The sequence below is a fragment of the Citrobacter sp. wls827 genome (genome assembly GCF_005280875.1).
Taxonomy (GTDB): Bacteria; Pseudomonadota; Gammaproteobacteria; order Enterobacterales; family Enterobacteriaceae; genus Citrobacter; species Citrobacter youngae.
This window is the reverse complement of record NZ_SZWR01000022.1, coordinates 44,430-102,100: the sequence shown is the minus strand read 5'-3', so window position 1 is coordinate 102,100 and position 57,671 is coordinate 44,430. Positions and strand designations below refer to the sequence as shown.

Below are 57,671 nucleotides of genomic sequence, written 5' to 3'. Positions count from 1 at the left end.
AAACCGCCGGTTCAGCGCAGCAACAGGCAAACGTGTTACTCAGCATCGATACTGTCGCTCACGCTACCGCCAATGCCATCGTCCAGGTTCAGACATGGCAACAGATGGTGGATGCCGCCGAAGAGCAACTGGTCGCACTAAACGGTATTGGTCGACTGACCAGAGAACGTAATGATGAAGGGGCGACCTCGCTGTCAGACGTAGTGCAAACCGATGCGCGTATCGAGTCCGCACGTTCTCAACTGGCGCAATATCAGGCCAATCTCGACAGTAGCAAAGCGACATTGATGAGCTATCTCGGCTGGAACTCGCTTAACGGCATCAGCAATGAGTTTCCGGTAAAACTGGACAGCAGTTGCGATGTGGTAAAACCGGAGGATAAGTTAGTTCCTGCAGTGCTGGCGGCCTGGGCGCAGGCGAACGTCGCGCAGGCCAACCTTGATTACGCCAACGCGCAGATGACGCCAACCATTTCCCTGGAGCCATCTGTTCAGCACTATCTCAACGACAAATACCCCAGCCATGAGGTGCTCGACAAAACGCAGTACTCAGCGTGGGTAAAAGTCGAAATGCCGCTGTATCAGGGAGGCGGGCTCACCGCCCGACGCAACGCCGCCAGCCACGCGGTAGAGTCCGCACAGTACTCTATTCAGCGCACCCGACTCGAAGTACGACAGAAATTACTGGAATCCCGCAGCCAGGCAATGAGTCTCGCGACTGCATTGCAGATCCTGCGCCGCCAGCAGCGGCTGAGCGAACAAACGCGCGAACTGTATCAACAGCAGTATCTGGATCTCGGCTCACGCCCATTACTTGATGTTCTTAACGCCGAACAGGAGGTGTACCAGGCCCGTTTTGCCGAACTCCAGACCCAAAGCCAGCTTCGCCAGCTACAACTGAACTGCCTCTACAACACCGGATCGTTGCGCCAGGCGTTCGCCTTAAATAACCGCAGCATTCAATCGGTGGAGATCCAGCTATGAGCGACGTCGAGCCTGTTGTTGAAGATGCTATTGGCGAACCCACCCTGAGCCAGTGGGCGCAGGCAATGACGCATATTGCCAGCCACTACCGCGTTGCCTGTTCGCCTGGTGCTATTCAGGCTAACGCCCCGTGGTTTGAGGGGAAAAGCAAAACCCTTGCTTTGACGCAATTAGCGCGCCAGGCGGGACTTTCCTTTCATATGCTGGATACCGCAAAGCAGGTACTTAACCAATGGCGTTTACCGGTGGTGGCGGAACTGCACGACGGCCAAATCATGGTGATCGAACATTTTAACGGTGAAGATGCCCTGGATGTTTTTATCATCGCCGACGAGGGACAACGCAACCGGCTGGCAGTGGCTGAGCTTCTGCCAGAAATCCATACTATCACCGCACTGCGCCCGTTATCGGCGTTAAAAGACGGTCGGGTTGATCGCTATATTTCGCGCTTTAGACCCGACTGGATACGCGAGCTGGTTTTACAAGATATCCGCCCTTACCTGCCGGTCATGATTGCCGCCTTTCTGATTAACGTCCTGTCGCTCGCCGGGATTATTTTTTCGATGCAGGTCTATGACCGGGTGATCCCCGCCCAGTCTTATCCAACGCTGTATGTTCTCTCTACCGGTGTTCTGGTCGCGGTGCTGTTTGGCTTTTTGCTGCGCGAAGCGCGTACCCACATCATGGACCTGCTCGGCAAACGCGCCGATATGCGCATTTCCGATCGCGTGTTTAGCCACGCATTGCGGCTACGCAACAGCGCCGTCCCCCGCTCAACGGGGAGCTTTATTTCTCAACTGCGCGAGCTGGAACAGGTTCGTGAGATGATCACCTCTTCGACCATGTCGACCATTGTCGATCTGCCGTTTTTCTTTCTGTTTATCGTCGTACTGGCGTGCATTGCTCCACCGCTGGCGTGGATAGCCCCCGTCGCCGCCATTCTGATGATTCTGCCGGGTCTGTTATTACAAAAAAAACTGGCGGTGCTTGCTAACCAGGCCGCCCATGAATCCACTCTGCGCAACGCGGTGCTGGTCGAGAGTGTTCAGGGGCTGGAAGACATCAAGCTGATGCAGGCGGAAAACCGCTTTTTACAGCAATGGAACAGCTATATCCGCATTACTGGAGAGTCCGGGTTACGCACACGCAAGCTTACCCAGGGGCTGATCGGCTGGGGGATGTCAGTACAAAGCCTGGTTTACGCCGCCATCATTATGTTTGGTGCGCCGATGGTTATTGAAGGCACGATGACCACCGGGGCCGTGGTGGCGGCTTCAATGCTCGGTTCCAGAATGATCGCCCCGATGGCTAACCTGTGTGGTGTGCTGGCCCGCTGGCAGCAGGTCAAAGCAGCCAAAATGGGGCTGGACAGCATTATGCAACTTCCCACCGAGACGCAGCACGATGAAGACCGGGTACACCAGGAGATTTTTCACGGCCATTATCTGTTTGAGAACGCACACTTTCGCTACCACAGCGACGATCAGCGCGTTCCGCTGCGGATCTCGCGCCTGGAGGTCATGCTCGGCGAACGGGTGGCGATCCTCGGGCGTAACGGCGCCGGGAAATCAACGCTGCTGCAGGCCATGGCGGGTGGTGTGGAGATTATCCAGGGCGATGTCCGGCTCGACAACCTGAGCCTGGCGCAGATCGATATGGCCGATTTACGTCGCAACATCGGTTTTCTCAGCCAGAATGCGCGGCTGTTTTTCGGCACTCTGCGCGAGAACCTGACCCTCGGCGCACCGCATGCCAGCGACGCGCAGATCTTCGAAGCGCTGGAGGTCAGCGGCGCGGCGGCTTTCGTTAAACAGCTCGCCAAAGGGCTGGCGCACCCCATTATGGAAGGCGGCAACGGTCTGTCCGGCGGCCAACGGCAGTCGATCCTGCTGGCAAGAATGCTGCTACGCTCACCCAATATTGTCCTGCTCGACGAACCCAGCGCCTCGCTGGATGAACATACCGAACGGGAGTTTATTCAGCGCCTGAACCTGTGGCTGGGCAACCGCACATTGATTGTTGCAACCCATCGCGTACCGGTTCTGGAACTGGTCGAACGCGTGGTGGTGCTCAAAGAAGGTCAACTGGTCATGGATGCCCCGAAAGCGCAGGCGTTGAATGCGAGCCGGGCACCAGCCCCAATTCACGGTCGGGAGTGGAAAAATGAAAACCAATCCGCATGACGTCGCCATGGACGATCTCGATATCCGCCGGGAACACCGTTTTTCCGGGGCCAGCCGCATTATTCTGCTCAGCACGCTGCTGTTTGCAGTCCTGGGGATCTGGGCATATTTCGGCAAGCTGGATGAAGTCTCGACGGGCAGCGGGAAAGTGATCCCCAGCTCGCGCGAACAGGTATTGCAGTCGCTTGACGGAGGGATCCTCGCCGAACTCAGCGTGCACGAAGGAGATAAAGTTCAGGCCAACCAGATTGTCGCCCGCCTCGACCCAACGCGTTCGGAGTCCAACGTGGGTGAAAGCGCCGCCCGCTATCGCGCATCTTTAGCGTCAAGCGCCAGACTGAATGCCGAAGTCAACGATTTGCCGCTAACGTTCCCCAGCTCGCTGCAGGCCTGGCCGGATCTTATCGCCTCTGAAACGCGGCTGTATAAAAGCCGTCGCGCGCAGCTTGCTGATTCTATGGTGGAACTGCAGGATGCGCTGGTCTCGGTAAATAAAGAGCTGGCCATTACCCAACGGCTGGAGAAAAGCGGTGCCGCCAGCCACGTAGAAGTGCTGCGCCTGCAACGACAAAAAAGCGATCTTGGACTCAAAATAACCGATCTGCGCTCGCAATATTACGTGCAGGCGCGTGAAGCGCTGTCGAAGGCCAACGCCGAGGTAGATATGCTGGCGGCTATCTTAAAAGGTCGCGAAGACTCCGTCACCCGCCTGACCGTTCGCGCCCCGATGCGCGGTATCGTAAAAAACATCCAGGTCACCACGATTGGCGGCGTGATCCCTCCTAACGGCGAAATGATGGAGATTGTCCCGGTAGACGATCATTTGCTGATTGAAACCCGCCTGTCACCGCGCGATATCGCGTTTATCCACCCCGGACAGCGGGCGCTGGTGAAGATTACTGCCTATGACTACGCCATTTACGGAGGGCTGGAGGGCGTGGTCGAAACCATCTCCCCGGACACCATTCAGGACAAAGTGAAACCGGAAATTTTCTACTACCGCGTGTTTATCCGTACCCATCAGGACTTCTTACAGAACAAGCTGGGACGCCATTTTTCTATCGTACCGGGCATGATTGCCACTGTGGATATAAAAACAGGTGAAAAAACCATCGTCGACTATTTAATCAAACCATTTAATCGTGCAAAAGAAGCACTGCGCGAGCGGTAAATCCTTGCGGTTAAAGGGTTGTGGGGGCTGGTCACGCGTGTCACAAGTCTGTTATACTTGTTCTAACACATTGGGGCTGATTCTGGATTCGACGGGATTCGCGAAACCCAAGGTGCATGCCGAGGGGCGGTTGGCCTCGTAAAAAGCCGCAAAAAAATAGTCGCAAACGACGAAAACTACGCTTTAGCAGCTTAATAACCTGCTCTGAGCCCTCTCTCCCTAGCTTCCGCTCTTAAGACGGGGATCAAAGAGAGGTCAAACCCAAAAGAGATCGCGTGGATGCCCTGCCTGGGGTTGAAGCGTTAAATCTAATCAGGCTAGTCTGGTAGTGGCGTGTCTGTCCGCAGGTGCCAGGCGAATGTAAAGACTGACTAAGCATGTAGTACCGAGGATGTAGGAATTTCGGACGCGGGTTCAACTCCCGCCAGCTCCACCACTTTTTAGTTGTTTGAAGTACAATGAAGTCTACTAAGCCCGCACAGCACAAGCTCTGCGGGCTTTTTTACGTCTATTGTCGTCCAGTGAGAATTGCTGAGAACTATCACTTATGGCACCCTGAATGGGACCCACAACGAAGGGTCCAAAAATCGAGGGTCCCAAAATGGCAAAAATCGCTAAGAAACTCACTGACACTGAAATCAAAAGCACCAAGCCAGCCGACAAAGAAATCAACTTGTTTGACGGTGATGGTTTGATCCTGCGAATCGCTCCTCTCGCAAAAGGAGGGAAGAAAAATTGGTATTTCAGATATGCGGTGCCAGTGAGTAAGAAAAGAACCAAAATGAGCCTTGGGACCTACCCTCACCTCACTCTGGCAAGAGCAAGAGCCTTGCGAGATGAATACCTTTCCTTGCTTGCCAATCGCATTGATCCTCAAGTCCATAACAACAATAAAGCTAATGCCTTAAAGAATGCTACTGAACACACTCTCCAAACCGTGGCAAGGAAATGGTTAGATGAGAAGGTAAAGACCTCAGGTATCTCACAAGACCATGCAGAAGACATCTGGAGAAGCCTGGAGAGAAATATCTTTCCCGGCTTGGGTAATGTTCCTATCAATGAGATCCGCCCCAAACTCTTAAAGCAACATCTCGATCCTATTGAGCAAAGAGGAGTCCTCGAAACTTTACGGCGAATCATTTCCCGATTAAATGAAATTTTTCGTTATGCTGCAACTGAGGAACTTATCGAGTTCAATCCTGCTGATAACCTTGGGCAACGGTTCAGTAAGCCGAAGAAACAGAACATGCCAGCATTACCCCCTTCCGATCTCCCCCGCTTCCTGGTTGCTCTAAACAATGCTTCTATCCGTTTAGAAACAAGGCTACTGATTGAGTGGCAACTTCTAACATGGGTTCGCCCTGGTGAAGCTGTTCGCACAAGATGGTCAGATATTGATATAGAAACCGGCATGTGGAACATACCATCCGATTTTATGAAAATGAAGAAGCCACATAAGGTCCCATTAAGTAAAGAAGCTTTGCGAATATTGGATTCAATGAAAGCCATCAGTGGGCACAGAGAGTGGGTTTTCCCCAGTATCAAAGCTCCACTCAATCATATGCATGAACAAACAGCGAATGCGGCCATAATCCGTATGGGCTTTGGTGGAGAGCTTGTAGCCCATGGAATGAGATCTATTGCACGAACGGCCGCAGAGGAGTCGGGTAAGTTCAGGACAGATGTCTTAGAAGCGGCCCTTGCTCACTCGAAGAAAGATGAAATAATTGCCGCATATAATCGCGCAGATTATCTCGCAGAACGAGTGGTTCTCATGCAATGGTGGAGCGGCTATGTGCAAGCTCAAAGGTTAAAAGCTTATGCTGCCTGAACAATTGACAAAGCAGAAAAGAAAATAAGTACTATATTTCCCCGTAGCAATAATACCAAAGTTATTGCTACCAAAGGGTACTTAAAGCTGTGGAGTGACCTGATATGGATAACCTTTTTGTGTCTTATGACCGCTTTCAGATATCAAATATAAATGTTTTTTTGCACGAGACCCTATGACATATAAGAGCCTGCGAGCCACATAATTTTGATGTGCAGGGCTACAATCTATAATGTCATTCCAATTTGGTATTTTTCCATTTAATAGCCCGGTGCAAATAATGACATCGTACTCATCTCCTTTTGTCGAATGACAAGTCGTAATTTTAACTCCGCTTTTAAAATTAAAAAAAGAATGAAGATCATTTGCCCTATAGTTCATACTATATTTAGCCATTCGTTTTTTAGTAGCATCTATCAAGCAGATCATTTCTTTATAAGCATAGCTTTGATTATTAACATCCAATCCTAATGAACTACAGAATTCAGTTATAAGATTTTTTATCCAAATATCTATTTCACAATTATAATCCAATGCAAATTCTATTTTATTTATTTCTTTTATGATTTGCTTTGGAGATAAGAATTTTGTATATGACTCTAAATCATTTAATTCTTTGAGTAAATCTCGCAAAAGTTTCTGCCTAACAATATAATTAGATGGATTCTTTTCAATTAAAGCAAGCTTTACAAGATTGAGCCACAAGTTTTCATTATTTTTAGGTATGGGAGAAACCATGATACCATCGATATCCAGATCAGAATTTAGTGATATAATTTCATTGGATAATTTTATTACATCAAACCAACTTGGGCATAGAACAGCAATTTCACCAGGAGAAATACCTTGTTCTAAGTGAGTTCTTATTATTCCTGAAACATAAACAGACAACTGGGTGATATCAACACTATTTTCCTTGAGTATCACAGAAGGAAATGTCTTCAGTTCTGACAATGAATTAATATAATAGGCATCATCTTTATATTTGCTATAAAAATCTATGATCGATTGACTACTACGGAAACAACCGGTTAACCTCATTTCTTCTAATTCTTCAAGGTTGAAGTAATCGAACAACTCTTCTCTATTTTTAACAACCGCTCCCAATCCAGTATATATTGCTTGTTCTTTATCACCAATAAAAGTAACCAAGGAATTTCTTTTACTTACTATCAGCCTTAGTATTTCATATTGAATATGAGAGGTATCTTGATATTCATCGACTAAAATATATCGCATAATTAAAGATAGTCTTTCACATAGCACATCATTCTTCAATAATAAATTGCACGTTAAATTCAAAATCAAATCAAAATCGATTAATCGATTCTCATACAAATAGGAGTGATAGGCTTTTACCACTGAATATTCAGCAGTATTTCGAGAATATACCGGAGTAAAACTTAAGTCTAAAAGCGTATCTATTTTATCGTAAGGAGATAAGTTATAACGTTCTCTCAGATCATTTAATATAAATTCTTTTTCATACTCATCAATTACATTAAAACCTTTACTGAGCCTTGGAATTCTATCAATGTTAGGCTTTATAATCCAATTTAAACAAAAACTATGTATTGTTCCAATCCACAATGAATCGCTATTTATACCATATGAAATAATTCTTTCGAGAATAGTATCTGCTGCAACATTAGTGTATGTCAATGCCACAATTTTTTTCTTACCTATATCAAACAACTCCTTATTTTCAAGGATAAAACAAAGTTTGGAAACCAATGTTTTTGTTTTTCCTGAACCTGGACAAGCTGTAAGTAATAGATTGCCATCAAATTTTACAGCATCTAGTTGTTCAGATGTCAAATTTCTATATGGCATAATTACAACTCCCAAAATCTAGAAAAGCTATCATTGAAATGTTTCCTATACTCTTGCATCTTTTTATCAAAATCAGGTTCAGAATTAATCTTGTTGCATACATCATCCCAGTGAGTTCCCATTAAAGACATATTATAGGCAAGCATTTTAGTAAGCACAGCATTCAGTTCTCTATCTTTAAGTGCAAAATGAATCGCTTTTAATATATAGTCAGGAACACGATTCTCATTATGGAGATACTCTACCATTTCAGTAGCTAACCACCCTTTACCTATTTTATTGGCGAAAAAAAGAGCAGTTCTAAATCTTACCCGTAAATCATCGGAATTAATACCTGCAACAACTCGCTCAATATCACCTGATCTTTTATATGTTGTCCTAATGACACTGTTGAAAAGATCGGAATTTTCATCATACCGAACAAGCTCTGTTTCAAACGTATTCTCTGCATAAAAAACGGAGACAAATTGATTGCCTTCTACATACTCTGCCAACTCTCGTTCTCTGCGTAAACCGTCAGTCTCAGCGTTTTTCAAAGATTCAACGAAATCAGCATCAAATAGTTCATCCGGTTCTTGCACATATGCCAAATCTTTATCAGTTAAAATTGCGCAATAGCGTTTTAATCTATTACTATGAAAAAGATTTGAAATATGCTTAAATACAGTCCCATCCAATTTTATTAAGCTAATACCTAATTCATCCAAGCTAATACCTAAAGTGACCTTTATAAGTTCTGGGATTATTATTAATTCAGCATCACCCTCAACGAGAATTACACTTTTAGCAAACAACACATCACTACGGATTGCATCAAGATATCTTTCAATTGACGAAATTTCTTTTGGCTGTAGTCCGTTGGAAGGCTGATAGATATCTGTATATCCTCGTTGCCGAGCCAAAATATTCATCGACGAGATTTTAGAAACAGAGCTTATTTGGGTTGAATGAGTCGAAACGAAGACTTGAGTATTTTGAAAATTAAAATTGTCAAATAAAGTTTTCTGAATATGATTATGTATATGAGCCTCTGGTTCTTCAATCAATAGGAAATGAGTTATATGCTCTTCAGCATCTCTAATTTCTTCATACTCATATAATTTTAAAGCCAAATATATTAAATTTGCCCCCCCAAGACTTAAATCATCAATTCTTCCTGAACCGTCATAATCTAAAGAATCCTCGACTACTAATCCAAGTGATTGGATTAATTCAGTAAAATCTTCGGGTAGTTGTGATGAAACCAATATTTTTGGCGAATATGTTGAGCCAACCGTATTAAGTAAAGATGTTGATATTTTATTACTTAATCGCGCAATTTCAGGAATTGCTGAAATTTGTTCATTAATGTTCTTAACATTCTCAGAAATATCTTTTCTATCATCAATTTGTTTGCTTTTTAAAGTGAGCAATTTATACAGTGGATTAGTTTTATAATACTTTAAATCAGCTACCACGTTGCGAAGAGCCTTGACATAAGTACAAGCAACTTCACTACCTAAGGCGAAGTATGGCGGTTTTTTTACACCAATGACTGTAGCATCATCTTCATTGGGATTTGAAAAAATGTAATTTTCAAAATCCCCAACTACTTGCTTATAAACTTCGTCATTATTAAAATCAACTTTTGTTCTAACAAAAGCGACAGCCTCGTAAGTCTCTTTGGATATTATACAAGTTGATTTCAACTCTGTAAAAGCCTCTAATCTTGATTCTAAATCTTTATTATCTACAGTTAACTCGTATAGCTTTTGCCTAATATGAAATCTTGGGCGATATATAAATGTATAATTTCCTTCTTTTAATGCCTCTTCGTTACCATTATTTATTGTATAGTTCGCAATAACCTGTTCTTCTTCAGATTCACTTAAATCATCAAAATACATTGTGATAATAATCCAGTGCCCGAAGGGGTCATTTAAGCCACGATAAAAATCTTCACCTGATAGAACTCTTGAATTCATTGGAAGTGAGTCATCAAGAATCAATCGCATAGCATTAAACAAATTTGTTTTACCTGAAGCATTCTCACCGATAATTGTATTCACTGAGTTTTTAACAAAGCAGAAATTTGAGCTTCGAAAGTTTTTATAATTTCTAATAGCTAATTTATTGATATACATAGTAATCGATTGGACCCTTAGCATAGTTTTATTACACATTAGATTACTCCATAGCCACAAGAAGCACAAAGCTATCGAGTACAAAAGTCTGACTAAGTCAAGTAAAAGCAAGGTAATTTACAAGAAAGACTAAAAGAAATAATATAATATCATATGTAAATTACATTATGAAAACCAATGCGGTGATTAAACTACTTTTAAATCAATACCTTATATTCAATAAAAATTAATATTGACGATGAAACATAACTATCGGATATTAAGTAAACAAAAAAATTCAGATACATCCTAACAATGATCTTGATACTTACTGACAGTAACGATGTTCATGCAGACATAGTTTCGATGAAACTCGGTGATAACTATTTCCGTTTGAATTTAGATATAGAAGCCCTTAAAGATACAAAAATTAGCTTTGATGGCTCTGAATGGACTATCTCCCAGAACGGAAAAACAATCAAAAATTCATCCGTAAAATGTGTTTGGCCAAGGCGGGTATCTGTTCAAGTCAATTCGGAACAACAGCAAGATCAAAGTAATGGTTTCAGATTATGGCGATCTGAATGGAATAAAAGCCTTTTTGGTCTATATAATGCATTATCTGAAAGTTGCTGGTTTAATCATGTAAGAGATGCAATTCTCGCTGATAACAAGTATTTTCAACACAAAATAGCTAATGAAGTTGGACTAAATAATCCACTATTTATAACTTCAAACTCCAAAGAAGACCTCAAAAATTTCTTAACTACTTACCCTGATTCGGTTCTTAAATTCATGTCTCAAGATATGTATATCTCTGAATCAGGTGAGTTATTAGGTCTATATGTAAACAAAATAACTTTAGAACAATTAGAAAGTTTTGCAAACTATTCAGAAAATCCAATTACTCTTCAAAAATATGTTAATAAAAAATTTGAAGTTAGATACACAGTAATTGAAGATGAACATTTTGCTTGTGCTATAGACTCTCAGCATTCAAACAAGGCAAAAATAGACTGGCGTAGATACGATATACCTAATACACCGCACTGGAAAATTGATGCACCCACTTCGGTGAAGGAAAAAATAAATTCCTTAATGTCTAAGTTAAACCTTCGATATGGGGCTTTAGATTTCATCGTTGATGAAAATAATGACTGGTGGTTCTTAGAGGTGAATTCTGCTGGTCAATGGTTGTGGATCGAAGATTTATCCGGCATGGATATTTCCGGGTCCATTGCAAATTGGTTAACTTCAAATAGCAGGTGAACTATGAATGTATTTGGTTTAAATTTTCTTGAAAAAATGGAATCGGAACAAAAAGTAGATGTTTCAAACTGGGCTTGGAAACCAGAAAATAGTGAAGCTCAGAAGATCTACGGCTCAGGGATGTCTACTAAGTCACGTGAATCTACTTATGCTGCTGAAAAAGATAGCAGAGAAGATTCAGATCGCCCCAATGAAGGTCTGGCAGCCTAACCACTAGAGCCAGCCACTGCTGGCTCAATTAAAAATGAATAAAATTATGAAAAAAAATTCCAAAACCGCTGATAGTCACGTACAAAAAAAGCATAAAATTATTATTTGTTCTCATAATATTATTTTTTTTCTTTGACCTTAGCTCACCATATTTATTAGTTTTTCCAATTTGTATTGTTATCCCTTTCTTTTATCGTTTGGTAGAATTAAAAAATAAAACTGAACGTGATCTGATTAAATCAGCAAATGATACTGTTTTATTTTCAGTAAGTGCTCTAACAACTGCCTTACTAACTTTAAAAACATTAACCAATACGTCTATAGACTTTTTTGATAAATTCATGATAAATAACATTGGTTATCTTGTCATTTGCCTCTATACCATATTACTAATAGCAAGGGCTAACTCTCCGAAGCTCCGCTTCTCTGAGTTTCCTTGCTTTTTCTGCTCTTTGATTGAAAAAGATACCAACCCAGTTACATTTAACTAACAATTACAAGATTGAATAATCTGTAATTTATTTGATAAAATCAGCATGTTGATTATTCGTCATATATCTATAAGATTTTTTTCAATATTAAGCCATATACCCTTTTGCTTTTAGAACAAAATAAAGATTACCACAGATGACCTTTATTTTGTTGATTATTCCCTTGCTAAAACCCTTCACTATAAATATAGTAAATAATTCTTCTCAAGGATTTAATAGACTTAATAATTAAAATTTAATTTAAGGTGATAATCATGAAAAAATTCGATGATAATAACATTGATAGGCTGCAAGCTTTAGCAAGCCTGAAAAGAAGATGTCTTCATTGGGAGTATATGGCGAAAGGACTGATGTTAGGTAGCACCTTCTTTTCAGATCTGAGTGATGAAATTGACATTCCACTATTATTCATAATGAATGATGAATTGACTAACTCCAATCACAGAAGTGGTATTTTCCAACTTATAGAATCTTTTGTATCGGATAACAAATATTACAATTACATCGAAATTAGCAATGGCGATAACAATACTGATTTACTATTAGAAGATCTGAGAAAATGCTTCGTCTCCGATGCTGATGATCTCCTGCATAGAGTTCTAACTCGTTTTTTTATCAATGCATTTTCCGTCTTTGAATTCTGGGTTTGCAAAACATATGAAAGCGTTAAATTGGCTAACCCAACAGGTTCAAAAAGACTAATAAAACTTGAAAAAAGATTATGTATTTATGTTGGGTTAATTAACGAAGGTAAACTTGAGGAGGCAGAAAAACTCAAAAATTTAATATTCAAAGATACTAACTCATATATTTCATCAAGAGAAAAAATTGATTTCATTATAAGTAAAATTAGCTATACGGGACTACGTGACGAAAAATTAAAAAAAGATGCCATTGATTTAATTCATTTTCTATTCCCATTGCGGAACACAATACATAATATTGGAGTTAATAAATCAGGTAAGGACTTTAAATTAGAAATCAACAATACCGTAGTTTATTTGGAAAATGACTGTGCTCCAAAATATGAACACTATGCAAAATTTATAGATTCTCTTCATTTACTTATTGATTTTTATAGTGATCTATTTATGTATTCTGGAGAAAATCTGAGTGATTTCAATGAAATTGTCACAGGCTAAACTTAGAAAATAGACCGTTTGCTAATGTGATATTTGTATTCATCTCGATTTGCAATCATTAGTGCATTTTAGATGAGTTTATCAAGAAAAAATCACTCTAAATAAAGTTGATAAACTCATCGCATATATTACAGTAAATCTTTCAACGATAATTTTTCCACTCTAGTTGCCAGGAGGCAGGATGAGGATGATGGCCATCCCCATAAGATTCCGGTCACTTCAGCCATAGACGGTTCCCAATCTCTCTTTTCAACTAAACAAGCGATGCGTTTGGTATCCCATACCAAAGAACCACTAAAGCCGTGCGGGTCAGGTAGTGAAGAAGTACCATCAACGCTTGTAGCAAGTTCTGGTTTATAAGGTAATGAAAAATGAAAACCTGCATCAGCATCCTGAATATTATCAGGTAATGCAATTTCTTGTGTTAAATATGGAGTGCATCTGCTTATTAAATTGTTATAGTGAAATCCTGAACGTTCGCCACTGTAACCAGCTAAAAATAGTAATTCATTTTTATAAGGATTATGTTTGAGAGAAAATCTGTTGGATGGTATCGCTTGTGCATATTCCGTATGAGTAGACCATAATTTTTTATCAATATGAGATATAGCAACATCGATAGGATACGGTTTATTTTTAAATTTATTTTTTAAAAGATAAATATTATCGTCATTAAAAAACTGATTTTGCAAAGTTGTTTTTTTATCCAAACTACCTACATGCTCGTTAGTTATTAAATATTCTTTGTCATCGAATGTTATATAAGAACCTGTTCCGTGAAGTATCCCATAACCTTCATCCGTAGTATAAGAAATCGGTGATAAAAACGGCTTAACATGTTCTATCATAGCATCAACAGTATCTTTACATAAATAATTCCATAGATCTTCGTTCATTCCCAATCATCCATTCTTAAATTAAATAGAAAAACAATTTGATCTGTTACAACTAAAGTCATGATAATTCACTTTTTCATAATCACCTACCTATAAAAATTGCATATGTAATAAATTCTAACCACAGGATATTGACCTTTTTTGAAAGTGATATATATTTTATTAAACTGTAATATGAAAAGGAGTTCATATGAAAAACGAACTATTAATGGAAAACATTACCAACACGCCCCCCCCGGTCATAAAAAAACCATCAAACCTTACTAACTTCATACCAGAAACGCTCAGAACCCATTGTGTTAGTGTCCGACTTAATAATGCAGAACTTCAACTTCTCAATACCAAACGCGGCTCTATGTCCAAAGGAGAATGGCTCCGCAAGGCTTTCATTCATAAACTACCCTCCATTATTCCAGAGATCAACATCGATGCATGGAAAGCTTTAACTGACATATCACAAAAGCTAAATAGAATTGCGATCCATATCGATGGTAAGAGCAGAGATAGCCAGCTTACTCATACAGAGCTTTTCGCTGTGAAGCGACAACTTGAAGAGCTTCGTCACAACTTGTTAAGAACAGATTTTTGGAGTGTCCCTCGTGAAGGGTATGCGGAAGATCAAGAGGGGTAAGAGCTTCGCTGGTGTTGTTCGTTATGTATTGCAATCGGGAGCACACCACAAAAGTGATCCAGTCGTCATTGGCGGGAACATGTTAAGTGATTCAGCCGTTGAATTGATCGCTGAATTCGATAGCACCAAGCATCTTCGCCTGGATGTCGCAAAACCAGTTTGGCACAACTCACTTCGCTTACCCGACGGTGAAACACTAACGAATGAACAGTGGTCCATTATCGCAGATGACTACATGAAGAGGATGGGGTTCAGTGATACTCACCTTCGTTGCTATGTGCTTCATGACGACGATGGCCAGCACATACACATTATCGCAAGTCGCATAGATCTCAATGGTGGGAAGCTCTACTTGGGTAGGAACGAAAACCTCATCAGCACACAGATCATCAGTAAACTCGAAGTCGCTCATGGCCTGACAGTGACCAAAACTGCATCTCCCCCATCGCAAGCACAACCGAAGCGGAAGAGAGTGTCCCGTAATGAGAAAATGCTATCGGAACGAACCGGGGTGCTTTCACCAAGAGAAGCTCTGCAGCAGATACTTGATAAAAGTTTATCTGATAAGCCGGACCTTCTAACTTTTATCAAGAGGCTGGAAGAAGCAGAAGTCGGCTGGACGGCGAATGTCGCTTCTACCGGGAAAATGAACGGCTTCTCATTTTCTTACCGCGATATTGCTTTCAAAGCTTCGCAATTGGGTAAAAGCTATTCTTGGGCAAATCTCAGTAATCGGCTTAACTACGACCCCGACCACTTAGAAGCTATGCAGGCTATAAAGGAAGCTATCCCTGCTCCTGCTCCTGCTCCTGCTCCTGCTCCTGCTCCTGCTCCTGCAAAAGATGTTGCAACAACGGATATTCCAAGGGAAAGCATAAGTGAAAAAATTGTCGAACTGGAACTACGGCTCAGAGAAGACAAACGGAATGAAATCGTAGAAAAGATTCTTCAAAAAAATTCCGTCAAAAAGCAAAAGCATCTCAGGCTCATCGGCTGGATTCCATTTATCAGAAGGTTCATAGAGCTTCTGCGAAGCTATGGTAAGAGCATTCTTCATAAGACCCCTACAAACTTCTCAGAAGTCTATTCAACACATCATCTAAAACCTGCAAGAAAAATTCGTTTATAGACAGTCAATTACAAATACTTTCCGTAACCGCACTTTATCTGTAGTAACAAATTTTCGTTTAGTCAAGAAAATATTGATCGTTATTACAGATCGATAATCTAGTTGTGATAGCCAGCACCTATCAAGGGCTAATCATCGATCGGTACAAGCAATTTTACTAAAGAGAGTCGGTCATCGAGAATCTCTGTAAACGCACCATTTAATCTGCAACCTTGAGGTTGATATGAAAAACGAAACAATAAAGTGCCCGTTCTGCTTCAAAGAGAGCCAGTTTGGAGTTAGCGTCTGCACTGGCTGTCATTCAACCATCAAATATGGAGCCGTTTCATCTTGGTTAGCTTTACTAATAGGAATTGTGCTGTTGGCGATAGCTTTCTTCATATTCGCTGTCAGTCAAAGTTTTATATTTGCTGTCGTTATCTATTTTGCATCAGCAATTTCTTTAAGATTCTATTTACGTAAGAAATTTGCACACAGAGCCGTTTTCACACATAAAAGCTAACCCTAATCAAATATAATAAGGAAGATAAAATGAATAAATTTATTATAACCTCCTTTTTCATTGCAATATTTTTAATTTCTGGCTGTTCAACATCAGGGAACCAAAAAATCAAAAATGAAACGGCTCAAAGCCTTCAATCGAAAATAATTAAAAACAAAACAACTAAGGCAGAGCTACTTGTGCAACTTGGTGAGCCTGACACCAGAACGACTCTTGACGATGGCAACGAGCAATGGAGATATTTCATGTATAACAATCAGTTCAATGCCTCGACTTTTATCCCTGTTGTCGGTTTGCTAACTGGCGGTTCCCAGACTCAGTTTAAAACTCTCGAAATCGACTTCAATGGAGAAACCGTAAGCAAGTGGACATTCTCCACTGAGAATAACAATACAAAATCTGGCATTCTTAATTAATCGTTTCCTGGACAAGAAAATGAAAACATACTCTATTCTCGCAGTTATCCTTTCTACTTTTCTATTAACAGCCTGTAATTCCGAACCTTCTGAAAAAGACATATACAATGCTTTAAAAAGTGTTGTAGATAGATCAAATGCAAGTATGAAAGCTCTGAACTCAAGTATTCCCGAAAAAGATCTTTTAAGAATAGATTATGTTAAGAAACTAAGTTGCACAGAAGAAGCAAACAATGTTTACAACTGCATTGTCGATGCTTCAATTAGCAACATGAAACAAACAAAGCCTGTTAAGCTTGTGAAAGCTGATGGTGTCTGGAAAGAAGTTCAGTAGTATTCTATATCAAGAAGTCTCTTTTAGCCCCTGCATAGGGGCTTTTTTATTGCCTATAACCTGACGGTTCTCACGCGAACTTCATGGGTTAACTCTCCCTCAATTACTTTCATTTCATATTGTGCTCTGACAGTAGCATAGATTTCTTCTGCTTTTTCCTGGTTGTTATCTATGTAATTAACAAGCGAGTTTAGCTCTCTAAGAACCCCTTCTTTGTTATTTAATCGTTGTAGTAGATTGCTTGTCAGACTTTTGTATACCGAGCTAAACATAGCCATTATGTTATCAATATTACGATTAGATTTGGAATAAATCCTTTTAGGGTAGAAATATTTTAAATGGTATCCTACAAAAATTAAGTATAGCTGGTATGAAAAACTTTTATCTCCGGGCTGGTACCGTTTTGAGATATATTTATCAATTATAATGATAAGTTGCTCTTCCAGAGTAAACTCTGAATTGATGATGTTTTTGTCCATAAAATGCATCCTTGCATAATTGAAATAGTCAGCCTGACCATATATTTATATTTATCGTATTTATTTAGCTTGTCAATAGGTGTAACCTATCAATTGTCATTTTTTATTAAATGGCCTGTTCAATTGTTCCATAGAAAGGCCATGTCTATAAGCATTATACTGCCAATAGCTAAATTGCTCTTTGTATCTATTGTTCTGTTTCTTCAACATTTCGTTTTCGGCTTTAAGGTTTATTATTTGTTGTGCCGCAATAGTTAAGTTAGCTGGTTTCTTAAGACCAGATTTTTTCAAACTGGACAATTTTTTCTTTGTTCTATATGCTTCAACAACTTCATCATGAGCACTTAAAGATTGCCTTGTGATAGTTCTATTTAGATTCTTATAAACTGATTCACATAAATCACTCCATGTGATTTTGCCGTCCCAAGTCAGTATCATGTGTGTAATTGCCTTTATTTCACTCCTGTTTAAATGTTTTGCCATATGCATCTCCTGTTTCAATTATTCAAAAGTTTATTAATTCTTTCTAAGTTTTTTTCGTGGTGCTGCAACCATTTATCAGCCCCATAGTCACCATTTTCAAAAGCGATCTGAGTTATATTTATCAATTGCATTAATTTTTCTCGCATTGATTCCAGTCTAATTCTATCTACTGATTTCATGTCCAGTGTTTCATTATCATATTCTATAAATTCATTGATTTTAGTACACGGACGAACTAAATAGTTATGCACACAGTAGCCAAATTCTGTTAAGTGAATTGCTCCTTGATTCAGGTTATCAAAATCAACTGTCAATTCATTTGTGGGTATTGACTTCCTTTGACAATAATTTTCCATGCTCAATTTAATAGTTTTGATTTTATCTAACATATCTTCTTCTGACACGTGATTATAAACTCTGTTCTGATTCACATTGACACGACCAGACCATTTAGCTATATCCAGTTCAGACATTTCACCATAATGGGCTATTGTGTTTAAAAGATGTCTTGGTTGGTGTGAGCGAATAAATAGTGGTTGACCTTCGCTATCATAATACCCGTGTCGGGCGAAAATATTTTTAAATCCATGCTCATGACGTTTTTTATTTTGTATATCATTAAAAAAGAATCCTTTAGTTGGCTTATGAAATGAGTAGATATCAATCATTTGGGATAAAGTAAATTGGCGAGGATTTAATAAACATAATGCATTGCTAAATCTTATGGATTTTTCTTCATCATACCAAGGAAAGTCTTTACTAAAACCAGAGATAATTATTTCCCATAACTCACTTAATGAATAGCTATAATCATTGGGGTTTAAGAAACTTTTCCCACCATCCAAACTTGTCTTTTTAATTTTTAGAACGCATGATTTGTGATCATATAAAGGGTAGCCAAGTGCATGACAAACCTGTATAACTGTCAACTTTGATTTTTCATCAACTTTTGGGCAAAGTTCATGTTGGTAAAATTTATCAGGATATTTTTCGCACCATTGAGCAAACACCCTTGCATTTTGTGATAAGGAAAGCAATCTTCTAATCGCTTTCTTCGCAACTGGTATAATAACCTGTGGAATCCACTTGATATTAGGGCCATACCCCTTAACCGAATAGAATCTCAGACCATATCTTTCGATACCCTTCTCATCTTTTTGTGTAATCTCACAATCAGCAGGTAAGGCTAAAATCTCAGAAATTCTGCTCGGACAACAAAGCAGAAGTGCAAATACTGCACTGGTGAATTTATCCCTTGGACTCAGTAGCTCATCATTTTTAGAAAAAATATCAGCAATAGCAAGTAATGCTGCTTCATCGGGTAACTTATCGTTTCTGTGATAGTCCTCAATCTCAGGAAGATAGTTGTTTTTGACCTTCTGCTTCACGTGGTTTTTCCAGGATATGTATCCTGATTTCACAAGGTTATGTTCACATAGAAATTTTGATATTTTTTCAAGCTGTATCCCACATTGAGCGAGAACATTACCTTCAAAATATTTGCTTCCGATTTGCATTGCCTCATCAAAAACAACGGCTGTAACATTATAAATGAGACCACTGTTCAGAACCTGCAAAAGAGCCTGTTCGAGACATCTCAAAGCCATCATTGTTGCCCCATAATTTTTCAAGGGTTTCAATGAGTGTTGATATCTGATATATGCTTTTGCAAAATCGAGAAAATCTTCATGCATTGCATCTTTGGAGTTAAATGCTTTATGTCCAACCCCTATCTTTCTAAAGGTTACATACCCTTTCCAGACATATTGTTCCCAATCCTGAGTTTGGGTGAGCCCTGATAGTTGATAGCGACAAAAATTTATGAATTCATTATAATTGTTTTCAGCCGTAAGTTCTTTTTTAGATTTAAATAAAATAATATTGTTCATCGGGGATTTACCTCGTCAATATCAACTGGCATAAAGAAAGCACATTCATTACAAGGAAAATTTACATTTAAATTCTGACTTTGGCATTTTCTAGAGGAGCAAAACTTGAAATTCATCATCTCTTTTGATTTTATTCCATTCATAAAAATTTCAGCGACAAATGACAATTGTTCTGAAACAGCGGAATCAATCCTTTCAACACTCTCAGCAAGATTTTTAATATAAATTCCCGTACTTGAAGTAGAAGAATGATCCAACAATTCAGCTATAGTATTGGCATTATGACCATCCTTAGCCAGCATAGTTGCTATTGTATAACGAAGCCTGCGAGGAGTAGCATTGAGTAGAGAACCTGTACGATTTGAAATTAAGTTCCCAGTATTAACAATATTCTTTAATGCTCGATTAGCAATTGTTGGTTTTGCATATATTTTATTAGATTCCAGGAAGTTAAAATCTATTATGGCTAAATCAAGCAGTTTTTCCTCGTTCAAGAAAACTGGAACCTTGCCTTTGGCATGATCATCAAGGGTTTTGCCAAGGTTTTGCTCAACAAGCCTCACGGAATGATTAGCTTGAAGTTGAACAATTGATGCAACCTCTGAGATTATTGGCAGTTCTCGATATTGTAGTTGTTTACCCCTTTGTTTAACTCGTGGTACTGAAATTAAATATTCTACTTTACCATTATCTAACTTCTTTTGAAGAAGGTCTTTATATTTCAACATAACTAACTGCTGAGGTCTTCTACCGGTAAGACTTATTAATAGCGATATCGCATAATCTGCCAGTGACAGTTCACCTATGCTATATGCGTGACTCATAGCCTTGATCAAGGAAGTGTGTTCCTCTTTAGTCAGTGGACCCACAGTTGGATCATCTTGTAATATAGGTTGACCAGCTTTTTTTATTTTTAGGTCAAAATGCTTTGCTATTTCAACAGCACTTTCATCTATTCCGGGGTATCCTAATTCAAACCATTTAGTAAAAAATGGCCGTAAACCTCGAAAATATGATGGTTTATTTGCTGATTGCATATTTTGATATTGGATTATTACTTTATCATCAATGTAATTAGGAGAAACATTGTTAATAAAATTCTTCATATTTTTAACTATTGTTTTTACATACAAATGGCTTCTACTACAAAAATAATACTGTAATGTATTCACAAATCCACAAACCAAATTTTTGTTCATAGCACATATCAAGTCTCTAATATTGATTCCATAGCTCTCAATCAAAGTGACGATTTTTTGTTCATGAATTGACATTTTATCAGAGTTTTGTTTAATTAAATTATTCATCAAATCCTCCTTTAAATAGTTGCTCTTGCTGCTCAAGTGCAGTTTTTTTCGATAGCTCAAAAATATGCCTGCGATTATAGATTATTGAAGTGTCTGAACCTGGTAACCATCCCATTAGATAAGAACGGATTTGTTGCTCTTTTTCGTCGGATATGTCCTTAGCCTTATCTATTGTTTTCGAGAACTCATAATTCCATGTGTGTCGTAATTTATGGCCTGTTAATCCACTTAGAAGCGAGGATGATTGACGAACAACACTCACTATCTTATGGTATGAAGAAAATGACAGCGGTTGCCCTTGAGTCTTCCCTTCTTTATAGGTAATAAAAAGAAAGTCATGCTTATTAGCATTTTTGACTTTCCTACGATCATTCAAGATATAATCTGAAATTTCATATATAAGGTTCGCATGAGCAATTAACTTCCTCTCACAAGTCTTCACTAATGGCTGATAAACTCGTGAATCTGTTTTATCATTTGCTCTCCTCCTTATTGCTATTGTTGATTCTGCAAAATCTATGTCACCAATTCGCAGATTCAAAAGTTCACCGGCTCTCATGCCAAAGTAATGTAATAATAGGAATATTAGGTTATTTCTTTTTTGTACTATTTCCGTAAACGGATTCAAGTTACTTCCTGGCGAAAGAATGCTAAACAAAGAATCCAGTTGAGCTTTGTCTAAGCTCTTTTCGATATCCATAACATATTTGTCATTGTTTCTTGGTTTCTTTCTTTTTATGTTGTTAATGAAAACAAGTATCTCTTTGATTGTATCTTTCTGACCTGTATGAGAAAGAAGTATTTTACATAGCCATTCCAGATAGTTAGCTATTGTTGTAATCCGAAAATACTTAGTTGGTTTTTTGACATTTGAACCGCAAAAATCACTATCTACACCACTTTTAAAATTGAATGAAGTAAACTCAATCAAATCATCAATTTCATGAGGAGCCAGAAATATCCTTTTCTGAATTCTTTCATCAATATTGATCTCTTTCCTCATAAAGAATCGATATAACAATGAAATGCTACCGGCAATAACTTTCATTGTTAATATAGACTCTGACCGATTTCTGACTTGTGTTGTTATATACAAATTTGGATAATACAATGGCTCACCAGTTTTTTATTTACAACATGACAATACCTCTCACCATTTTCCAACATAAACGAATCTACACAAATACTGCTCATATTTTCCTCCTAAACCTTACAAAAAGTATAATTCCAATATATTAATAATAAGCATTTCGTAGATTTACAAATTTATTTGGATCGATTACGATATTTATTTAAATTAAAACAGTGAGATAGACGATTATTCCTGTCAAATTATCATCTGGTAGATCTAGTAAAGATTATGTACACCTAATACTTCGAAACTATCTCACTGCCTTGCTAATAAACGACAACCAAAATAATGTAATTTATTCTGTAAAGTTTTAAGGTAAATTACGCAGCCAAACTTTACACTTTCATAAAAAGCTCTTAATCCATTAGATATAAAATTATCCGCTTCGCTAGGAGTTTCAATTCATCAGGACATTTAATTAGAGATAACCAGGTCTCGTAAACATATATCTGTTTGCAAGCATTAAGCTCAGAGATCGAGTCTAAAGGTTCTCTCAGATTTCCTACAAGGTACTGACTGAGCCAGTAAATGATTTCTTTATTAAACTCGTTATTAGGTAAGTCATAAATCACTTCTTGGTCAAAGATCTTGTAAAAAAGATCTCCGCATAAATTGCACATATGGTTTTCTTCGCTTACAAATTCTTCGATATTCATAAAACCGCTCCTATGTTCAATTAAGCAACATTATTTCGACTTGTTTCGATAACAGACTGAATCCAGGTATCAATCTCACTTTCAACGAAAGCTACTGCACGACTTCCAATTTTGACAGGAGCAGGAAACTTACCATCGTTGATCAGACGATATATCCAAGCTTTTCCGTAGCCAGTTCGTTCGAGAACTTCTGGTAATCGTATTAGGCGGGTTGCTTGATTTTTCATTTCGTTATCCCTTGTCGTTGCGGTGAAGTCACTATACGAGCAGTTGGGTAAAGAAAAGAGCGAAGCTCCTGAAGCGGAGGTTCTTCGTAGCTATGCAGGATGGTTTTCTCGAAGTTGGTGCCGTACAGAAAAGGGGAACTTGAGAGTAGCTGAAATTCCCCCGTTTTATAGCAAGTGTCAAAATGCCCGGTTTAAAGTAAAAATCGCAAAAAAAAAGCACCATTCACAATGATGCCTTTAGTTAATTTTCACAATTAAAACAAATAGTTATAAATGTAATTCTAATCCGATAGTTTAATTACATCAGAGACTTTCATTTGCTTCAAATGGCTATTTTTGTTCATGAAGTAATGGAATTGTCGGATAAAGTCAGTTGTGCAGGATTTAAGAGCCAAAGGCCTGTCGGTATCTTTGATTTGGCTAGACTGCCTCATTTCGCTTTCTTCGTCATCGTCTGTATATAGCAGTCTGGATAACCTGTCGTCAGAGACACGGATTTTTTTAACGGCTGCCCACACCAGGATATCCAGCATAGGTATCACACGATAACTGATGAGTTTCTTGATAGTTCCATACCCAAAGCGAACTGATTCTAAAGGATCTGGTTCGATACCTTTGATTTTACGCCACTGCGGTAATACAGCTTTAAGCGACTCTGCAATCTCTTCGTCTGTGCCACTTGCCAAATCAATCTCGAACATGACTGTTCGTGAAAACTGATCTGGCATAATATCTGAAAGTGATTCTTCCCGAAGATCTCTGTTTATTGAATAATTGTCATCACCATCCCAAACAAAACCTCCGCGTTGCATAGCAATGATGCTCGTTTCAGCAAGGCGATCAAGAGTTGTTAGAAAAAAATGGGGAGGCTGAAAAAGATTGTTGGCAGGAGTCATGTATCCCAGTTGCCCTTCTTCAATTAAAAAAGGATTGCCACTGAAAATTTTTGAGAAGTAACCCATAAGAGTTCTGCTCTCAAACTCTTCCCGATACTCCTTAAAGAACAAGTTACGAGCCCATATCTCATGGTAAAACTGGAGCAATGAGAGGTCTTCAAATTTGTGATATGTATCAATCTTAAACCAACTCTTGATGTCTTTTGTGTGCTCTGGTGACCAGTTGTTCAAAATCCATTCTCCACCTATGCTGGTACTGCCCTACGGATAGAATTCAGTTTTGCTGAAAAACTACCGCATTCACTAATCGGTGAAAAGCAGATCCTGCTTGCGCAGTTCAGCTACCAGCAGGGAGTTGAACTGAAGAATTTGTTTCCTTTTGATACAATTCTCCAATCCGCTAATCGTGAGAACCCATACCATTACGATTTATGGTTCCTTTTTAGAACCACATATAAAATTCAAAGTTTAAATAATATTATAAATCAATGGAATGAATAGCTAATTACAGGGACGCCAGCCCAAAATTCTCCATCGGTGATTACCAGAGTCATCCGATGAAGTCCTAAGAGCCCGCACGGCGCAAGCCCTGCGGGCTTTTTTGTACCCGTTACAGACCGAGAACATCCAGCCAAATCCAGAGAAAATTGGCACCTATGCCGTCGTGCTTTCATTGTTTATCAGCGTTGCCAGGCGCTTAATCTGTTGTCCTTTGCTATCAAAATTACCCTCATCAAGCCACAGAGTGAACGCTTCGCGTAGCGCTGGGTATTCACTATCAATGATCGAATACCACGCGGTGTCCCGATTACGCTGGTGCACAACAACGGCCTGCCGGAATATGCCTTCAAAGGTAAAACCAAAGCGTGTTGCTGCCGCACGAGAAGGCGCATTAAGCGTATCGCATTTCCATTCAACGCGGCGATACCCCAGCCCCTCAAAAACATAGTCTAACAGCAGCGACATGACCTCCGTTGAAACCCGCGAACGTTTCATGCGTGATGAATAGGTCACCCAACCCACTTCTATTACGCCATTCGTTGCATCAATGCGCATAAGTGCCAGCGTGCCGACAGCCTGCATGCTGGCCAAATCGATTACGGCAAAATGCATGGGGTCGGTCTGCGCCGCAATCTTCGTTAAATAGCTTAAGAAAGAATCAAAGGTCGTGAATGGCCCTGTCGCGAGATAGGTCCAGTCGCGAGAGTCAGGCGTATCGCAATAGGCGTCATAAAGCGTCTTTGCGTGGCGTTCGACGTTAATACGCTCAAGTTTGCAATAACGACCGGTGATCTGCTGAGCTTTAGGAAATCGCGCACCTTGCCAGTCAGGTAACGCTAAACCAACGGGTTGCTGGAATTCATTAAACGTGGATGACATGCTATTTACCTCTCATAATAGAGTGTCAAATGACTGCAGAGTAAGAGACAACTGACAGGGTAAAAAGAACCACAATGGATGTTTTTAACAGATCCACATGACGATGCTATACCGAACATCAGCACCGTATTGCTTATCCGCAATTAAAAAATGCTGGTCATGCCACTGTTGTGGAAATAAGAAATACTGACATTATTACGTGCCATCGCTATCAGCATAAAAGCGACGCTACATGGCATGGGCAAGACGACGAATACCCTCAACAATAACCTCTGGTGGATGATTCGCAAAACCGATCATAATCCCCTGCCGGGAGATATCACCATGATAATAATGACTCAATGATTGAATCCCCAACCCCAGCATTCTGGCTTTCAGTTCGACCTCATCTCCGGTCAACCCGGCATGCAACCAGCAGACAATATGCACCCCAGAATCAGAAGGCTGAACGGTCATTTTATCGGCAAGATAGCATTGAATAGCATTGACCAACGCCGTTCGCCTCTCGTAGCATGCCTTACGAACCCGTCGTACATGGCTGGCGTAATGTCCTTCTTCAATAAAACTCGCCAGTACCGCCTGCTCAAGATAACTGGAGCCAATATCGGAAAAATATTTTGTCACGATAAACTGTTCTTTTAATCCTGGCGGAACAACTAAAAAACCTAAACGAAATTCTGGGTACATCATTTTTGAAAATGTCCCTGAATATATTACCCGCTGATGCTGATCTAATCCCTGCAAGGCTTGCAAAGAGCGTGCGGCATAACGAAACTCACTATTGTAATCATCTTCAAATATCCATGCCCGGTTAACCCGAGCCCATTCCAGTAGCTCAAGTCGTCGGGATAAACTGAGTGTCCCGCTAAGCGGGTACTGATCGGAAGGAACAACATAGGCCAGTTTCGCATGAGAGAAATGATCAATGCCGTATTGAACATTCATTCCTTCGTTATCCACCGGCACAGGTCTCACAATTGCCCCTGTTGACATAAATACCCCGCGCGCACCTTTATAACCAGGGTCGTCCAGCCAAACGTCATTTCCTTTTGTAAGCAACGCCCGGGCAGTAATATTTAACGCCTGCTGAATACCGTTTACGATAATTATCTGATCTTCACTACAGTTAACCCCTCGCGTTGTTTTCACGTAGTGACAAATTGCTTTCCGTAAGGGATAAAAACCGCAGGGGCTGGTATGAGAGCCGAGTTGATGCCGGGATTGTCTCCAGACTCGTCCCAGTAACTTGCCCCATAATGAATGAGGAAAGAGATCGGTACAGCCCACACCGACGGCAAACAGACGGTTCATTTCACGCCCTTCAACATCGCCAGACCATAAACCACGAACGGATACGATATCCGCATTTAGCTGCCCATCAACAGGCAGTTCATCTCCTTGCTGTAATTCAGGATAAAGACCGCTAATGCTGCGGTCAGGAAGACTTGGCGTGACAAAGGTTCCAGCACCTTTGCGCGTCTGAATATACCCTTCGTCTAACAGTCGGTCATAACCCGCAATTACCGAGTTCCGTGAAATTGACATCATCTCGGACAGTCCCCGGGTTGAGGGTATCTTTGTCCCTGGCGGCAAACGGCCTTCTACGATTGCGTTGCGTAGCGCATGGTACACCTGTTCCTTAATAACGCCTTGCTCTAAAAAAAGCTCCTGAAATAAAGGTGCACTATTTTTTTTCATTGCACTCACTCTTACGTTAAAAGTGGATCCTGGAAATATTTGCAAAGTGTCTCTTTGCGGTGGCTTACGCAATATTTAGGATAACCGCCATAGAAAACCACTCTGACTAAAATTATCAGGAGACCTATGAGTAACCAAAACACAACTGCGCCGATTACTATCGAACCCGTCACCCAGCAAGACTACGCGGGCTGGCTACCGCTTTGGATAAATTACCAGATTTTTTACCGTACTGAAATTTCAGACAAGGTCACACAATTAACCTGGGGGCGTTTTCTCAATCCTGTGGAGCCTGTTTTCTGCGCTGTCGCAAAATCTGACGGTAAAATTGTCGGTCTGGTACATTATCTCTTTCACCGCTCAACCTGGGCGGAGTCTGATTATTGCTATCTGGAGGACTTATTTGTTAGTGAAGAAACCCGGGGCAAACACATCGGCAAGCAGCTTATCGAGTATGTTCAAAAACACGCCCGCAAGCGCCATGCGGCAAGATTATACTGGCACACACATGAAACAAACCTCCGCGGTCAGCGCCTTTATGACTGGGTTGCCAGCAAGAGTGGGATGATCGAGTACCGTATGTAAAATAAATAATACCCATTTAATCGGGTAGTTCTATGTAAACATCCCCCCGTACTGTACCTTCATTTTTCAACACATCGTCTGCGGCTCTGTTTCGCAAAGCCGCAGAATCCGAAATCATCAGATTTCTGAGACCAAATACCCGCTACGCTAAAAAGTGACATATTCATATATTTTAAACTTCCCATCAATAAAAAAACATTAATTCTCAACACGTTGCATATATCTTACTGCTCATGAGTTTTATTTTCACATAAAATATCCCTACACTTGTTTTGCATCTCTATATTGCCGGAGCGGCCTCTAAACAAGCCGCCGGGTTGCATCGGTGCGGCATGAGATAATATATCAGTAAATATATTTTCTCATACTTTTGGGTGATATCAATTTGGCTAACTGGCGATCTGGAGATGTTTGAGGAGCTGGGTAGTGAAATAATAGTGTAACCAAGCGGGATGTTTTCCCAACATTAACGCGTTGCTTTCACACATAAAGGAGAAAAACAGGGTGCCGGAATAGCAACTTACGCAGCCCTGGCTTTGTCATAGTCTCCTGTTTTATTATTAATAATTAACCCTGAAAATATCTAGTGACAATGCAATTGTTCTAAATGTAGTTCATCCACCAAAGAGATATATAAAATAGCCAGAGTTTTAAATCACCTTGACGCCTATACAAATTGTTACCCTAATAACAATGTTATACGCACCTATCCCGCCCCGGGAGAAATAAACAGTAAGACATCTTATTTTTGCAGTTTAAAAAAACTACTATTGTTTTTCTTAGAGAGAGCGATTAAAGGTTTAATTTAACAGCATAACTGTAAATCCTGTGGCTCTGGAACAGCAGAGCCACAGGCGTTTGACACTAATCAGGCTTTACTGGGTATTGCACCTACAGCATGCGAACCTTTTACGGTCAACGTCACCACAGCGGAACATAACAGGGCGGCGATCATAAAGATAAATGCACTGTTGTAACTTCCGCCGCTGCTTTGGATAAGCCAGCCAATAATCGGCGCAGAAACCACCCCCGCCATCTGACCGCCAAAGTTAACAATACCGGAAGCCCGCCCCATGATATTGCTGGGGATGGTATCCATTAAAATGCCCCAAAATGTCGCCATGGCAAAAAACATAAACAGCGCAGAGATACACTGATAAACCACCGCCATATCCGCGCTGCTGACGCTGAAGGTCAGATACAGGAAGCCCGCCGCAATAACCGACGTCACGACATACAACGTCTTGCGCATCGGTTTGAATTTATCTGAGCAATATCCGCCGATTAATGTCCCACCCGCGCCAAACAGGAACGGAATTGCCGCCATCACTCCCGTCTTCGCCAGTGAAAATTCACGCACGGTAATCAGGTAGCTTGGCAACCAGGTTGAAAACCCCCAGAAGGTGATATCAAACAAGAACCAGATACTGGCCATCTGCCAGAGCACCGGCATCTTGAGCACGTCTTTAAACGCGATAGCGCTCGTATTTTGCAGGCCGCCCTGATCGTCAGCGGCTAAATCGGCCAGATCCTGTTGCGTAATCGCAGGGTGATCTTTCGGGTTGTCACGTGTGAATAAGTAGATACCCGCAGCAATAAACAGGCCCGGGATCCCCAGCACAATAAAGACCATGTGCCAGCCAAACGCCCCGATAATACTTGCAGCAACCACCACCGCCAGTGCGGGGCCTAAGGTATTTACCGTTGACTGAATTGCTGTAGCTCGACCGCGTTCTTTCGAAGGGAAATAGGTGGAAATCATTTTCCAGGAAGCTGATGGGAAGCACCCTTCGCCAATACCGAAGAAGAAGCGAACAGCCAGCATCAACGGCAGCGTTAATACCGCACCGGTTAAGCTGGTGAAAACTGACCACCAGGCAATACCAATAGCCATAATTTTACGTGAGCCAAACTTATCCGCCAGTAAACCACCGGGGATTTGGAACGCGGCGTAACCAATGAAAAAGGCGCTAATAATTAAACCTTGTTGAGTTGTATCAAGATTTAAATCTTTGCCGATATAAGGCAACGAAACGCTCATGACCATTCTGTCGAGGAACGAGAGTAGCCATGCCAGCCAGATTAATGTCAGGACGGTATATCTTGCTTTCCAGGTCTTAGGTTTACCTGAAGGTAAAGATGTTTGTAGGTTCATTGTGATGTCCTTGGGGTGTAGTGATCTACCGCGGCCATAAATGGTCGCGATAGATCCATGCGTGTTTAGCGTTATTTATTAATATTGTTTTCTGATAACAGTACCGCTACAGGCATAACTTTCCGTGCCATTAATTAAGGCTATGCGTCCATTAACCATCACGATTTCAATCCCTTCCGGATATTGATTCGGTTCAACAAATGTCCCCTTATCCGCAATAGTCTTGGGATCGAACATCACAATATCCGCCGCATACCCTACCTTCAGCAGTCCACGATCCTGCAGACCCAACACCTCAGCGGGTTTGCCTGTCATCTTGCGGATTGCCGCTTCCCAGCTCAGGCATCCTTCTTCACGCACGTATTTACCCAGCACGCGCGGGAAGGCGCCAAACACACGTGGGTGTGGTTTACCCGCGCCCATCAGTCCGTCAGTGCACACGTTCTGTTCCGGCCGGCAGAGAAACTTAATGACGTGTTCTTCAGTGCCGTAAAAGTCGACCATGCCAACGGCGTTTTCTTCTTCAAACAACAGATCGAAGGTAGCGTTGTACGGATCTTTACCGCGCAATTCCCCCAGTTGAACAAGGTTCAGACCAACAGCATCCTGATTTTTCTCTGTCTTGACGCTGGTGACAAAAATCTGATCCAGGCCTGCAAAATCAATGAAGTTATCCCAACCAGGAATGCCCTGCTGGATATCCTCTATCATTTTGGCACGCAATTCAGGCGAGGCCAGACGCTCAAGTAATTTGTCCGTCCCGCCAGAGTGGACCCACGGAGGCAGGATCACGCCGAGCATGGTGCTTCCCGCCACGTACGGATACTGGTCGTAAGAGATACGGATCCCCTCTTCCTGGGCCTGCTCCAGCATGCCCAACATCTGGTCAATCAGCCCCCAGTTTTTCTTCCCACAGACTTTCATATGTGAAATATGCAACCAGACACCGGTGGCTTTAGCGATATCGATCAGTTCCTGCGTTGAACTGATGATATCGTCAGCCTCACTGCGCTGGTGTACCACAAAGATCCCGTCATATTTCGCCGTGACCTTGCACAACTCAATCATTTCAGCGGTATCACCAAAAGCACACGGCATATAGATAAGCCCAGTTGAAAGACCAAACGCGCCGGCTTTTAGCTCACGTTCAAGGACTTCACACATCTTCGCCACATCTTCACGCGTGGAAGGGCGTCCATCCAGGCCCATCGCTTCCATGCGTACGTTACCGTGTGGCACCAGATATGCCAGGTTTGTCGCCGGATGTCGGGATGCCAACAGGTTGAGATAACCGTCCGTGTTTTTATATTTCCAGTCAATTTTGTCGGTGTCGCCGTCCAGTCCAGCAATATTTTTACGCCATGCCGGAATATATTCCTCCGGCAATGGTGCCAGCGCTACGCCATCCTGCCCCAGCAACTCGGTAGTAATCCCCTGGCGGATTTTCGCTGACAGCGCAGGATTAATAATGGCTGACAGATCAGAGTGTGTGTGAGTATCAATAAAGCCCGGGCAAATAATTTTCCCTGTTGCATCAATAACCTGTTCATTGACGCCAACATCAATTTGACCAATTTCGACAATATGCCCTTCATCAACCATTACATCGGCAATTCGGCCTGGATTACCCGTTCCATCAATCACATTTCCGTTTTTAAAAATGGTTTTCATCGTTATTCTCCATTGCGGTGCCGCGTAGCAGCACCACCTGTAAGGTAAGAGGTATTTATCTTTATTTTTTAACGGCGATAGAGTGTCTGGATTATGCTGTAATAGCCGCGGGCCGATCCGGTCAACTGATCAATCTCGATATACTCGTCGATGGTATGCGCCAGGTTTTCACGCGACGGCCCAAACCCGATGGTTTTGATTCCCGCTTCGCCCGCATAGTGGCTGCCGTTAGTGCAAAATGAGTACTGAGTAATCGTTGGCGAGAAACCCGCTTCGCGAACGCCTGCCAACGCTGCCTGCACGAACTCGTCAGACTCGTCGTACACCCAGCCAGGGAAGAACCGCTCTCCCTCAATGGTGGCGCCGGTATAGCAAGACTCCTTGCCAACCGCGTAAGAGACGCGGGCTTTGAACTGCGGGTCCTGGGCGGTTAGCTCCGCAAGTGCATTTTCCAGTGGCGCAATAACACTTTCTTTGGTTTCGCCCACCAGCAAGCGGCGATCGTAAGTGGCGCGGCAGTAATCCGGCACCACTGATGCGCCAGGATACGGCGACGATTTAATGTCTGTCAGTTCCAGGATACCGGGGCCAAGAACCGGGTGGGTTGGCGGAGTGATGGTGCGAATTTTGTCGATCAACTGCGCCATTTTGTACACCGCGTTAATTCCTGCCTGCGGGTTGGCGGAGTGGGCAGGTTTACCAAAGGTTTCAACCACAATTTCAGCACGACCACGCTGGCCGATTTTCAGATTCAGTTCAGAAGCTTCGCCAATAATGACGTAATCAGGCTGATAGCGCTCACTGACCAGACGAGCGGCAATGCCTTCAAAACACTCTTCATGAACGATACAGGCGACGTAAATTTTCCCGGCGAAATTACGCTGAGTATCCTGGCCGAAAAAACCTACGGCAGAGATCATCGCAGCAACAGCGCCTTTCATATCGGTGGTGCCACGGCCATAAATTTTGCCATCGTCAATATCACCGCCGTACGGGTTGCGGGTCCACTTCTCTTCGTTCACCGGCACAGTATCAATATGACCATCCAGAACCAGCGTTTTCCCCGGCTGATTTCCCACAATACCGCCAACGATATTGCCGTATTTATCAACATGGATGTCGTCGAACTGGTAATGCTGCATCATTATTTTTATGGCATTTACCACGTCCCCTTCCTGACCTGAATAACTTTTTTGCTGGATCAGCGCCTGGCAATTTTTAATAACTTCTTCAATACGGGTTGCAGATAACATGGGGTTTCTCCGTTAATACTCTCAATCAGGAAATTATTTATTGATGCGCGGGTACTGACCGCCCCAGACAATATCCAAATATTGTTGCGGGTCGGTATCACCTTCAGTACTTATCAGCAACACGCGGGAATGCTCATCAAGACCCAGTTGCTCACGGGTTTGGGCCAAATCCGGGGAGGTCATCAACAGCGCCAGAAGACCTGTCGTGACGGCCCCAGACTCACCTGAAATAATTTGTGGGTCGCCCGCCAGCGGGTTGCCCAACATACGCATGCCCAGCGCCGCGACTTCATCAGGGCAGGAAGCAAATGCGGTGGCATAATCACGCAGTAACTTCCAGCCAATGCTGTTTGCCTCACCACAGGCCAGACCCGCCATCACGGTCTGTAAATCGCCGCCTACCGCAACAGCATCCCCCTCTTTTGCACGGGCTGAACGGTAGAGACAGTCGGCAATTAACGCTTCGGCGACGATCACTTTCGGACGATTTTCGCCCCATGCGGCCGTCACCATACCCTGCACCATTCCCGCAAATGAACCCACACCGGCCTGAACGAAAACATGCGTCGGGGCGACCTGATGGAGTTGATCAATCGCTTCCAGCATCAGCGTGCCGTAGCCCTGCATAATCCACTGCGGGATCTTTTCGTACCCTTCCCAGGCCGTGTCCTGCACAACGATCCAGCCATACTTTTGCGCCTGATCTGCGGTCATACGCACGGCATCGTCATAGTTCATATCCACGATTTCAGCGGTAGCGCCTTCATTGCGGATAGATGCCAGCCGCTGCTGTGAAGATCCTTTCGGCATGTAAACCACCGCATTTTGCTTTAGCTGGCGCGCCATCCACGCCACTCCGCGCCCGTGGTTACCATCGGTGGTGGTGGCAAACGTCACGGTCTTCAGGTCATGGCGTACTGCTTCACTGGTCATGACATCAAACGGCAATTCACTGATATCCTTCCCCACTAATTCCGCGATATGGCATGCCATCGCGTAGGCGCCGCCCAGCGCTTTGAACGCTTTCAGGCCAAAACGTTGAGACTCATCTTTGAGGTAAATATTTTTTACGCCCAGTTTTTGTGAAAGTGCCGGCAACGTATACAGCGGTGTTGGAGCGTATCCCGGAATAGACCGATGAAAATTCAACGCTTTTACCAGTTCCTGGCGACTAAAGGGGGCCAGAGGTGCGTTAGGGTGCTCGGTAAACGGCGTCTGGTTGATAAAAAATGATAAGTTTTGCTGCATCATAAAACCTCATTATCCTGGTAATTCATTCCCTGTAATCGGTGTAATACAGAGTTATTTACGCTATCGGTAATCCATAAAAGCAAAATGCTTACCAGTTTTTTAGAAAATGAGGAAAAAACTAGAAATAATTTAATAAATTCTTTTATTTCAATACATTAATCAATTTTTAATGATAGCAAGGTAAAAACAGCCGTCGTTAGTTTATCGCCTGGTTTTGATAAATTCTCATAAATGATAAATAGTGTGATCACGAAGGATAAAATTAAAAAAACATCCAAAAACAATACGCTAGATTGATTTTTCGCAAATCAATTTTGCAATGGTTCGCCTATTTATCATTTTCCTTGAGAAATGAGACACCTTACCGGAGAAGTATCATGATTTCAGTACTGAGCAATATCCAGGATGATATATGCAATTATGCCGACGCTATTTCCGGCATTACCGGGACTGATGTAGAAATCATTGATGAATCTTTAATGCGCATTGCTGGCACCGGTAAATACCGACATATGCTCAATGAGAACGTGGCAAAAAATGGTTATATCTATCGGCATGTTTTGCAGGTCCGTGAGACGGTTTTGATCAAAAACCCCGGTGAACATCCTCTATGTCAACTGTGTGAAAAACACCATTACTGCTCTGAAATGCTGGATTTGAACGCCCCTATTTTTCTCAATAACCGCGTCATTGGGGTGATCGGCATTATTTGCTCAACGCAAACACAGCGTGACACTTTGCTTAGCCAGATCGATAAATTTGTCACGTTTATAGAGCAAATTGCCGTCATGATCTCCAGTAAGGTCTTTGAATGCCTGGAACGCTTACGCGCGCAGGAGACGCTCGGTGCCTTTCGTCGTCTGATTGATGCAATGGATCGCGGCGTTGTGGCCATCGATGGCAAGGGCCGCATCTGGCATGCCAACCATTCAGCAGATCGCATACTTAACCGTGAAGTTCAGGGATTACCTCTGACCATTGAAACGACCGGAGACAGTTTGTATGGCGATGAGGAAGCATGGCTGACACTTGAAGGGCAAAAACACCATGTGCTGTGTAAACAAATCTCGCTCTCGTCACTGGATAACGACCGATTAACTATGGTTATCTTTCGCGATGCGCACGACTACCTGAGCACGATTGCTCCCTCGCCCTATGAGTCTGACACACAGGTACGTCTTATTGGCCATTCCCCCTCAATGGAACAACTCAGAAGTACCATTAGCAAAATCGCCAACAGCTATGCCAGTGTACTGATCACCGGGGAAAGTGGTTCAGGTAAAGAAGTTGTGGCATTTGCTATTCATCAGAGCAGCCCGCGTAAAGCCGCCCCTTTCGTGACCATCAACTGCGCCGCTATCCCTGAACAACTCCTGGAAAGCGAACTGTTTGGCTACGTACGCGGCGCATTCAGCGGTGCCGATCCCAAAGGCCGTGTGGGGAAATTTGAGCTGGCCAATGGGGGTAGCCTGTTCCTCGACGAGATTGGCGATATGCCACTGCATTTGCAGGCCAAGCTGCTCAGGGTACTGCAGGAAAAAGCCATCACCCGTGTGGGGTCTAACAACACCATCAATATTGACGTGCGGATTATTGCCGCAACCAACAAAAACATCAGCGCGATGGTCGAGAATAATCAGTTTCGTGAAGATCTTTTCTATCGCCTGAACGTGGTCCCTCTGGTACTTCCTTCCCTGCGTGAACGCCGGGCGGATATCGCCGTCCTGGCACAATATTTTGCCGATGAATTCTCGCTAAGCTACCAGCGACCGCCGCAAAAACTTCCCGATGATGTTATTAACCGCCTTTATGCCTGGCACTGGCCGGGCAACATCCGTGAACTGCGCAACGTCATCGAGTACATTTTTGTCATGCGCGGAGAAGCCGCCGGGATCAACGCCAGCCATCTGCCCCCTTACCTGCTTACCGCAGCCGATGGCAGAAAAAGCACAATGATGGCGCAACCTCGCCAGCTTGCCCACCAGGGCAAACAAGCAGAGAGAGATGCCATTGAAAACGTCATACAGCGATTTGGTTCAAGCGTTGAAGGTAAGAAACAAGCCGCGACAGAACTGGGGATCAGCATTGCGACGCTGTACCGAAAACTAAAACTCTATGGCTTATGAGCCTCGCCTTCTCAACGACAAAATCCGCATTATCCAATACTGCCGATCATCAATGCTCGCTTATCGGCCTACGGTTTACAGGCTTTAGTAGGCCGGATAGGGCGTCAGAGCCGCCATCCCGCAGGTACAGCAAAGTCCCTTATGGTTGAGCGCTTTTAAAATTAATACTCGCCATTCCCGCTATCTCAGATCGGCAATCAACAGGCACAGGATCTGAGTTTTTGGGAATAATTTCGCGAAAATGGAGAGAAAACGGTGATTTTTTTCGGTTAAGCTATGTGCATGCTTTGGCGCTACCTCATGGTCAAATTCACTCTTCAGGAACCAACCCGTAATGGCTAAAAGTATTCCGCAGCTGCCGCATGATCCCCATATGTGTCGCAGCTATGAAAAAAAGACTCGTAGCCCACTGGCACTCTATTCAGAGTATCAGCGTATGGATGTCGAGTTGCGGGAGCCGCTGGCCATGACTTACAGTCACTGGCATGGCCAGGTTGAAGTGAATGTGCCATTTGATGGTGATGTTGAGTACCTGTTCAATGACGAAGTGGTACAGAGCAAACAAGGCTTTATCACACTGTTCTGGGCGTGTACCCCTCATCAGCTCACGAATGCCGGGCACTGTAAGCAAATGGCTATCTTCAACTTGCCCATGCATTTATTTTTGTCCTGGCCGCTGGATAGAGAGCTGATTAATCACGTGACGCACGGCAGGGTGATTACCTCATCGGCATCCCAGCAGCTTAGCGTTTTTGAGGTTCAACGTTGGCAAAATGAACTCAACAGCGATAACGAACAGATTCGTCAGTTAGCCATTGATGAAATCGCCCTGATGCTCAAGCGGTTTAGCCTCTCAGGCTGGCGGACAGTATTGGGAAACCAAACTGCACGAACCCAGAAGAATAGCATTTCGCGGCATTCACAATTTTACGTCAGCCAGATGCTGGAATTTATTGCCGCCAACTGTGACAAATTGCTGACCGTCGAGGCCATTGCCGATCACGTCAAACTTAATCCTAATTATGCGATGGGTATCTTTCATCGCGTAATGCAACTGACGATGAAACAATATATTACGGCGATGCGCATCAACCATGTACGGGCATTACTCAGCGACACCGATAAAACCATTCTGGATATCGCGATGATTGCGGGTTTTCGCTCCAGCAGTCGATTTTATAGCTCATTTCATAAATACGTCGGTATGCCGCCTCAGCAGTATCGCAAGCTCAGCCAGCAACGCCGAAATCATCCACCTTATGCGGAGGGATAATTGACTATCAAATCTATCTCTTATTTTACTGCTGAAATATGAAAATCATAACAGCAGGCCAGAAAAGAACGCCTGAAACAGTTAATAAAATAGAGTTCGTTCAACAACTCACGTAACTACGCCACTCCGTTATTGATTGGCCTGTAGCAGGTATTTCTTTGGCTTGTTCAACCGTTAACGATTGGGATGGAATTATGGAACAAAATAGCTGTACCTCACACTACAGAAAAAAACTCTCTTTCTTTTGGTCAGTATTACCTATGGTGATCATGCTGGGCGGGATTAGCATAGGATATTTTATATTCAATATTCGTGCCGAACCTATGATCCTGATGGGAACGGCAGCCGCTTCATTTATCGCCATTGCTCATGGTTATACATGGGATGATATTCTGCAATCGATTTGCAATAAAATATCAGAAGCACTGCCAGTCATTCTGATTGTCGCCAGTATCGGGTTTTTGATTGGTTCCTGGATGGTATCAGGTACCATCCCGATGATGATCTATTATGGTTTGAAGTGGATTAACCCTCAGTATTTTTATATTTCAGCATTTATGCTGGGGGCATTGATCTCAGTGTGTACCGGCACCTCATGGGGTTCCATTGGTACCGTCGGAATTGCCATGATTGGTGTCGCCATTGGCCTTAATGTCTCTCTGCCCATCGCCGCTGGAGCCATTGTTTCAGGTTGCTGGTTTGGCGATAAACTCTCGCCGGTCTCTGATTCAACCAATATGGCGGCACTGGCTGCCGGTGTAAATCTGTACTCCCATATTGGCCATTTGCTGTGGACTACCGGTCCGGGATTCATTATTTGCTGCGTGGTTTATAGCTATATGGGAATGGGCATTGATGCCGCTGTCAGTGCACCAGAAAATATCACCCAGTTAATGAACGCTATCGGCCAGATTTATCAGTTCAACCTTCTGTTGTTGCTACCACCGATTATAGTTTTGTACGGCTCACTGTCGAAAAAACCGCCTATCCCGATGTTGTTTTTGTCCACCATCGTATCAATGATTCTGGCTCTGGTTTTTCAACAATTCAGCGCATCTTCGGTCGGTGAATCCGTGGTCAGCGGCTTTAAGCTCGCGATGCTTACCGGAGACCCTATTCCTGCACTGTCATCTGATGTCTCGCGCTTATTAGAGCGAGGCGGCGCAATCTCTATGTTCAGCAGTTTTGTGACCGTCTTCAGCGCCTTTAGTTTTGCTGGCGCCATGAGTGCGACTGGCTCCCTGTACACGGTTATTAACGCGCTGACAAAAGGGGTTAAATCAACATTCCGCCTGGTCGCTACCACCATTGTTACGACGTTCACCATCTGCGCCTGTACCGCCAATGGAACCTTACCGTTGTTATTGTGCGGCGATGCCTTTAAAGATGAATACAAAAAACGAGGGCTTGCGGCAAAAAACCTCTCGCGAACCACTGAAGATGCCGGAACCGTTGTCGAACCGATTATCCCCTGGTCCGCTTCAGGCGTTTATTGCGCCACTATGCTGGGTGTTGCCACACTTGATTATTTGCCCTGGGCAATCCTCTGTTACAGCGGCGTCATCTTTGCGCTACTGTGGGCGGCAACCGGTATTGGCATTGCTAAATATGAGCCTAATGAAGCCACTGAGAATATGGTTGAGCAAAAATCATAAACTACTAAATAGCTAAATATTAGCTATCACCAGGGTAAATTTAATATATCCATCAGATATACATAAACATTCTTCGCTTTTAGCGTTGCTTACACTATTTTCAGAGACTTTCCAGGAGTCAACAATGTCTTTGTTTGATGATATTGTCACAAGGGATGTTAATTGTCGTAAATACGGACAATTACAACAAATGTACGGTACCAGCGATGTATTACCACTATGGATTGCGGATATGGATTTTGTGACGCCAGAACCCATCATGAATACATTACGCACAGTAGTAGAGCAGCCTGTTCAGGGCTATAACCTGGATTATCCGCAATGGAAAGAATCCGTTGTCCAGTGGTACGCAAAACAATATGATGCCGAGATTAAATCGCACTGGCTGCATTTTGTTCCCGGTGTCATAAAAACCATTGTCATGTCCTTGCTGGCACTCACTCGTACGGGAGACAATATATTAACCTGTACCCCAATATATGACCCCTACCCTAACCTGGTGAAAACCAGCGGCAGACATTTACTCCAGACCCGCCTCATTGAAAAAGACGGTTGCTATGAATTTGACTGGCAAGATTTCAGCGAGAAACTTAAACAGTGCAAAATGTTTCTTTTTCCCTCGCCACATAATCCTGGTGGAATGGTGTGGTCACGGGAAACGCTTGAAAAGATCAGTCACTATTGCCAGCAGGCCGGCGTCATCATTCTTTCCGATGAAGTGCATAGCGATTTAACCCTGCCAGGTAAGCAACACCGGCCCTTTTTTACCCTTGATGACGCAGCAGGGTGTCAGTCAATCGTACTGACCTCTGTCAGCAAGACCTTCAACACGGCGGCGATCCAGGGAGGGATAGCCATTATAAAGAATGATGAACTGCGTCACCGGTTCTATCATTTTCTCGATAACTGTTATCTTGCAGAGACTCACTCACTGCAACAGGCAACGATTTATAGCGCCTATACCCATTGCGGTGACTGGCACCGGGAATTATTGGCTTATCTGGCTGATAACGTGGCATTTGTTAGAAATGAAATCGAAATGCACTGTCCGTTGATTTCAATTGTCTATGGTGGCGCATCCTATCTGCTCTTTCTGAATGCCGAAAAAATGGCGCTTAGCGAGACGCAGCTAAGCGATTTTTTTGTCCATGAAGCCAGACTTGGCCTGTCACCAGGGTCACAATATGGTCCAGGCGGAGAGGGGCACATGCGTCTGAACGTTGGCTGTCCGCGCGCCATACTGGTAGAGGCGATGAACAGGCTAAAAGCGGCATACCAGAAACGGCTGAACGCATAACGCAGGCCGCTACGCTTGCCCTGCTTCGTCAGGGCAAAATTGCCCAAAGATATTGACCGAACTGCTATAAAGTCTTTCCCTTCTGTCGGCTGGTGTTAAACTGGAAAGTGTGATCTTCATCATAACCTGCTTAAACAGAGAAAAGAGACACTGCTATGCAACATATCATTGAGGGCTTCCTCAACTTCCAAAAAGAGATTTTCCCTCAACGTAAGGAACTCTTCCGCAGCCTGGCATCCAGCCAGAATCCTAAAGCGCTTTTCATCTCCTGTTCTGATAGCCGTCTGGTGCCAGAGTTAGTGACGCAGCAAGAGCCAGGACAGCTTTTCGTTATCCGTAACGCCGGTAATATCGTACCGTCTTTTGGCCCGGAGCCTGGTGGCGTGTCTGCTACCATTGAGTACGCGGTCGTTGCTCTAGGCGTGACTGATATCGTTATCTGTGGTCACTCCAACTGCGGCGCGATGAAAGCCATCGCAGAAAGCCAACCCCTGGATCCGATGCCTGCTGTCGCCCACTGGTTGCACTATGCCGATGCCGCGAAAGCCGTGGTTGAAAAGAAAACCTGGGCTAACGAAATCGATAAAGTGAATGCCATGGTAGAAGAAAACGTAATTGCCCAGTTGAACAACATTAAAACGCATCCTTGCGTGGCTGTTGGCCTGCGCAACAACGCGATTCGTCTGCACGGCTGGGTCTACGACATCGAAAGCGGAGAAATTCGTACTCTGGATAAGAACAGCAAGACTTACGTTTCACTGGCCGATAATCCACACGTCCATTTCGAGTAAAGCTGCACTGGAGCACGGATGCTCTGGCAATCCTCCCACTACGATTTCTGTTAGTAGACAAACACCCCTCATGCGACTAGCTTTTACACTAGCCATTGGTGTGGCTGTCGTGGAACCCGCAATAGATTAAGCGATAAAAAGGAGCAGGTACGCATGCGAACGAAAAATAACAGACTGATTAATATGTTATTTTTTCATGAGTCGTGGGATATTATGATCCTGAAAAATAATGGTTCGCATACCTTTCCCACTAACACGCTGGACATTCTAAACCGCACCCGAGCCCAACAGCTCAAAAAGAAATATACCTTTCAGGCCGATCCTTTCATTATTGAAAAAGACAATAAAGTTTATGTGTTTTATGAAGCATTAAGCTTTCGTAATTCGCAAGGTATCCTGCGCTGCCGTATCCTTGATGCTAACCTGGTTGAGCTTGAGGATGTGAAACTCGACGGTTTTGATAACCTAAAATGCCATCTATCATTTCCTTTTTTATTTTACAACAACGATCAGCTTTTCATGATCCCGGAGTCTTCAGAAAGGAAAGAGGTTATCTTATTCCAGTCGATAGATTTCCCTACGCGCTGGAAACAGGTAAAAGTATTAGTACCTGATCAGGCGCTCACCGATAACGTCGTCGTTTCGTTGCATGAAAATCTTTATCTTTTATCCACCACGATGGAAGATAAGTTAGTTATCCATACAGCCAGTGATGTAACCGGGCCATGGCAAAAAATAGTGCCAACGCTTAACCTGTCGAATCAACACCCCCGAGGCGCTGGCGCACCACATTGCGTTGAGAATAGACTCTATTTCCTCACCCAGGAATGCACACCAGAGACGTACGGAAAGTCGGTTTATATCAAAGAGTTAATCACGATTAATGCATCCAACTTTGATGAGCGTTTGATTGCGCAGATCAATGCCAGCATCAACCAAAGCGAGGGCGTCCACACGCTGAACTTCACCGATAACTATATCGTGTATGATAGTAAGATAAGCAAATTCAGCCTGTTTTCTATACTTAAAAAAATATCTTATAAATGCAGGGTGAAATACCGGAATTATTACCTTAACCGACGCCGCCAATAACATTTATTTATGCCGGTGGCATTAATGAATTAATGATTGTTTGCAAAAAAATATCTGGAGACTGTATGGCAATTTTAGTCACTGGTGGTGCTGGTTATATTGGTTCACATACCGTGCTGACGCTTCTGGAAAGAGGTGATGATGTTGTGGTCATCGATAACCTTTCCAACTCCTCACAAACATCCCTGGACCGGGTTGCGGAACTGACCGGCAAAGCGCCCATTGTTTATATTGCTGATGTGCTGAACAACAATATTCTGAAAACGATTTTCTCTAACCATAACATCACCGATGTCATTCATTTTGCTGGATTAAAATCAGTTTCAGAATCAATAAAAGAGCCGCTTGCCTATTATGACAATAATGTCACCGGCACGCTGGTTTTACTGCGTGAGATGTTAGCTGCGGGGGTGAAGCACTTTATTTTCAGCTCTTCCGCCACGGTATACGGCAACCCGGAAAGCGTTCCATTAAGTGAACAATCGCCAACCGGTGGTACCACCAATCCGTATGGCACATCAAAATTCATGGTCGAGCAAATTCTGGCAGACTTTTCCCGCGCACAGCCCGATTTCCGAATCACCTGCCTACGCTACTTTAACCCAGTTGGCGCGCATCCATCGGGCAGGATTGGCGAAGATCCGAATGGTATCCCCAACAATCTGGTACCGTATATTTCTCAGGTGGCGATTGGCAAACTGGAAAGCGTGTCGGTCTATGGAAATGACTATCCAACCCCTGACGGCACCGGTGTGCGTGATTACATCCATGTGATGGATCTGGCAACTGGCCATTTAGCGGCACTGGATTGCCAGGAAAAAGGTGCGGCATACAAAGTCATCAACCTCGGTACCGGTATCGGGTATTCCGTACTTAACCTGATTGCAGCCTTCGAGAAAGCGGCGCAAACCCGCATTAATTATAAGATTGTGGCCAGAAGGCCCGGGGATATTGCCGAGTGTTGGTCAGACCCGTCGTTAGCACGAAAAGAGTTGGGATGGCAGGCCATCTATACCCTGGATGAAATGATACGCGACACCTGGAACTGGCAAAAAAACAATCCAGATGGCTATCACGTTTAATTTTTAACGATAAGGAGCCTGGTTGCCAGGCTCCTTACTATGGCAGGCTATTTCACCGTTACCGCAGAGACGCGATACCAACCGTTGCTCTGCTTCCCTTCATTGGCAAAGTGAATTCTTGCCGCACCGGTTTTATCCACTATCGCCGTCTCAATAGCATATTTCCCTTTCGGCAGCGTCCCGGGCATCGGCATCGGGTAACTCAGTGAGTACTTTCCGGGCAGCCAGTGACGTATATCTTCCGGGGCATTCCCTTGTGCCACCACCTTATTGGCCTCATCGACCAGACGAAATGCCAGCGTGTAGGGCAAGTAAATCGGCGCGTTACCCTCATTATACCAGGTGCTTGTCAGGGTGAATTCTTGTCCACCTTCCCAGACGGACTCGTGGCTCAGAGATGCTAAGCGAAACCGATAGCCCAGTTTTGTCAGTGCCTCGTCGACAATCGGACGATACTCACGGGGCACTGTTCTTGATTTCAGGTTAATCGTACTGGTATGTTGCTTCACCGCCCAGTCAAAAATCCCCTGCACTTCCGCTCGCGTATAGTGAAACGTATTTTTCCAGTCCTGCATGTACGAGCAGATCTCAAAGCTCACTGGCGCATGTTTCCAGGCATCATTAAATCCTGAATAGCTTTTCTGTGCGGCCTGCAGCCGTTGCGGATAATCATCCGCCATATGGTTCCAGGAAGCAGAAAACACGCGGAGATCGCCCAGGCAGTCCGCACGCCAGCCTGCCCCGCGCGCGACCGCATTCGCCAGACTTTGCCCACCACTCATCAGCATGATTTTTGGCGTACTGGGGAAAGCCGTAAAATGCATCGTCACATAGCGGTCCAACTGCGCCGTGGTATAGCGCTCCAGCAATGGCTTCAGCATCGGGAAGTTGCTGTTATGCCACTCTCCCCACGACCCCACCATGCCGATATCCACGAAAGCCAGGTTCTCGTTACCATCATAGCGTTTACCCATCGCGTTCAGCAGGCGCTGGCTATATTCAATAAATAGGGGATCGTCTAAATCAGGGATAAAGGTTTTTTTGTCAGACGTCCAGGTTCCCTTTACGCCTTTGTTAATCAACCAGTCAGGAATTTGTGAACCGGTTTCCGGCTCAGCAAGCGCCATAAACCGCAGTCCGACGTTCATCGCCGGTCGATGCGCCGCGGCATACTTAAAAGCGTCATCAACCAGTGCAAAATTGTACTGGCCTTCGACAGGCTCAAGGTCACGCCAGTAAAAGCGCTCATATTCAAAGCCGGTGTCGGGATAATCCGCCAGTCCAAGCGTTTCACCATATCCTTGATGAAAACTGGCGACCCCGATACCTGGGTTTGTCAGTGGGCCCGTCAATGCTTTGGGGGTTACGGTCGTTAATGCGGCCAATACCGTCAGCGGACAGAACAGACACAACAGCGCAGAAAACCATTTACACTTCATCGCAGTGACGCCCTCCACAGGTTTGATAACACTAGCGGTCTTTCAGGCTTAACCACCAGTCCCAGATACCAACGTGAAAATGTTGGAATACATCAATACCCAATGCGGATTTGATCATATATAGCGTCAGTAATACGCAGCAGGTGACAAACAGCGTGCCTAGCAGCAGCAAAAAAGTGAGCAACATGGTCGATAAGGTCGACTCCTGACGATGCCGCTGACGTAAGTCTCTGCCGAATAAAAAAACCAGATAAAAGCGTTTACCGAAAAATGGAAAACTTCTGCGAATATCGATCCGATGTCTTGATGCCAGAGTGCTGGCGACGATCGCTTTCTCGATCCCGCCTTTTTGTTCCGGAGTCAGTCCCTCCGATATATGCTCATCAAGTTGCGCATAAAATCGTTCGATGACGGGGGGGCGATTCTGAGGACTGGTCAAAATTAACCTATATCTTTATCAATTGAGTGATAGACATTGACTGTTTTTCTGGCAATTTCCTGCCAGTCATAATTTTGCAAATAGACACGATAGTCCACGCTATTTGCGCTGGCCCAGGCGGTTAATTTCTCAGCAAGGCTGGACAATGAGCCGACCCGAAAATAGGCCTCAGACGGCAACTGCACTTCCAAATTTGCGGGAATGTCGCTCACCACCGCCGGAAGGGAATACGACATCGCCTCCAGAAGTGCAATCGGTAGCCCTTCATGGTAGGAAGGCATAACGAACAGCCTGGCCTGCGAAAACACCGCCTGAAGTTCATCTCCCCTTAAAAACCCGGTCATCACCACCCCAGGGGTATCAGCGGCAAGTTGCTTGAGTCGAATACTGTATTCCGTTGGGTGATCTGCATCGCCAATGAGCACTAGCGGCTGTTGCAAACCACTTAGTTTGTACGCAGAGATGGCATCATGCATCCCCTTTTCTTCCACAAACCGTCCGACCACCACGAAATAGTTTTTCGCCTCGAGTCCAAAGCGGGAAAGCGTGGCATGAAGGGTTTGATCTGACAACGGACGGGGCTTATTGACGCCGTTGAAAATCAAATGCGCATCATAGCGAGCATGCTTTTTCTGAATCAGTTGGTTAATAACCTCAGAAATCACTATCACCTCATTGGCATATCTCACCGCCCAGCGTTCACCCAGCAGCAATATTTTTTTGGCGACGAATCCCCATTTTTGACGATCGTAATCAGGCCCGTGGTGGGTAAAAACCACCTTCTTGCCTAACACGCGTAATAATGGGATCACCAAACCCGGCCCTATAGCGTGGACATGCACAATATCAGAACCGTCGACACAGGTTCTAAACGCCGCTAAAACAGAATGCACAATCGCTTCCAGTGACCGTTTTTTGGGTGCCCACAGTGCATAGGTCTCAACTTTCTTATAAGAAGATCGTTTGTAGCTAACATACGGCGAGCGGGCGATAACACAAATATCAACGTCAAACTGTTGTTTAATCGCCGGATAAAGATTCTGGCAGTGGGTTTCCACACCGCCCAATACATCCGGAATACCACGGGTACCAAAAACCGTTATTTTTTTACTCATTCTATGGCCTGCTCAGAAGTTCTTTATATAGCGCCTGTAAGGTATCCATATGTTTGCTAAGCGCATATTTTTCACTCAGGCGCGCGCGACCCCGTAAGCCCATGACACGAGCTTTATCCGGGTCATCAACCAGAGTATCCATCGCCTTCGCCAGTTCCTGCGCATTACCCGGCTCAAATAAAACCCCTTCAATACCGTCACGTATTTGTTCGGGGATCCCGCCAATGCGCGCCCCGATCACCGGTTTCGCGAAAGACATCGCCTCCAGCACCGCCATTGAGCAGTTTTCATAACATTCAGAGGGGAGGATCACCACACGGGCATGCTTAATGAGCTGATTGAGGGCATCCCCTTGTTGTACATAACCTAAAAACTCAGCTTCCGGGTATTTCGCCACTAACTCGTCATGCAACGGACCGTGCCCCACTATTTTCAGCGGAGCCGGGTTACGCATTTTCTGATGAGCGGCCAGCAACGTTGCCACACCCTTTTCACGGCTCAGGCGGCCGAAGTACAGTATATAACCGTCATCGACGACCTCATCGATGGGCTGGCTATCATCAACACCATTGACGATCACATCGATTCGTGATTTCGGCAACGTGCGGAGTAACACGCCGCGTAGAAAGACGCTCGGTGAAACAATGACATCCAGAGCCTGATAATTTTGGGCAATGTATTGCCAGGTCGCTTCTAACGAGAGCAGCAAGCTTTTAGAGGCAGAGCCTTCCTGACAGCGATAGCGGAAGGCATTGAAAACGGTACCGGTGATACAGGCATCACACACCTTCCCATCGCGTAACATAGAGTATGCAGGACAGACAATCTTATAGTCGTGCGCCGTCAGCACCGTTTTACAGCCAAAATTGCGCGCCACTTTAATCAACGCCGGCGTCAACTGATGGTAAATATTATGAAAGTGAACGATATCAGGGCGTTCTTTTTGTAAAAGCGCCAGCATTTTTTTGCAGGCCTGGGTGTTATGAATAAAGTTAACCGCAGTTTTGATGCCCCCCAACAGATTACTCTCTTTATGGTAATCGACATTGCTGACGAAATAATCCGCATAATCAGAGGGGAAATTTTTCTCATGCTGCATGGAAAAATCAATGACCTGCACACCAGCCTGTTTCAGCATGTCGCGTTCTTGAAAATAAACCGTTTCCGCGCCGCCTTTGATGAAAAAAAACTTGTTAACTAATAATACTTTCATGGCGCCTGCCCCGGTTATTCATGAATGATTTTATTGCTGGGCGGAGTCAGTGGATCGCGTACCGGATAAAAAATACCTTTGATCAACCCCGCTGAACGTACGATTAAATTAATAACGCTTTGCAGCCCATCTGTTAACGAGCGGTTTTGCACAATCTTCAACAAGGCAAATGCCAGTAAGGGTAGAAGCGCAACGGCAAACACGTTGATATTAAAGGTGAGCAGCGCAACAAATAAGAGAATAAGGTAGAGCGCAAATACCGCCTCATTCCTCACGATGTTGAATGACTGGGAAAACCAGGGTTTCCCCCAACTACAACGCAAAAGCTCACCCGGAGCCTGGTAATAACCGCTGGTCCAGCGGCGCGCCAGCATCTTAAACGTCGACAGCGTGTGTGACGTATGGCTGAAGTAAGGAATATCCAAACGCCGCAGTTTATAACCCGCTTCGATTAAACGCAGACCCAGCTCAGCTTCTTCATAAGCGTGCAAATTACGGTTGGTCAGATAACCAATTTTTTCAATTGCCGACCGACGATACAGTCCACCGCCTCCCAGATGATCGCTATCGCCAAGAGGATAGATTTTATTGATCCGCTGCTTACGAGACTTAAACTCATAGTTAACGGCATCATCCATTTCGACGGTACCGGCCACCCCGGCATAGTCCGGTTCCGCCTGCAAAAAGGCAACAGCCTGGTCAATGAAGCCATCTTCCAGCTCCATATCTCCATCCATCAATAATAAATATTCCCCTTCGCTGTACAGATAGCCCAACTGATGGCCCACCCCACAACAGCGATCGCCTGGATCGGTGAGTGACACTACCGTGACGCCTTTATTGGCTGCCAACTGCTGGGTGTTATCTGTCGACAGACTGTCAGCCACAATAATTTTATGCGGATACCCGACCAACTGACGCCGAATGCTGTCGATCGTTTTCTCAATGCCTTTAGATTCGTTGAGCGTCTTAATACTCACTGAAATAAATGGCTTATTGTCCATACCATCCCCCTGCACTGCGAAGTACGGTTCGACGAATCACTAAGCTCGCCCCCAGCGATAAATAGAACAGGAACTGTAACATCGGCGTAATCATCAATATCTGGCTGTAAGGTAAGCTGATTAAACAACTGATAGCGAAAGCGTTAAACGCGGGCGCAAAGCTCAGTAACTGCAGATCCTGTTTATCCAGCTGTTCAAGCATCAATACTGGTTTTGGCTGACATACTTTCAGAATATAAATAAACAAGCCAATAAACAGCAGCGTGCCAATAATGCCAACTTCCCACAGCAGCATACTCAGCGCAGTCGAGTCTAAAATCAGGTTATAGATAATGTTCAAAAACCCAGGGGAGACCGTACTACCACTGTTTGTGGCATTAAGCCCATAGCCAAATAATGTGCCCGACAGTCCCCATAGATCGTTATTTTTTAACCAGAACAGAAACGTTGTGAAACGCCCCAACTCTCCGGTCGACATGATGTAGTTCGGATCAAAGATATAGCTCAATGAATCAATAAAAATGCTTAATGAGCCTTTTGTCGGATCGCTGCCAAAAGCGGAAGAGTAGTACCAGGCCAATATCATAATCGACAGGCCGATGAGCACCAGCATTCCTGCCACAATGATAAATAACGTCTTCAGGTTTACCTTACTGACATCTTTAACATAGCTCGGCGATATCCACACCCATGCAAGAAATATCGGTGACAGCAGGATGACAAACTTGACCTCGCCAATGATGCATAACCCTATTCCAAGGATGATATGCAGCGCTGCGGATTTAAACGTCGTAAGCCCATGCTTATATTCAGAGAGTTTCAGCAACATAATTAACAGGCAAAATAACCCCATCGCCGCCGTATTGCCGCCACCCATTGGATCTCCGCCGAATGTTCCGACCACGGAGTCCCATTTTTCATCTTCCCCGCGTACGGCCACACGCTGAGGAACAACCAGCAAAACCTGATAAATCATCACCGGGATTTGCGCATAGAACACCCAGTACAGATAGCGCGTCGCCCGATATATCTGCGATTCACGGCAAAAACCTAACAGCAAACAAACCATCACCAGCGATAACGCGATTTCGTTTTTGAAGGCCACAATTGCCACGGTGACCCCGCCCTGAATCAGGGTCGATGTTCCCGCCAGCACCAGAAAGGAAAAATACAGCGCAAGGATAATGGTTTCCTGTGCATCCAGACGCAGCGCCCCATCTCGCGTCTGCATCACCAGTAATCCCACCATCAGCAATGTCAGGAAAAACGGGATCCACAACACGGACTGCATGCCGGTGAAATACTGCACCAGACCACACAGGATCAGCGTTATAAAGGTGTAGACCTGTAAATAATTTCCGGTATTCAGTGTCATGGCGTCACCGGCTTGTTTTTCAGGAGATTGGCCCGCTTGTTCATTTTCAGGTAAATGAACGCATAGCGAATAAATGTCAGTGAAGAGAACAATATTACTGACGCCGCATAATCATGGTAAAAATAGGGAACGACCACAAACGCCAGTAGCACAATCGCCAACTGTTCAAGTTGGATACGCAGAAAATAGCGGTGCGAGCCAAAAATAAGCTCAATCACCGTTAAAGGACTTATCGCCAGCGCCGGGAACAAATAGGGCAGCATGTAGCGCGACGTCTCAATGGAGTTAATCCAGTCTTCGCTAAAACCCAGGCGCATCACAATGGGATAGAAAATAAAGACGCCTAAGGTACAGACAACCCCCAGCACTAGCAGCAGCATACGCACCTTCGTATACTCCTGATAATTGAAGGTGTTATTTCTAAAGTCGATGGACCATTTAGAAAAAATGGTATTGCGTACCGCGTTGCCGATAATCACTACCGGTGCCAGACAGAACCGGCTTACAACGGAAAAATACCCCGCCGTCAGCGCCGAAAACCAGAAGTTAATCAGCATAATAGGCAAGTTACTGCTCGCCATTGCCAGCACCTCAGCACTACCAACTTTAGTGATATGATGAATATTCTGTTTAAAAAATCGTAAATTACTTGCTGGGCGCAAATGCTGCGACGTCACCGAACGAATATCAAACGAATGAAAAATACAGCTAGTGGTCAGCAAAATCATGGCGCAGGCCCACGACCAGTAAAATGTCTGTACCTGGTGCGTGAGCAGTACCGAGAGCACCACCACCACGGAGACAGAAATACGCTGAAAGATTAGAAAATAAAAGTTGGCTGTCCGCAGCGATAAGTTTTCCGATATTAACGCCCACGCCGTTGAAAGCGTCAGCAAATAGAGAAACAGTATGTTCTGGTGAAACAACCACGCGGTCAGGACGGCATACGGTAACGCAATGAGCGCGCTTTGCAGCAAACAGAACACCACATTTTGCGCCAGCTCGTCATCCTGCTGTTTGGGAATCAACAACTGGGAGGCAAAGGTACACACCTGAGCCCCCACCACCGCGATACTGTAGTTGAGCGCATACAGCCCAACCTCTGCCATATCGTACTTATGTGAGATCAACCAGATAGACAGCGCACCAATCAGCTGCGAAACGACTGATGAACTGGCTATCGTAGAAGCGCTCTTCAGTAAACTCATACACGACCTGGCGTAGTCATCAGTTGGTCAGTATTGAAGTTCAATGAGCGCAACCCTTCCTGCGTTTCAAGGTTTTTTTCTTCGACCGCATTCAACACTGCGCCAATCACCACGCCCTGATTATCCTCAATCTTATCCAGTGCGCTGGCGATATTCTCCGCAGAACCGGTTCCGGCTTTCACGATAAAGATAACCCCATCAACGGCTCGTTTGATCAGTTGGATATCCTGACTTTGATTCACCGCTGCAACGTCAATAATAATGCGTTGATACTGCGACTTCAGTTCGCGCATCACGGGTTCAACGCGCTCTGACGACAGCATCAGTAACGAGGAAATAGTCGTCTTACCGTGGGGAATGAAATCAAGATTTTCAGTGATCTTAACCCGTACTTTTTCTAGCGGAGCCTCTCCCTGCAACAGCTCCGCCACACCCGCAGATGTCGCCGATGCCAGTTCAGAAGACAGGCCGTTGGTATTGAAGAAATCAGCATCAATAAGCAACGTTTTCTGATCGAAGCTGAATGAACTGGCCAACAGATTCGCCAACAGGGAGCGCCCTTCACCCTGCTCCGCCGAAGCAATAGCGACCGTCTGCAGCGGCCGATTATCCAGCATAATTCGGGTGCGAATACCGTGGATGATATCGGCATTCAGCGGGTTCTTCAGTATCATATCCCGAACCTGTGCGCGTCCCGAAGTGCCGGTAAACCGACGAATTTCGCCCAATGGCTCGACATTGAGACGTTTCTTCAGACGGCTCAGGGTGCTAATTGAATTATCCATTGCCGCTTTGACGATGAAATACATGATGCTGAATACCACAACCAACATCACCACCATCACGAGCAGCAACGATTTATTCGGCTTAGACGGCTTTAACGGGGGAACGGCTGGATCATACAGCACCGCATCCGCATTAACCCCGGACAGCGACAATTCCTGAGTCCGCTGATAAAGCGTCTTATACAGATCTTCCATTTTATCTAACGCCAATTTTTGGCTGTTCCAGGCATCCCGTTTTGATGCCATCTTCTGGAAGATCTCTTTTTGCTCAGCAACCTGCTGCTGGTAATTCTTTTCATCGGCCAGCGCAGCCAGATACTGCTGACGTAAGCCAAGTTTTAACTCACCCAGTACCCGACCCGTTTGATTTTGGATTGATTGCACATCGGCTTCTGCTTTTAAAATATTGGCACTTTTAGGCCCATACACTTTGCGCAGTTCCGACAACGTGCGCTGCGCCTGAATCAGCGCAATGCGTAAATCCTGAATTTGCGCATGATCAGAAACTGATGGCAGCGAAATGATATCGCCTGAAGATTTCCCTCGGCTATTTACTTCATTATAAACAGACTCCGCGGCGACACGGCGTTGGGTCGCATCGGCAAGACGGTTGGTCACAATGCTTAACTGCTCTGTTTCAAAACCATCAATACCACGGAAGGTCAGCAGCCCAGAGTTTTTCAGGTAGCTATCCATTTCCTCTTTTTGTTTCGCTATCGATTTCTGAATCTCTTCCATTTTTTCAAAGTTGAGATTGCGAGCCTGCTCTGCTTTCAGACGCTTTTGTTCTACCGTGTAGTTGATAAAGGCCTGAGCGACGCCATTGGCTATCTCAGCTGAAAGTTGAGGCGATGAAGATTCATAAGAAATAGAGGCCAGATTAGTGGTACGGATACCGATGACCTTCAGATCTTTCGACAATGTTTTCAGCGCCTGATCAACCCTCAGTTGCTGATCTTCACTACCAGAGCCGGGCTTCACCCCGGTAAAATCCGGGTTTTCATCCAGCTTCAGATCGCGGACCGCCTGCTCGAGGATAATGCGTGACTGCATCAGCGCATATTGCGTTTCGTAATATCCACTACGCGTTGAATCAAAACCATCCACCTGTGGAAACGGCGAAACGTTATCAGCTTGTGCCTTAATCAGCACCGTCGCCGTCGAGACATATTTTGATGACATCATGCTGATCAAGGGATACGCCACTACCCCGGCAATAATGCCGGCCAGCGCGATTTTCCAGGCATTCTTTTTCAGTTCTTTGGCAAAGCGGGAGAAATCGACGGAGTTTTCTCGTTGCTTGCCGTTTTCCACTATAGATAGTTTCATCGTTAGAAGAACCCCATGCCAATAATCACGACATCCCCAGGACGAACAGAGTGCGTTAAATCAACATTCTCAAGTAGCTGATTACTACCGGAGAGGCGAATGTTGATATCTTTGCGATCTGCACGGTCAGTAAATCCTCCCGCCTGAGCAATAGCTTTCTCTACGGTAAGTCCCGGCTCCCAGGCGAATCCATTCGGGCTTTTTACTTCCCCTGACACGTAGAATTTGCGGAACTCGGCAAGACTCACGGTCACCATGGGATTAACCATGTACCCGTTGCGCAAGCGTTGAGTTAATTCAATATTCACCTGTTCTGGTGTTTTATCTTTTAAACCCAGCACGCCGATATAAGGGAAGTTTATTGTTCCACTCTTATCCACGATAAATTTCATCGTCATTTCGGGTTCCCCGTAAACAACGATATTGACAGTATCCCCCGCCCCAATTCGGTAATCCTCTGCCACCGCAGCAGGATCGTCCATTAATGGTGGCCTGGACGTTGTGCATCCGACCAACAGGATACTGAATAGCAAAAACGCGCACAGTTCTATTATTTTCATTTTAGATCTGAACCTTAGCTTTAAGCATAATCATAGAATTATCATAACCCAACGTTCTAATGACTTCCTTACTGTCGTCGGGACCGATATAAAACGAATCAGTATCCTTATTTGAATTCAAAGTATCTAATTGATATTTAATCTCAAAATTGACAGACGGCGTGTAGTCATAGCTCATGGTTACACTAAATACACCATTTTTATCATGTCGATCCTTGTTCTGTTTTTTATAGTCTTCCGTGGTGTATGAGTAGTCCAGCAAAGTAGAAAAACGATTGCCCAGCCAGAAATGCTGGTAAGAAATCCCATACTCAGTCACTAAGATATACCCCCCAACTTCCGAGGGATCTTTAATACTTTGAGCAGAATGGGCGGTGAAGACTGACTGATTTAACGGCTTCCACTCCCCCTTTATATCCCAGTTTAGACCATTAAAATCACTCGAGTTTGCGGCATTTTCAAATGTTTTGTACAGCCATGAAATATTCATGTCGACGTTAGTTTTCCCCGTCAACTGCGATTTCAGACCGTAAAGCAAATAGTATTCATTACTGTCTTTTTCTGAGTTGTTATCATAGTGACGCTGATTAGTAATAAAACTATAGCGAAAGCGCGTTCTGGAGGTGTATTGGTCAAAAATTTCAGCCACCAGACTATTTTCATGCCATTCCTGCTGCTGAATATAATTGTAAAAATCCGGGCTGGTATCCTGCACATCCGAGGTATTCCCGAACGTCAGTTTTTTATACAACAGTGCCAGTTCCGCTTTGCCGCGTCCATCTGGTGCGCCATAGCTATAGCGCAACTCACTGTTGATAAAATTATTCGTCAGCGGAGAGTTAATTCCATACTGGCGGAACTGGTTCGGCAAAAAGCCCTCTGTGATATCGCGGCCGCGAGATTCATGCCCAATTGAATCTTCCAGATTCAGGGTTAAGCCGTGCATTTGCCCATAACGCCAGGCACCGTTAAAACGGAAAAAATGGTCGTTATAGTTATCGGCAGAATCGCTTGAGTAGTTACGATAATCGCCTGAATACATTAGCAAATACTTATCCTGTCCGCGCTCACCGATCATACTAAACACAGGTGCCGCGCTCTGGAACGCTGAACCTATCGCATCGCGGTTATGGGGCTGATAAGTTACGTTATCATCATAACCGTAATCCACAGCAGCTTGGCCCTGGAAGTCGATCCCCGCAAAGCCAATGTGTGATTTCGGTGTTAGATCAGCCCATGCGGACTGCGATATCACGATTCCGGTAATAACTATTAATTTAGTATGCATTCTTACCGACAAATCCTTTGAAAATAGTTTTAATAATAATTTTTATATCCAGCCATAACGACCAGTTTTGAATATATTCAATATCATACTGAACGCGCTTTTCCATCTTATAAAGTGCATCGATTTCCCCACGGAAACCGTTAATCTGCGCAAGCCCGGTGATCCCCGGCTTAACTTTATGGCGGATCATGTAATTTTCGACCTGTTTGCGGTACTGTTCATTATGCGTAACCGCATGAGGTCTGGGACCGACAATAGACATACTTCCCTGCAATACATTAATGAATTGCGGGAGTTCATCAAGAGAGGTGCGTCGCAAGAAACTACCAAATTTTGTCACGCGCGGATCATTCTTAGTGGCCTGGATAACCGTATCGGAATTCTCCATAACTCGCATCGAGCGAAACTTCCATACCTTAATTTTTTGTCCGCTCAGGCCGTATCGATCTTGTTTGAAAAACACCGGACCACGGGAGGTAAGTTTAATACCAATAGCAATCGCTAACATCAGTGAGGAGATCATCACCATAATGATACTACCGAGAATCAGGTCTTCCGCACGTTTAATAAATGAACCGGCCCCTTCAAACGGTGAGCTAAAGATGCCAATGGTTTGCAGGTTGTGGATCGAGCGCAGCTTGGACATATTGTTACTGTAGGTATAAAAATCAGGAACAATATAGGTATCTACCGTGGTATCCGACATCATGGCCAAAAAGTGACGAATACGATGTAATGCCACCATCGGCAATGCGATATAGATCTCGTCGATATTCCCTTGCTTAGCCTCTTCAACCAGATTAATGACAGGACCGCGAAAGGGACTTTTTATCTTATCCACGATATCACCACAGCGGGACAACGCGCGTTCATCATAAAAAGCCAAATCTAATTTGATATTGGAGTATTCAGCTATCAATGCATTTTCTGCTGCCACGCCGTTGTCGGTAAGACCAATAATCGCCACACGAATGTTTTTTTTCGTTGAATATTTAAAAATGAAAAAACGAATAAAATAAAGAAAAGGTAAAGGAATGAAATACCAGTAAACAATAGGGGATAAAAATGACGGTGTCAGACTTGTCAGGTATCCAAGTGACTCCGGTTCGGCCACCGTCATGCTGATCACTTCGTTGAACGAGATTGCCAGCAGCGTACAGAAAAGCAGCCGTTTTTGGTTACGTATGCCGATGGTTTTTATCTTCTGCTGGTACATTTTTGTGTATTCAGCAAGCAACAGGAAAAACACTGAGAAGAGGATGCTCAGAATGACAATGGTCTTAAACGGCACCATATTTAACAGATGGGCGCTAAAAATTAATGTAATATTGATTACAATAAAATCGACCAGTTTTAAAAAGACTGGATATCCTTGACTGCTAATCTTTAGCGAATTTTTAAGCATATCTCAGCCCATTATTTATTGATATTTAATTGTTTTTTTCTCTTTTCATGTTGCTAATTATATCACAAGTCTAAAAAACGCAATGGTACATTGTCAGTAAATGTAAAAAATAATGTTGACTAGTGTGACTATCACCCACGTTCCATTTATATCATTATGATTTTTATCATTAATTTCTGAATGAACGTTTTATCGCCACTGCCAAAAAAGATGAGAATTTACAACACAACCGTTATTGACAGATAGCACTTCATAGACTATGAAAAGCCGTTATATGTATGACGAATAGCATAAATCGTTTCTCTTTTTCCCCTAAATAGCCGTTGAAATTAATTAACTGCACCGCAATACAAATAAAGTCAATAAATCACTTTCCGTTATTATTAATAATGATCGGCTTTCTTATCTGTAATTTTCTTAAGAATAATCTGCACCAGTGAAATAAAGATATCAGTTCGTGATGCTTAAAAATCGTACTCGTACGCTCAGTCCTCCTAACGTATCGCTGCGCGACAACTGCGGGTGTGTACGGTGTAGACGCGCAATATCGTTGACCAGAGCCAGCCCTATCCCTGCCCCCGGGACGTTGCCGACGTTATCCAGGCGATGAAAGGGCTGTAACGCCTGATGCACCTGTTGTGCATCAATACCTGGCCCGCTATCTTCAACCACCAGCACCACAGCTTCTCCCTCGCACATTAAACGCGCCGTCACCACGCCCAGCGCTGGCGTATATTTCAGCGCATTATCCAGCAGATTTCCGCACAGTTCACCGAGTAGCACCTCATCCCCTTCAATCCACAGCGCCTCCTGCTTCCCTTCATACCCCAGATCGATAGCTTTACTGCGCGCCTGCGCCAGACGGGTAAAACAGCTGGTTTGCACCACGTCATACAGATTAACGGGCGAAAAGTGCCTTTCCCCTTGCTCTTTACGCTTCACCGCTGAAAGCTGTAACAACCTTTCCGTCAGCTGAATAGTGTTATCCAGCGTGGTACTCATGGCTTGCA

47 protein-coding genes, 1 other RNA gene and 1 pseudogene (1 of these 49 only partly in view) are annotated in these 57,671 nt (G+C 43.9%); 20 read left to right on the top strand and 29 right to left on the bottom strand.

From position 1 onward, the window contains the following. From FDX03_RS19155 to FDX03_RS19135, 5 genes are all read left to right on the top strand, one after another. Positions 1–983, top strand: the 3' portion of a protein-coding gene (locus tag FDX03_RS19155) for a TolC family outer membrane protein (RefSeq protein WP_048212944.1). 427 nt of this gene lie to the left of the window's left edge; only the last 983 of its 1,410 coding nucleotides appear in the window; its start codon lies beyond the left edge, outside the window; it ends in the stop codon at positions 981–983. After that, positions 980–3,166 (top strand): type I secretion system permease/ATPase, encoded by a 2,187-nt coding sequence (locus FDX03_RS19150; RefSeq protein WP_137346420.1) that lies wholly within the window; start codon positions 980–982, stop codon positions 3,164–3,166. The genes FDX03_RS19155 and FDX03_RS19150 overlap by 4 nt, the downstream gene beginning before the upstream one ends. Positions 3,167–3,173: 7 nt before the next feature. Continuing rightward, complete coding sequence (locus tag FDX03_RS19145; protein WP_105242216.1) at positions 3,174–4,337, top strand: HlyD family efflux transporter periplasmic adaptor subunit; 1,164 nt, start codon at positions 3,174–3,176, stop codon at positions 4,335–4,337. A gap of 72 nt (positions 4,338–4,409) precedes the next feature. Beyond that, positions 4,410–4,773, top strand: a transfer-messenger RNA (tmRNA) gene (gene ssrA / locus FDX03_RS19140). A 165-nt stretch (positions 4,774–4,938) separates the two neighbouring features. Next, positions 4,939–6,168: an integrase domain-containing protein gene (locus tag FDX03_RS19135; RefSeq protein ID WP_170973112.1), complete on the top strand. Its 1,230-nt coding sequence runs from the start codon at positions 4,939–4,941 to the stop codon at positions 6,166–6,168. An 81-nt stretch (positions 6,169–6,249) separates the two neighbouring features. On the opposite strand, the gene FDX03_RS19130 is transcribed toward FDX03_RS19135, so the two are convergent. Both FDX03_RS19130 and FDX03_RS19125 read right to left on the bottom strand, forming a co-directional pair. After that, on the bottom strand, positions 6,250–8,001 hold the full coding sequence (locus tag FDX03_RS19130; protein ID WP_137346418.1) for an ATP-dependent helicase: 1,752 nt from the start codon (positions 7,999–8,001) through the stop codon (positions 6,250–6,252). Positions 8,002–8,003: 2 nt separating this feature from the next. After that, positions 8,004–10,163: an AAA family ATPase gene (locus FDX03_RS19125; protein WP_227659664.1), complete on the bottom strand. Its 2,160-nt coding sequence runs from the start codon at positions 10,161–10,163 to the stop codon at positions 8,004–8,006. A 306-nt stretch (positions 10,164–10,469) separates the two neighbouring features. On the opposite strand from FDX03_RS19125, the gene FDX03_RS19120 reads away from it, so the two are divergent. From FDX03_RS19120 to FDX03_RS19110, 3 genes are all read left to right on the top strand, one after another. Then, positions 10,470–11,372, top strand: coding sequence for a hypothetical protein (locus FDX03_RS19120; RefSeq protein WP_137346417.1), 903 nt, complete (start codon positions 10,470–10,472; stop codon positions 11,370–11,372). A gap of 3 nt (positions 11,373–11,375) precedes the next feature. Further along, positions 11,376–11,582: a hypothetical protein gene (locus FDX03_RS19115; protein ID WP_071698745.1), complete on the top strand. Its 207-nt coding sequence runs from the start codon at positions 11,376–11,378 to the stop codon at positions 11,580–11,582. A 745-nt stretch (positions 11,583–12,327) separates the two neighbouring features. Beyond that, positions 12,328–13,215: a hypothetical protein gene (locus FDX03_RS19110; RefSeq protein WP_137346416.1), complete on the top strand. Its 888-nt coding sequence runs from the start codon at positions 12,328–12,330 to the stop codon at positions 13,213–13,215. Positions 13,216–13,343: 128 nt separating this feature from the next. On the opposite strand, the gene FDX03_RS19105 is transcribed toward FDX03_RS19110, so the two are convergent. Then, positions 13,344–14,111 (bottom strand): hypothetical protein, encoded by a 768-nt coding sequence (locus FDX03_RS19105; RefSeq protein ID WP_137346415.1) that lies wholly within the window; start codon positions 14,109–14,111, stop codon positions 13,344–13,346. A gap of 208 nt (positions 14,112–14,319) precedes the next feature. Between FDX03_RS19105 and FDX03_RS19100 the strand changes: the two genes are divergently transcribed. The 4 genes from FDX03_RS19100 to FDX03_RS19080 all read left to right on the top strand — a co-directional run bounded on the left by FDX03_RS19100 (position 14,320) and on the right by FDX03_RS19080 (position 17,123). Beyond that, a complete protein-coding gene (locus tag FDX03_RS19100) occupies positions 14,320–14,742 on the top strand; it encodes a hypothetical protein (protein ID WP_137346450.1) in 423 nt (140 codons plus the stop codon). Further along, positions 14,711–15,871, top strand: a complete 1,161-nt coding sequence (locus tag FDX03_RS19095) for a relaxase/mobilization nuclease domain-containing protein (protein WP_137346414.1) — start codon at positions 14,711–14,713, stop codon at positions 15,869–15,871. The genes FDX03_RS19100 and FDX03_RS19095 overlap by 32 nt, the downstream gene beginning before the upstream one ends. A 531-nt stretch (positions 15,872–16,402) precedes the next feature. Then, positions 16,403–16,789: a hypothetical protein gene (locus tag FDX03_RS19085; protein WP_137346413.1), complete on the top strand. Its 387-nt coding sequence runs from the start codon at positions 16,403–16,405 to the stop codon at positions 16,787–16,789. Positions 16,790–16,808: 19 nt separating this feature from the next. Beyond that, complete coding sequence (locus tag FDX03_RS19080; protein ID WP_137346412.1) at positions 16,809–17,123, top strand: cell wall-binding protein; 315 nt, start codon at positions 16,809–16,811, stop codon at positions 17,121–17,123. Between the two features lie 53 nt (positions 17,124–17,176). On the opposite strand, the gene FDX03_RS19075 is transcribed toward FDX03_RS19080, so the two are convergent. The 10 genes and pseudogenes from FDX03_RS19075 to FDX03_RS19030 form a co-directional block, all read right to left on the bottom strand. Beyond that, the gene (locus tag FDX03_RS19075) at positions 17,177–17,602 is read right to left on the bottom strand and encodes a hypothetical protein (RefSeq protein ID WP_000360017.1); all 426 of its coding nucleotides are present in this window, start codon (positions 17,600–17,602) and stop codon (positions 17,177–17,179) included. Between the two features lie 96 nt (positions 17,603–17,698). Then, positions 17,699–18,085, bottom strand: coding sequence for a hypothetical protein (locus FDX03_RS19070; RefSeq protein ID WP_106731719.1), 387 nt, complete (start codon positions 18,083–18,085; stop codon positions 17,699–17,701). A 14-nt stretch (positions 18,086–18,099) separates the two neighbouring features. Further along, complete coding sequence (locus tag FDX03_RS19065) at positions 18,100–19,974, bottom strand: DNA-binding protein (protein ID WP_137346411.1); 1,875 nt, start codon at positions 19,972–19,974, stop codon at positions 18,100–18,102. Continuing rightward, the gene (locus tag FDX03_RS19060; RefSeq protein ID WP_106731721.1) at positions 19,971–21,281 is read right to left on the bottom strand and encodes a tyrosine-type recombinase/integrase; all 1,311 of its coding nucleotides are present in this window, start codon (positions 21,279–21,281) and stop codon (positions 19,971–19,973) included. The genes FDX03_RS19065 and FDX03_RS19060 overlap by 4 nt, the downstream gene beginning before the upstream one ends. Beyond that, positions 21,274–22,475, bottom strand: a pseudogene (locus FDX03_RS19055) (tyrosine-type recombinase/integrase). The gene FDX03_RS19060 and the pseudogene FDX03_RS19055 overlap by 8 nt, the downstream one beginning before the upstream one ends. A gap of 294 nt (positions 22,476–22,769) precedes the next feature. After that, entirely contained in the window at positions 22,770–23,069 is a 300-nt protein-coding gene (locus tag FDX03_RS23635; protein WP_001019190.1) for a hypothetical protein, read from the bottom strand. Positions 23,070–23,089: 20 nt separating this feature from the next. Further along, complete coding sequence (locus FDX03_RS19045; RefSeq protein ID WP_000795663.1) at positions 23,090–23,296, bottom strand: AlpA family transcriptional regulator; 207 nt, start codon at positions 23,294–23,296, stop codon at positions 23,090–23,092. A 281-nt stretch (positions 23,297–23,577) separates the two neighbouring features. Next, positions 23,578–24,423, bottom strand: a complete 846-nt coding sequence (locus FDX03_RS19040) for a DUF6387 family protein (protein ID WP_137346409.1) — start codon at positions 24,421–24,423, stop codon at positions 23,578–23,580. A 423-nt stretch (positions 24,424–24,846) separates the two neighbouring features. Next, positions 24,847–25,572 carry a GNAT family protein gene (locus tag FDX03_RS19035; protein WP_137346408.1) on the bottom strand — a complete coding sequence of 242 codons (726 nt, stop codon included), beginning with the start codon at positions 25,570–25,572 and terminating at the stop codon, positions 24,847–24,849. Positions 25,573–25,800: 228 nt separating this feature from the next. After that, entirely contained in the window at positions 25,801–27,270 is a 1,470-nt protein-coding gene (locus FDX03_RS19030) for a PLP-dependent aminotransferase family protein (protein ID WP_115643006.1), read from the bottom strand. A 126-nt stretch (positions 27,271–27,396) separates the two neighbouring features. On the opposite strand from FDX03_RS19030, the gene FDX03_RS19025 reads away from it, so the two are divergent. Then, on the top strand, positions 27,397–27,855 hold the full coding sequence (locus tag FDX03_RS19025) for a GNAT family N-acetyltransferase (RefSeq protein ID WP_048212960.1): 459 nt from the start codon (positions 27,397–27,399) through the stop codon (positions 27,853–27,855). 868 nt (positions 27,856–28,723) lie between these two features. Here FDX03_RS19025 and FDX03_RS19020 read toward each other — a convergent pair. From FDX03_RS19020 to dpaL, 4 genes are all read right to left on the bottom strand, one after another. Continuing rightward, complete coding sequence (locus tag FDX03_RS19020; RefSeq protein WP_048212961.1) at positions 28,724–30,010, bottom strand: MFS transporter; 1,287 nt, start codon at positions 30,008–30,010, stop codon at positions 28,724–28,726. Positions 30,011–30,088: 78 nt separating this feature from the next. Next, complete coding sequence (locus tag FDX03_RS19015; protein WP_061068407.1) at positions 30,089–31,681, bottom strand: D-aminoacylase; 1,593 nt, start codon at positions 31,679–31,681, stop codon at positions 30,089–30,091. A 68-nt stretch (positions 31,682–31,749) separates the two neighbouring features. Then, positions 31,750–32,934 (bottom strand): YgeY family selenium metabolism-linked hydrolase, encoded by a 1,185-nt coding sequence (locus tag FDX03_RS19010; protein ID WP_048212963.1) that lies wholly within the window; start codon positions 32,932–32,934, stop codon positions 31,750–31,752. A gap of 33 nt (positions 32,935–32,967) precedes the next feature. Then, complete coding sequence (gene dpaL, locus FDX03_RS19005) at positions 32,968–34,182, bottom strand: diaminopropionate ammonia-lyase (RefSeq protein ID WP_048213489.1); 1,215 nt, start codon at positions 34,180–34,182, stop codon at positions 32,968–32,970. Between the two features lie 380 nt (positions 34,183–34,562). On the opposite strand from dpaL, the gene FDX03_RS19000 reads away from it, so the two are divergent. The 7 genes from FDX03_RS19000 to galE all read left to right on the top strand — a co-directional run bounded on the left by FDX03_RS19000 (position 34,563) and on the right by galE (position 43,501). Beyond that, on the top strand, positions 34,563–36,311 hold the full coding sequence (locus FDX03_RS19000; protein ID WP_137346407.1) for a sigma 54-interacting transcriptional regulator: 1,749 nt from the start codon (positions 34,563–34,565) through the stop codon (positions 36,309–36,311). Positions 36,312–36,645: 334 nt separating this feature from the next. After that, positions 36,646–37,584, top strand: a complete 939-nt coding sequence (gene melR, locus FDX03_RS18995; RefSeq protein WP_048212965.1) for a transcriptional regulator MelR — start codon at positions 36,646–36,648, stop codon at positions 37,582–37,584. 194 nt (positions 37,585–37,778) lie between these two features. After that, complete coding sequence (nhaC, locus tag FDX03_RS18990) at positions 37,779–39,239, top strand: Na+/H+ antiporter NhaC (RefSeq protein WP_137346406.1); 1,461 nt, start codon at positions 37,779–37,781, stop codon at positions 39,237–39,239. Between the two features lie 124 nt (positions 39,240–39,363). Then, the gene (locus tag FDX03_RS18985) at positions 39,364–40,536 is read left to right on the top strand and encodes a PatB family C-S lyase (RefSeq protein WP_137346405.1); all 1,173 of its coding nucleotides are present in this window, start codon (positions 39,364–39,366) and stop codon (positions 40,534–40,536) included. A gap of 155 nt (positions 40,537–40,691) precedes the next feature. Further along, positions 40,692–41,327, top strand: a complete 636-nt coding sequence (locus tag FDX03_RS18980) for a carbonic anhydrase (protein ID WP_005122990.1) — start codon at positions 40,692–40,694, stop codon at positions 41,325–41,327. Positions 41,328–41,480: 153 nt separating this feature from the next. Beyond that, the gene (locus tag FDX03_RS18975; protein WP_124021029.1) at positions 41,481–42,419 is read left to right on the top strand and encodes a hypothetical protein; all 939 of its coding nucleotides are present in this window, start codon (positions 41,481–41,483) and stop codon (positions 42,417–42,419) included. Positions 42,420–42,484: 65 nt separating this feature from the next. After that, positions 42,485–43,501, top strand: coding sequence for a UDP-glucose 4-epimerase GalE (galE, locus tag FDX03_RS18970; protein ID WP_116360820.1), 1,017 nt, complete (start codon positions 42,485–42,487; stop codon positions 43,499–43,501). A 47-nt stretch (positions 43,502–43,548) separates the two neighbouring features. Here the strand turns inward: galE and FDX03_RS18965 are convergent, their stop codons facing one another. The 12 genes from FDX03_RS18965 to FDX03_RS23630 all read right to left on the bottom strand — a co-directional run. Next, positions 43,549–44,940, bottom strand: coding sequence for a DUF4832 domain-containing protein (locus FDX03_RS18965; protein WP_115643003.1), 1,392 nt, complete (start codon positions 44,938–44,940; stop codon positions 43,549–43,551). A 31-nt stretch (positions 44,941–44,971) separates the two neighbouring features. Further along, a complete protein-coding gene (locus FDX03_RS18960; protein ID WP_048212971.1) occupies positions 44,972–45,379 on the bottom strand; it encodes a membrane protein in 408 nt (135 codons plus the stop codon). 2 nt (positions 45,380–45,381) lie between these two features. After that, positions 45,382–46,494 carry a glycosyltransferase family 4 protein gene (locus tag FDX03_RS18955; protein WP_137346404.1) on the bottom strand — a complete coding sequence of 371 codons (1,113 nt, stop codon included), beginning with the start codon at positions 46,492–46,494 and terminating at the stop codon, positions 45,382–45,384. A gap of 1 nt (position 46,495) precedes the next feature. Next, entirely contained in the window at positions 46,496–47,707 is a 1,212-nt protein-coding gene (locus FDX03_RS18950) for a glycosyltransferase family 4 protein (protein WP_137346403.1), read from the bottom strand. 14 nt (positions 47,708–47,721) lie between these two features. Next, positions 47,722–48,711, bottom strand: coding sequence for a glycosyltransferase (locus FDX03_RS18945; protein WP_048212974.1), 990 nt, complete (start codon positions 48,709–48,711; stop codon positions 47,722–47,724). Next, positions 48,701–50,086 carry a hypothetical protein gene (locus FDX03_RS18940; protein ID WP_061068415.1) on the bottom strand — a complete coding sequence of 462 codons (1,386 nt, stop codon included), beginning with the start codon at positions 50,084–50,086 and terminating at the stop codon, positions 48,701–48,703. The genes FDX03_RS18945 and FDX03_RS18940 overlap by 11 nt, the downstream gene beginning before the upstream one ends. Further along, positions 50,083–51,294: a capsular biosynthesis protein gene (locus tag FDX03_RS18935; RefSeq protein WP_048212976.1), complete on the bottom strand. Its 1,212-nt coding sequence runs from the start codon at positions 51,292–51,294 to the stop codon at positions 50,083–50,085. Before FDX03_RS18935 ends, FDX03_RS18940 begins: the two co-directional genes overlap by 4 nt. Further along, a complete protein-coding gene (locus FDX03_RS18930; RefSeq protein ID WP_137346402.1) occupies positions 51,291–53,408 on the bottom strand; it encodes a polysaccharide biosynthesis tyrosine autokinase in 2,118 nt (705 codons plus the stop codon). The genes FDX03_RS18935 and FDX03_RS18930 overlap by 4 nt, the downstream gene beginning before the upstream one ends. Positions 53,409–53,410: 2 nt before the next feature. Further along, positions 53,411–53,968: a polysaccharide biosynthesis/export family protein gene (locus FDX03_RS18925; RefSeq protein ID WP_048212978.1), complete on the bottom strand. Its 558-nt coding sequence runs from the start codon at positions 53,966–53,968 to the stop codon at positions 53,411–53,413. A 1-nt stretch (position 53,969) separates the two neighbouring features. Next, positions 53,970–55,256 (bottom strand): outer membrane beta-barrel protein, encoded by a 1,287-nt coding sequence (locus FDX03_RS18920; RefSeq protein WP_048212979.1) that lies wholly within the window; start codon positions 55,254–55,256, stop codon positions 53,970–53,972. Beyond that, positions 55,246–56,661: an undecaprenyl-phosphate glucose phosphotransferase gene (locus FDX03_RS18915; protein ID WP_061068418.1), complete on the bottom strand. Its 1,416-nt coding sequence runs from the start codon at positions 56,659–56,661 to the stop codon at positions 55,246–55,248. The genes FDX03_RS18920 and FDX03_RS18915 overlap by 11 nt, the downstream gene beginning before the upstream one ends. A 450-nt stretch (positions 56,662–57,111) precedes the next feature. Continuing rightward, a partial coding sequence (locus FDX03_RS23630; protein ID WP_249357111.1) for a HAMP domain-containing sensor histidine kinase occupies positions 57,112–57,671 on the bottom strand: 560 nt, incomplete at its 5' end.

Coding starts and splice junctions, on each gene's coding strand:
- FDX03_RS19150 (WP_137346420.1), top strand. CDS start 980: ATGAGCGACGTCGAGCCTGTTGTTGAAGATGCTATTGGCGAACCCACC.
- FDX03_RS19145 (WP_105242216.1), top strand. CDS start 3,174: ATGGACGATCTCGATATCCGCCGGGAACACCGTTTTTCCGGGGCCAGC.
- FDX03_RS19135 (WP_170973112.1), top strand. CDS start 4,939: ATGGCAAAAATCGCTAAGAAACTCACTGACACTGAAATCAAAAGCACC.
- FDX03_RS19130 (WP_137346418.1), bottom strand. CDS start 8,001: ATGCCATATAGAAATTTGACATCTGAACAACTAGATGCTGTAAAATTT.
- FDX03_RS19125 (WP_227659664.1), bottom strand. CDS start 10,163: ATGTGTAATAAAACTATGCTAAGGGTCCAATCGATTACTATGTATATC.
- FDX03_RS19120 (WP_137346417.1), top strand. CDS start 10,470: ATGAAACTCGGTGATAACTATTTCCGTTTGAATTTAGATATAGAAGCC.
- FDX03_RS19115 (WP_071698745.1), top strand. CDS start 11,376: ATGAATGTATTTGGTTTAAATTTTCTTGAAAAAATGGAATCGGAACAA.
- FDX03_RS19110 (WP_137346416.1), top strand. CDS start 12,328: ATGAAAAAATTCGATGATAATAACATTGATAGGCTGCAAGCTTTAGCA.
- FDX03_RS19105 (WP_137346415.1), bottom strand. CDS start 14,111: ATGAACGAAGATCTATGGAATTATTTATGTAAAGATACTGTTGATGCT.
- FDX03_RS19100 (WP_137346450.1), top strand. CDS start 14,320: ATGGAAAACATTACCAACACGCCCCCCCCGGTCATAAAAAAACCATCA.
- FDX03_RS19085 (WP_137346413.1), top strand. CDS start 16,403: ATGAATAAATTTATTATAACCTCCTTTTTCATTGCAATATTTTTAATT.
- FDX03_RS19080 (WP_137346412.1), top strand. CDS start 16,809: ATGAAAACATACTCTATTCTCGCAGTTATCCTTTCTACTTTTCTATTA.
- FDX03_RS19075 (WP_000360017.1), bottom strand. CDS start 17,602: ATGGACAAAAACATCATCAATTCAGAGTTTACTCTGGAAGAGCAACTT.
- FDX03_RS19070 (WP_106731719.1), bottom strand. CDS start 18,085: ATGGCAAAACATTTAAACAGGAGTGAAATAAAGGCAATTACACACATG.
- FDX03_RS19065 (WP_137346411.1), bottom strand. CDS start 19,974: ATGAACAATATTATTTTATTTAAATCTAAAAAAGAACTTACGGCTGAA.
- FDX03_RS19060 (WP_106731721.1), bottom strand. CDS start 21,281: ATGAATAATTTAATTAAACAAAACTCTGATAAAATGTCAATTCATGAA.
- FDX03_RS23635 (WP_001019190.1), bottom strand. CDS start 23,069: ATGAATATCGAAGAATTTGTAAGCGAAGAAAACCATATGTGCAATTTA.
- FDX03_RS19045 (WP_000795663.1), bottom strand. CDS start 23,296: ATGAAAAATCAAGCAACCCGCCTAATACGATTACCAGAAGTTCTCGAA.
- FDX03_RS19035 (WP_137346408.1), bottom strand. CDS start 25,572: ATGTCATCCACGTTTAATGAATTCCAGCAACCCGTTGGTTTAGCGTTA.
- FDX03_RS19030 (WP_115643006.1), bottom strand. CDS start 27,270: ATGAAAAAAAATAGTGCACCTTTATTTCAGGAGCTTTTTTTAGAGCAA.
- FDX03_RS19025 (WP_048212960.1), top strand. CDS start 27,397: ATGAGTAACCAAAACACAACTGCGCCGATTACTATCGAACCCGTCACC.
- FDX03_RS19020 (WP_048212961.1), bottom strand. CDS start 30,010: ATGAACCTACAAACATCTTTACCTTCAGGTAAACCTAAGACCTGGAAA.
- FDX03_RS19015 (WP_061068407.1), bottom strand. CDS start 31,681: ATGAAAACCATTTTTAAAAACGGAAATGTGATTGATGGAACGGGTAAT.
- FDX03_RS19010 (WP_048212963.1), bottom strand. CDS start 32,934: ATGTTATCTGCAACCCGTATTGAAGAAGTTATTAAAAATTGCCAGGCG.
- dpaL (WP_048213489.1), bottom strand. CDS start 34,182: ATGCAGCAAAACTTATCATTTTTTATCAACCAGACGCCGTTTACCGAG.
- FDX03_RS19000 (WP_137346407.1), top strand. CDS start 34,563: ATGATTTCAGTACTGAGCAATATCCAGGATGATATATGCAATTATGCC.
- melR (WP_048212965.1), top strand. CDS start 36,646: ATGGCTAAAAGTATTCCGCAGCTGCCGCATGATCCCCATATGTGTCGC.
- nhaC (WP_137346406.1), top strand. CDS start 37,779: ATGGAACAAAATAGCTGTACCTCACACTACAGAAAAAAACTCTCTTTC.
- FDX03_RS18985 (WP_137346405.1), top strand. CDS start 39,364: ATGTCTTTGTTTGATGATATTGTCACAAGGGATGTTAATTGTCGTAAA.
- FDX03_RS18980 (WP_005122990.1), top strand. CDS start 40,692: ATGCAACATATCATTGAGGGCTTCCTCAACTTCCAAAAAGAGATTTTC.
- FDX03_RS18975 (WP_124021029.1), top strand. CDS start 41,481: ATGCGAACGAAAAATAACAGACTGATTAATATGTTATTTTTTCATGAG.
- galE (WP_116360820.1), top strand. CDS start 42,485: ATGGCAATTTTAGTCACTGGTGGTGCTGGTTATATTGGTTCACATACC.
- FDX03_RS18965 (WP_115643003.1), bottom strand. CDS start 44,940: ATGAAGTGTAAATGGTTTTCTGCGCTGTTGTGTCTGTTCTGTCCGCTG.
- FDX03_RS18955 (WP_137346404.1), bottom strand. CDS start 46,494: ATGAGTAAAAAAATAACGGTTTTTGGTACCCGTGGTATTCCGGATGTA.
- FDX03_RS18950 (WP_137346403.1), bottom strand. CDS start 47,707: ATGAAAGTATTATTAGTTAACAAGTTTTTTTTCATCAAAGGCGGCGCG.
- FDX03_RS18945 (WP_048212974.1), bottom strand. CDS start 48,711: ATGGACAATAAGCCATTTATTTCAGTGAGTATTAAGACGCTCAACGAA.
- FDX03_RS18940 (WP_061068415.1), bottom strand. CDS start 50,086: ATGACACTGAATACCGGAAATTATTTACAGGTCTACACCTTTATAACG.
- FDX03_RS18935 (WP_048212976.1), bottom strand. CDS start 51,294: ATGAGTTTACTGAAGAGCGCTTCTACGATAGCCAGTTCATCAGTCGTT.
- FDX03_RS18930 (WP_137346402.1), bottom strand. CDS start 53,408: ATGAAACTATCTATAGTGGAAAACGGCAAGCAACGAGAAAACTCCGTC.
- FDX03_RS18925 (WP_048212978.1), bottom strand. CDS start 53,968: ATGAAAATAATAGAACTGTGCGCGTTTTTGCTATTCAGTATCCTGTTG.
- FDX03_RS18920 (WP_048212979.1), bottom strand. CDS start 55,256: ATGCATACTAAATTAATAGTTATTACCGGAATCGTGATATCGCAGTCC.
- FDX03_RS18915 (WP_061068418.1), bottom strand. CDS start 56,661: ATGCTTAAAAATTCGCTAAAGATTAGCAGTCAAGGATATCCAGTCTTT.